The sequence below is a fragment of the Tepidanaerobacter syntrophicus genome, assembly GCF_001485475.2.
In the GTDB taxonomy this organism is placed as follows: Bacteria; Bacillota; Thermosediminibacteria; order Thermosediminibacterales; family Tepidanaerobacteraceae; genus Tepidanaerobacter; species Tepidanaerobacter syntrophicus.
In genome coordinates this window covers 92501-150171 of record NZ_DF976999.1, presented here as the reverse complement: position 1 = coordinate 150171, position 57671 = coordinate 92501, and the positions used below count along the sequence as shown (strand labels likewise).

Sequence of the window (57671 nt, the reverse complement as noted above, 5' to 3'; positions counted from 1 at the left end):
GAAGGCTTTAGAAGTGAGCCCGGGCTTAGTATGCATAAAGATAGACTCCAGTCTCCGGATACCGCTATCTGATCTAATAACTCAGCTTCAGGCCGAAGAAGATGTGCTCGAAGTAAAGAAGGTTGAACTTTTGCCCCATGAAAGGCGGGAAAGACATATAAAAGCAGTGCTGGATGCGGCAGGAGAAGGGATAATTGCTGTTGATGATAAGGGAATTATTACAACATTTAACCCGGCGGCAGAAAAAATCCTCAAGATTAAAGCAAAAGACGCTATGGGAAAAAATATCGCTGACCTTATATCACCCGATATCCCCATGCTGAAAACCATAGTTACAGGAGAAAGCTATGACAACGAAGAGATGATTATAAACACCGAAAAGCTCAAGAGCCACTATATCACATCAGGCCGGCCCATTCTCGACGAAGAAGGCAAGCCGATAGGCGCAGTTGCATCATTGAAGGATATAGAAACTGTAATGGAGCTTATTCACGATTTTACTCAGACCCCTATGATTACGTTTGATGAAATTTTAGGAAAAAGCGAGGCTATTACTAAGGCAAAGGAACTTGCAATGATGGTGGCAAAGAGCGATTCTACTGTGCTGATACGGGGAGAAAGCGGCACCGGCAAGGAACTTTTTGCAAGATCGATTCACATGGCAAGCCCCAGAAGAGACAAACCGTTTGTTGCGGTAAACTGTGCAGCCCTGCCTGATGCACTGCTGGAAAGCGAGCTTTTCGGATATGAAGAAGGGGCTTTTACAGGTGCGAAAAAAGGCGGAAAGCAGGGCTTGTTTAAATATGCGGACAAAGGCACTCTGTTTTTAGATGAAATAGGAGAACTTTCAACCCATTTACAGGTAAAACTTCTTCGGGTTCTTCAAGAAAACAAAATCAGGCAAGTAGGGGCAAACGAGGAGATACCGGTGGATGTAAGAATTATAGCAGCCACAAACAGGAATTTAGAAGAACTCATGAAAAATGGCCAATTCCGAGATGACCTGTACTACCGTTTAAATGTAATTCCCCTTGTTATACCTCCGCTGCGAGAGAGAAAAGAAGATATTCCTATATTGGTTCACGCATTTATCAAAAAGATTTCATACAAAATGGGTAAAAAAGTGGAAGGCATAAGCGATGAGGCTATGGAGCTTTTAATAAAATACGAATGGCCCGGAAATATAAGGGAATTGTCTAATGTTATAGAAAGGGCTATAAACTTGTGCGATAATAGAATTGAACCTCAGCATTTATTATTTCGTCATGATGACTTAAAAAGCAATGCCGTAATAAACTCAAAAAGTCAGAGGACTCTAAAGGATATCGTAGCAGAGACTGAAAAGATTGCAATAGTAGAAGCTTTAAAACAGCATAAGAGTATAAGAAAAGCTGCAAAGGCCCTTGGCGTAACTCATGCAACCGTGATAAATAAAATAAAGCAGTACAATATTAATCATGAGGAACTTTAACGGTAAAATTATTTACCAATGGTAGAAATTTTTACCGTTATATTTTTATGTACGGTTAAAAAAATTACCATTAGGGTCATATTATGACCATCTTATGATTGGCACAAGTCTTGCATAATATAATAGTCAGAAATTATAAATTTATTTTTTGGGAGGCTTATCTTATGAATAACATAAAAACAAAAGGCTTTAATACAAAAGCTATTCATGCAGGCCAGAAACCATGTCCTGTAACAGGAGCTCATGTAACACCGATTTATCAGACATCCACCTTTGTGTTTAAAGATGTAGATCAGGGAGCCCGCAGATTTGCAGGGGAAGAGGAAGGCTATATTTACACAAGGCTTGGCAATCCCACGATTTCCGAACTGGAAAAAAAGGTGGCAGTCCTGGAGGGGGGAGAAGAGGCTATTGCAACAGCCTCAGGAATGGCTGCAATTTCCACTGCTCTTGTAACACTGCTTAAAAAGAGCGATCATATTGTAGCCGGAGATGCACTGTATGGATGCACTCACAGCTTTATAAGCGAAATCTTACCTCAGTATGGCATTGAAGTTACAATGGTGGATACATCTAAACTAGAAAATATCGAAAATGCCATGAAGCCTAATACAAAAGTTGTTTATGTTGAGACACCGGCAAACCCCACTATGAAACTGGTAGACCTTAAGGGCGCATCTGAAATAGCTCATAAACACGGCGCATATATTATAACAGACAACACATTTATGTCTCCATACCTGCAAAGACCTATAGAGCATGGCGTAGATGTAGTGGTTCATAGTGCCACAAAATACCTTGGCGGACACGGAGATTTGCTGGCAGGACTTATAGTGGGACCTAAAGAATTATTGGATCCAATGCGCATACCCTACTTAAAGGATTTTGGCGGAATCTTATCGCCTTTTGACGCATGGCTTTTAATGAGGGGAATAAAGACATTGGGAGTAAGAATGGACAGACATTGCGCCAATGCGCAAAAAGTAGCTGAATACCTGGAAAATCATCCTTTAGTAGACAAAGTTTACTATCCCGGACTTCCCTCACATCCCCAATATGAACTTGCCAAACGGCAGATGGATGGATTTGGCGGAATGATAACTTTTGAACTAAAAGGCGGTCTTGAAGCAGGCAAAGTACTGATGAATAGCGTCAAAATGATAACACTTGCAGTGAGCTTAGGATGCGTTGACTCACTTATTCAGCATCCGGCTTCCATGACACATTCACCGGTGCCTCGTGAAGAAAGGTTAAAGGCAGGAATTACTGACGGTCAGGTAAGACTCTCTGTAGGTATTGAAGATGTGGAGGATATAATTGCTGATTTAGATCAGGCATTAAATGAAGTTGCAAAACAAACAAAGTAGGATTAAAACAGATACTGTGGTATAATCTTGTTTGCCGGTCTTATGGGCCGGCAAATTTAAAATAAATTACAAAAAGGAGGATATGAATGAAGAAAGGCAATCCGGTAGCATTACTGCCATTAGTTGTGTTTTTAGTATTATTTTTAGGCTCAGGTTTGTATTTTAATGCTAAGGGCGTAGATTTTGCGTTTTATCAGCTGCCTGCACCTGTCGCAGCCGTTGTTGGAATCATTGTTGCATTTATTGTTTGCAAGGGCACCATGGATGAAAAAATGGATACATTTGTGGCTGGCGTAGGCGAAAGCAATATCATTATAATGTGCATGATTTATCTTTTGGCCGGTGGATTTTCTGCGGTGGCAAGCGCCATGGAAGGCGTGGATTCCACTGTAAATTTCGGACTTTCAGTTATACCTCCCAGACTCATTTTACCCGGACTTTTCATAATTGCCTCATTTGTTGCAACAGCCATGGGAACATCTATGGGAACTATAGGCGCGGTGGCGCCCATTGCAGTAGAAATGGCTGTAAAGGCCCAGCTTCCGGTAGCTTTAGCTGTTGGAGCGGTAGTCGGTGGAGCTATGTTCGGCGACAATCTTTCCATGATATCTGATACAACTATCGCTGCAACTCGCACTCAAGGCTGCGAGATGCGAGACAAATTTATCATGAACTTTTTAATAGCCTTACCTGCGGCAATTGCAACAATAGTTGTAATGACGATTTTTGGTGTAAGCGGAAAAATTCCTACCGATTTAGAGTACAGTTTTATAAAAATCATCCCGTACATATCGGTTTTAGTTCTTGCGTTAGCCGGGATGAATGTTTTCTTGGTCCTTATAATAGGTATTGCATTAGGCGGAGTAATAGGCCTTGCCGAAGGCAGCTTTACTCTTATCGGATACTCTCAAAAAATCTATGAAGGTTTTACATCCATGCAGGAAATATTCATACTTTCCCTTTTGATAGGAGGTCTTGCGGCCTTGATTTCCAAAGAAGGCGGCATAGACTACCTTTTAAATCTTATCAGCAGCAAGATAAAGAGCGTAAAAGGAGCAGAGCTTGGTATTGCAGCTCTTGTATCAGTTGCAGACATCTGTACTGCTAATAATACAGTAGCCATTGTTATAACGGGTCCTATGGCAAAACAGATTGCCGATGAAAATGGTGTGGATCCGCGGCGAAGCGCAAGTATGTTAGATATTTTTTCCTGTGTGTGGCAGGGGATTATACCTTACGGAGCTCAAATGCTTTTAGCAGGCCAGCTGTCCGGCCTTTCACCTATTGAGATAATGCCCACACTCTATTATCCCTATCTTTTAGGCATTACGGCGCTTCTTGCAATAGCTTTTGGATTTCCAAAGGTAAAGGCAAAAGCAAATAACAAAATCGAGGCAGCTGTCTAGCAAGGGAAAACCAAGGCAAAATAAATATTCTATAAAGAAAAGGCCCGGCATCTTAAGATACCGAGCCTTTTCTTCTTACAACAGAACAATTTGCCATATAGCATACCCAAACAAACAAGCTATTTAAATGGGTTCTTTTTTGTTATAATAATAGTTGCTTAAATGCTGCAAAACACGGAGACAATGAAAGGAGAAAATTATGGAATTTCGCGATTTTCATGTGCATCTTGAAAATGGACCCTTTAGTCTTGAATGGATGCAGAAATTTGTAGAAGTGGGTAAAAAGCGAAATGTGGTAGAAATAGGCTTCTCAGAACACGGCCACAGATTTAAGGAGTCAGTTAGTTTACTTGCAAGCGAGGGCTTTAGAGGAGAATGGACACAAAAAGAAGCGACAGAAAGCATCGAAGAATATATAAAAGCAGTAGAAGAAGCAAAAAAATCTGGCTTTCCGGTAAAGTTGGGCATAGAGTTGGATTATGTACCGGAATATGAAAAGGAAATACGCAAATTTTCAAAATCGTACCCCTTTGACTTTGTGATAGGTTCTGTGCATTGGCTGGGAGATTTTGGGTTTGATCATCCCCTTCTAAAGTCTATATGGGAAAAATCCGATGTAAATAAATTATATGAGGATTATTTTTCAGTGCTTATTATGGCTGTAAAATCCGGCATCTTTGATTTTATCGCCCACCCTGATGTAATCAAAGTATTTGGCTATAGAGCAGCAAAAGATATGGCGCCGGTGTACCAGGAACTTGCAAAAACAGCAAAAGATACTGATATATGTATGGAAGTCAGCACTGCCGGGCTTAGAAAACCGGTGGGAGAAATTTATCCATCGCCGGAACTTATGAGCTTTTTTAAGAAATATGATGTTCCCATAATAATTAATTCAGATGCGCACATTCCGGAAGATGTGGGCCGGGATTTCGATAAAGCCCTGGAATTTGCCAAGAGTTTTGGCTATAATAAATTATGTTATTTCGATAAAAGAATCAGAAAAACTATTGATATTTCGTAAAGGAAGATGAAACTTTAATGCTGAATATAGTATTGGTTGAACCTGAGATACCTCAAAATACCGGAAATATCGCAAGAACATGTGCTGCCACAAATTCGGTATTGCACCTTGTAGGGCCTTTAGGTTTTAGCTTGGAGGATAAGTACTTAAAGCGAGCAGGTCTTGACTACTGGCATCTTGTGGATATAAAGTATTATGAAAATTATGCTGAGTTTGAAGAGAAAAACCACGGCACTGACAAATATTTTTTAACTACAAAAGCAAAAAAATGCTATACTGATGTAACTTACGGGCCAAATTCTTATCTTGTGTTTGGAAAAGAGACGGCAGGCCTTCCTATGCAACTCCTGCAGGCCAATTGGGAAAGATGTGTAAGAATACCCATGTCGGATGAGGCAAGGTCTCTTAATCTTTCCAATTCTGTCGCCATTGTGGTATATGAGGCACTGAGACAATTAAAATTTGAAGGCCTTAAAATCATAGGGCCATCGAAAGCATAAAAAGCACCGGTAAAAATACCGGTGCTTTATCAAAATTAAGTTTATACTTTAAATTTACCTACCAATGCTAACAAGTTATCAGCAAGTTTTGCAAGGTCTTGAGCTGCAGCCGATATATTTTCCATGGTTGCAGTCTGTTCTTCGGTAGAAGCAGAAACCTCTTCAGTTCCGGCAGCGGTTTCCTGAGATATACTGGATATGTCTGAAATCATACGGACAATGCCATCAATATGGGTATACTGCTGAGTAAGCTCTTCAGAAATGTTTTTAGCCTGATTAGTAACCTTGTCTATTTCTGCCATTAAAGTATCGATATGTTCGTTGATATCTTGAATCAATTCTTGTCCTTCCTCGACTTCGCGCTTACTTTTTGACATTGAGTCTACAGCGACTTTACTGCTTGTTTGTATAGTTTTTACTATGTCAGAGATTTCTTTTGCCGCCTTTCCGGACTGCTCAGCAAGCTTTCTTACCTCATCTGCCACCACCGCAAAACCGCGGCCGTGTTCTCCTGCTCTGGCAGCTTCAATGGATGCATTAAGAGCCAATAGATTAGTCTGATCAACGATTTCTCGGATAATATTAGTTATATTGCCTATTTCGTGAAGCCTTGTATCCAACTCTTTCATTATATTGTTTGATTCATCTACAGAGATTTTTATTGAATCCATTTTGTTTGTTGATTGACGGATTTTTTGCTGACTTTCCTGAGCCTTTTGCGCCATATTCTCAGCGGATTTTACAGTTAGATTGACATTTTCCTCAACTCTGCCGTTGGAAATCACCAGTTCATTTACAACCTCAGATATTTCTTCCAGCTTTTTAGCCTGGTCATTTGCACCTATAGCGATTTGTTCTATAGCCTCGGCCACTTGCTGTGCAGACAGCGAACTTTGCTCAGCGCCGGAGGCAAGTTCAGATGCTGAAGCAGAAAGGTTTTTCGCAGCTTGAATAACCTCTTGCACCAGTTTTTTAAGGTTCAAGGTCATTGCGTCAAACAAAAGTGCAAGAGCGCCTATTTCACTGTTGTCCGAGAGAGCTACAGTTTGCGTAAGATCATTATTTGTGACACTCTGCGTTATTCTAAGCAAAGACTGCATCGGTTTTGTTATCAGATTGCCGAGAAACATGCCTAGGGCCAAGCTGACAATAAGTACGATTAATGATATAATTATAACCGATTTAGTGATAGCAGAAACAGGGGCAAAGGCTTCTGATACAGGCTGCTGCACGAATATTCCCCAGCCAAGCAGCTTATAATTGCCAAATGCAATAAAATACTCTTTGCCTTGATCGCTTTTATATGTAATAAAGCCCTTTTCGGAGGTTAAGGCTTTCTTTACAAAATCATACTTTGAGTAATTTTCATGTGCCTTAACTATCTTATAATCTTTATGAGCAATTACAGTACCGTCCTTATCGGTAATAAAAGCAAAGCCGTTATCTCCTATTTTCATGTTCATTACTGTTCTAGTCAAATTAACCAGCGACACATCAGCGCAAATAACGCCTACCGGTTCGCCTGTGTCAGATAAGACTATATTTGAAATAGATATTATAGAATTTCCGGATAGCTCATCTATTCTGACATTTGATATGTAATTTCCTTTTACCGCCAAAGCCCCTTTATACCATTCCTCATTGGCTACGTTAAAGCCTTCAGGGAATGTGGCGTAAGGAATCGCAAAAACACTATTGTCCTTGACGTTTGCCACATAAACGCGCAAAATCTGAGCATTTTGTTGAGTTACATCATATAAGAATGGGGAAATTTGAGTTTCGTCCATACTTCTTAATGTTTTAGTACTTGCAACAAAAGAAACAAGGTTTTTATTTTGTTCGACAAAAAGGTCGATGTTTTGGGCAAGATTGTCCACAATTATACTTGCTTTTTCTTGTATCTCGTCCTTTACCGAATTTCCTGCTATCTGTGTTGCAACAATACCTAGGCATATCGTAGGAATAAGTGCCATAACAATAAAAAAGACTGCCAATTTGGTTTTTAAGCTGCTTTTGACTTTAGTTTCGGCAAGCTTTAATTTTTTAGACTCTGTCTTGCCTTTTTTAGGTAGCTTTGGAAACTTGAGCTTTGATTTCAAGGTAAAACCCCCTTAGTTTGATTGTTATAATTTAAATTTTTATATAAATCTCAATAATTTTTGCTTTTTATAGGAGAAGTTGGTTAAATTGTAATCTTTTTACTAATTATATCTAATTGTGTAATATTATACAAGTAAAACCATATCATCGGAAAATTTTAGCAAACGTACACCTTTATGAAAGAATTGTGGTTTTGCAAGAACGGAGGAGATTAAGTGAAAGAAAAAAACAGACCTGTTTTGGAAATTGGCAGCCACTTAGAATTGGAAATTGAAAAGATGGCCCATGAAGGACAGGGAATCGGGAAAGTTGGAGAATTTACCGTATTTGTGGAAGGAGCAATAACAGGCGAAAAGTGTATCGCAAAAATAAATAAAGTAAAGAAGGATTATGCAATTGCCGAAGCGATTCAAATATTGGAGCCTTCCAAGGAACGCTGCAGCCCGCCCTGCAAATATATAAGCCAATGCGGCGGGTGCGACCTTCAGCATTTGACATATGAGGGACAGCTTCGATTTAAAACATTGAAGGTCAGTGACAGCCTTAGGCGAATCGGCCATATTAACGCGGAAGTTTTGGACACTATAGGAATGGAACAGCCCTGGTATTACAGAAACAAATCCCAGTACCCGGTGGGACTTCAAAATGGCAAGCCCATAATCGGTTTTTACAAAAAAAGAAGCCATGATATAGTAGATCTAGATAATTGCATGATTCAGCACCCTATTGCAAATAATATTATGCTAGCTGCAAAGGAATGGATAAAAGAGTATAACATATCAGTTTATGATGAAACAAAGCATGAGGGACTGCTGAGACATGTAGGGGCTAGGGTAGGTTTTAACAGTAAAGAAGTGATGGTAATTCTTACCGTAAATGGCAGAAAGATTCCTTTTGCAGATAAATTAATAGAAATGTTAAAAGGCAGAATACCTGGTTTTAAAAGCTTGATTTTCAATGTAAACACTCAAAAAACAAATATTATAATGGGAAAAGAGAACATTTTGTTATACGGCGAGCCTAATATTTTTGAGTATTTATGTGATACAAAATTTCAAATATCGCCGGTTTCGTTCTTTCAGGTAAATTCGATACAGGCCGAAGTTCTTTACAGCAAAGTGATGGAATACGCAAATATTGGTAAAGATGAAACGGTCATCGATGTTTACTGCGGCACAGGAACCATTACATTACTTCTTGCCAAAAGAGCGAAAAAAGCTTATGGAATCGAAATAGTTTCCCAAGCTGTAGAAGACGCTAAAGTAAATGCTGCAATAAACCATATTAAAAATACTGAGTTTATAAAGGGAGCAGCAGAAAAGATTTTACCTGAAATGGCCAAAGCAGGTATAAGGCCGGATGTTATAGTCACAGATCCGCCCCGCAGCGGCTGTGAGCAAAAAGCACTGGAAGCCATAGTAGAAATTTCTCCAAAAAGAATAGTATACGTTTCGTGCAACCCTGCAACTTTGGCAAGAGACCTTCGCTACTTAGAAGATAATGGATACATCACACAAAAAGTTCAGCCTATAGATATGTTTCCCCAGACAAGTCACGTTGAGTGCGTCACATTGATGTCAAAGGTTGAGAAATAAAAAACTGAAAAGCTTGTAAATAAAGGGTTTCCAGACATTTAGTTTTTCTCGAGGCCGATCTGCTGGATGTGGCAATGTCAGGAAACCCTTATTTTTATTGTTTGCGGGAACATATCAACCACCCTGAAAATTAATAGTTGAGTTACCAGATTAGATAACCCCCTTTTTTATAGGGGGTTGAGGATACAGGATGGATGTAAATCAAATAAAAACTTATCAATAACTTATATCAATGCGATATATTATAAAAGTCGGTTCATATCTTCATCAAACTCTTTACGTCTTAAATCCCTGTTAAAGAAATGGAATCCCCAAATCCTGTAATTATTGTCGTCTGCAAATTTAACTATAGGAATCGCATTTGACTCAAGTTGCAATAAAAAATCTTCTTTCCAACTATCATTTTTGACAAGGTGGGTACCTTTCGGCTCAATAAATATCTGTAGTTGCTCATACCCATTAACTTTAGGCGAATGTAAAAATAATAGATAATCTGGTTCGAAGCGTTCACCACCATCAAAAGAATATATTGCTAATTGACGTTCATTTCGTATTAGATAAACTTTATCATACTTAGCTTTTAGTTTATCGACATACTGCTTAAAATACGCAATAAATGCTTTTTCTTCCGATGTTCCATAGTTATCTTCAAACACAAACCAATCTTCTTTAGATAAATCAAGCTTCCAGGCCATAGGAACAGTATTATCGTTTTGTGAAACACCTAAGCCTCCATCGGTAGGATTAGTATAATTTACCCGCTTATCTTTAAATACCTCTCGAATATATTTTGCCATGAATGTTTTAGAACCTTCATAAGTTTCTTCAATATTAGAGATTGAAGTAGCTATTTTTTTCAAAACATTGACGCAAGCCACATAAAGGATAGCAGGTGAAGGATCCTCATATCTTGATGTAATATCTATTTTTACATTTCCAAGATACTTATCGTCAAAGATAAATTGGTTAATAGATTTTAATTGTGGGAAATAGCTTTTTAGTCTATTGAACTTAAACACATCATACTTACGAAGAGCTCGATGTACAATCGAATAATTAATCCTCGCTATTTCAGCAAAAGATGTATGTTTAGTGTATGTTGTTGTTACCGAACTCTCTTTTGTTCCTTCTTCGCCTAACATTAATGTATCCTCAGCTGCTCGTCCAGTTGCAATAGTAACATCATATGTATGATTGCGTATAGTAGGTGAAAGACCGGTAACCTCTGATCTGCTTTTTATTAGTCTTTCATTATAGAATACATATCCTTGCTGATAAAGCGGATCTGCCTTAAACTCATCCTTTAATTTATATGTTCTAGTGACTGTGTTTTCCATATCGATACCAATCTCTTTTAGCGCCCTATATAATTCGGCAATATAACGAGATTCGTTTTGACAATGATAATATAGTTCCTCACAGATGCGAAGGGGGTGATCCAAATCTTTATCGAATTTTCGCTGATATTTATTCTGCCATTCTTCCAACTTAAACGGATAATACCTTGCTCCTCGTCCTATAAGCTGTGCTTCTGCTATTGTCGTTTTCCCGGGGATGCCATTCTTGGCATCTCGAGTTTCATAAAGACGTACAATGTCAAACAAATTTAGTACATCCCAACCTTCATCTAGTTTTCTTACTTCAAAAATTGCTCGGTAAGGATTATTAGCATCTTCAAGCGAATTGACAATTATTTGATTCTTTTCGGCCTCAGCATCTTCGTTAACTGAAAGACACTTATCCTCCCCAAAAGCTTCTTTTAGTTCTTGTGCTAATTGCTCAAAGGTTATTCCGTTTTTTTCAAAATACGAATAAACCTTTTTCATAGTATCTATTTCCGTAATATCTGCCAGTCGTTCTAGTACTGAACCATTCAGATTTTTTATGGTATCAATAAACTCTTTCATAAACGCTTTGCTTTCAGCAATAGTCTTAGCCTTAAATAGAACGACTGGTTTACATCTTATGCGAAAATCTTCGAATATTTTTAAGCGGTATTGACTTAATACTATCGCCTGTAATGCTCGTTCCATAATTGATATGTCAGAACGCATAGTACGTATTTCCTTTGAGTATCCATCGTCTCTAAATTTTTTTAGAGGATAATCGAATATTATTTTGTTCTCATACTCGCGTTTTATATTTTCGTTTGCAAGGTCACATGTTGCAGTAAATTCGAGTAATACATTTTGATTGTTCATTTCAAAAATACTCTTAACTGTACTTTCCCAGCTCCTATAATTTTCAATTTCTTCTTTGTTGCCGCGGCGAGTATCAACATTGAGATGGTGGGCTTCGTCCGATATAAGAACTATTTTATTATCACGAAAATCATCTATAGAAACAGAGTTTTCTTTGACAAACCATATATCTGAATGAAGCCCTTGTATAGTTGTAAAGCAAATATTTATCGCATTCGGATCGCTTGCTTGGAAGTTATTAACTTCACGAATTTTAACTTTTTCTCCATCAATATTAATTTCATCAGCAAAAAGATACTTCGATGAAGTACGATTTAAGAAATTTTCTTTTGTTTTTTGTACTATATTAGATAGATTTACAAAAAATAGAAAATTTCTATATCCCTGTTTAAAAAGATATAGCATAAGTCCTGCCATAATTAGCGTTTTTCCACTACCGGTTGCCATATGAAAAAGTGTCTGTGTTGGCTTTCTACAAAGTGCTTCATTTTCAAAATATGTTATAAAATTACAAAAAGCATCTTTTTGATACGGGCGTAATTCAAAAGATGGATTCAGATTATCAGGAATGTATTTTGGTAATTCTTTGTATGCTCCAAAATTCTTTGCTTGTTCGATTTGCTCGTATAGGTACACTATTATACCCCCTCGTAAAAGCTTTTTGTAAATGCCTTGTCAGCGTCTGAAATATTATAATCTTCATCATCAATATCACAGTAATTAACGTAAAGTTGATTTTTATCTAGTAGCTCCATAAATAAACGCTTTTTTTCTTCAAATGAGAGAGATTTAAAATCCTCTGCTTCAGGATTAATGTCTTTAGGATTTACATAGCAACTTATAAAACCGGTCTTTTTTATTTCACGCCAAATATCAGCAAGCTCTTTATCATTTTCAGCAGTTTGTATTCGGTCAGCAAAATTTTGATTTAGCTTTGCAAGCTCACAATATACGAAAGAACCGCCACCTTGCCAGTTAACATCTTTGGAAATACCAGTATTATTGCCTTTAATAACATCAACTAATCTGTTCACTACGAATTCATCTATATAGTCCATTTGTTCTACACCTATATATCGGCGATTCATTTTGTGTGCAACCGACGCTGTTGTACCAGTACCAAGATGGAAATCTAAGACCAAATCTCCTTCATCTGTGCACATCTCTAGAATACGCTTAATTAACGCTTCTGGTTTCTGCCCACCAGTAAAGGCTCGAATGATTTCTGTATGCTTAGCTTGATTTTCTTTATATGCACGAGGATCGGCATATACTTGTTTTATATCTGTCCATACAGTTGACAATGGAATACCTTTGCTTTCGTCTAGATATTGTTTTTCCCAAATTGTATTACCGTTTTCATCTTTTCCACGCTGACGTTTTTGATATACTCGACCATCTTCATCTTTATATTTAAACCAATCTGCTATATATTTCTCACTATAAGGTGTGTAAACTCTATACTGTTTTCTTGAAGGATAGTCTTTACAATAATGAAGTATATAGTCATGAATATTAACGGGTTTAGGAGTTGCAGCTCTTCCACCAGATGGAGAACCATATGCCCAGATTAATTCTTCTACGAAATTATTTTCCCCCAAAATTTCATCACATAGCACTTTTAAGTAATGAGATTGATTTACATCTATATGTATAAATATATTGCGTCCCTGGTTAATAATTTCTGAGCAATAGTCAATCGGTTTTTCATAAATGTAAGCCATGTTGAACGACTAAATTTATCATTATAATTGAAGCTATCATTTCCTGTATTAAAAGGCGGATCTATATAAATACAATTTACTCTGCCTTCATATCTTTTCAATAATGAAGCAATAGCAAGAAGATTGTTACCTTTAATTATAAGGTTATCGGTATCTTTAAACTCTGTAATCGATTCTTCTCCGTCAGCAGTATAACGTTTTGCATTTGTGAACACCTTAGGATAAAGAAGCCTGTCCACTTCATCCGGTGCAAGTGTTTCATTATAGAATATCTCATCACGCTTTTGATCTTCTTTCGTTTGTCCTCCTTCAAGAACGCAGTCTTTATAAGGGAAAACGAGTACAACATCCTTTGAGGTAGATATGTACTCATCCCGGCTATTTACAAGACCAATTTTATTTTTATAACGAGTATATGAGTCAGGCAAGAATTGCCTATTATTGATAACCCAACCGAAGCCGACTTTATCAAAAACGAGAACACCTTCAACGTCGGCAAAAAAGCGCTTTTTTGTTTCTTCGTTAGATAAAAGCAATTTAATGAGTTTTGAATCCATTTGCATTGCTGCCTCGTATACGGAATTGCGAAGCAATTCCCCGTTATCAGTAAAAAAACGTTGATCCTGTTTTAGTACTTCAAGAACAGTATTAAAAAATTGATTATACATCTTTATAACCTCACTTTAAAAATTTTATTAATTTATGTTTTTTTCATAATAATTCAATTAGCGTCATTGTTGCTTAACTATTAAGTAAAAGCTGTTGCTACCTATTCATCTGGCTCAATCTCCATAATATCGGAAATATCACACTTTAATGCCTTGCAAATCTTCACAAGCACATCGGTCGTAACATTTTCGTTTTTACCCAGTTTTGCCATTGAAGATGTACTAATACCAGCCGCTTCTCTTAAGTCTTTCTTTTTCATATCTTTATCAATTAAGAGTTTCCATAGTTTTTTATAGCTTACGGCCATAATTGTCACCTCGCTCGATATAAAGATACCATAAAGTAGTCCAAAACACAATAAAAATTTGAGCTCGCGTATTTTTATTGTGTTTTACGCAATTTATGTTATAATTTACATAAGAAAATATTTGGTCTAGAATGATGATATGTAATCAGGGAGGTACGGTATGGCAAGTGTCAGCTCGTTCAGAGATGTTATTGCAAACATGTATTACAATGATCTCTTTGACGAATTGTCTGAATATATAGAGGACAACCCGGATAAGCTTGAATCCAACTCATACCATGTGCAATCACCGGATGAAGCAGCATTATCTGATTTTGACATCATAACGATAGATATAACCGACTCGCCAGGTAACAGTATTTTATTTGACGTAATTGTTTCTGCCGAAATTGAAATTGCAGAAACAGTACGAAGGAATCGCGAGACTGATGGTATAGAACAATGGTTCCGTATCTCCTGCAGAGCTGACCTTGATGACGGAATTCAGAATTTTCAAATCAACTCTGTTTCAATATACAACAAGTACAGAGAAAGCAAATTGGGCCGACTGTCTGAGTATTTAGTGCCAATTATAGAAAAGGAACAGTTTGACGATGTTGCTACCGAGTTTCTAAGTGAATTTTGCCCGGAAGCATTAAGTACTCCTATGCCTATTCCGGTAGATGAAGTAGTGAAAAGAATGGGGCTTAAGGTTAAGGAAATCCAGTTAACAAAGCATTTCACTATATTTGGTCAAATAGTTTTTGGAGATTGTACGATAGAATATTTCGACAGAAATGAAAGAACATATAAGCCTTTGGAAGTTTCAAGAGGAACAATTCTCGTGGATCCTAATGTGTATTTCATGCGAAACGTAGGGTGCATGAACAATACCATTATTCATGAGTGTGTTCACTGGTATAAGCATAGAAAATACCATGAGTTAGTTAAGACATATAACAGCGATGCTTTACTCATAAGCTGCAGGGTAAACGAAACAACTAAATACAAAAAGCAATGGACGCCAGAAGACTGGATGGAATGGCATGCTAACGGAATCGCACCTCGCATCCTTATGCCTAAATCAATGACCATTAAAAAGATTGAGGAGCTAATTAAAAAGAATGAGCTCCTTTTTGGTAATCACGACAGGTTAAATATAATGGAAAATGTCGTGTATGAATTAGCTGACTTCTTCCAGGTGTCAAGGATAGCAGCCAAAATAAGGATGCTTGACCTCGGATATAAGGAAGTTGAAGGTGTATATACCTACGTAGATGACCATTTTATCAGCAATTATACATTTAAGGCAGACTCATTACATAAAAACCAAACATATAGTATTAGCCTAAGCGATTCATTTTTTGAATACTATGCAAATCCTGAATTTGCAAAGATTATAGACAGCGGTAATTTTATTTATGTTGACGGTCATTACGTTATTAACGACTCTAAATACATTAAAAGGTTAGAAAATGGAAGCCTTGATCTTACAGACTATGCAAAACTGCATGTAGATGAATGCTGTCTTCTGTTTGATTTAAAGCTAAATAAAGCCTCCAAAATGGACATTGTAGTATACCTCGATTCTATAATGTTCCGTAAAGCTACACCGGATTATAACAGAGTGCCGACATTTAACCCGGACAAGCATAATATGGAAGTATTTAATCGTTCAGAAGAGCTAAAGAAGTTTCACGAAGAATTCGTCGAAGAAGGTCAGCATTTGAGCCGTACAACCCAGACATTTTCCCAAGCGGTATACGGACATATCAAAAGGAAAGGCTACAATAAGGTTGTTTTTATTGAAAAGACTTTGCTTTCAGGAAAAACATATGACAGAATAAAAAATAATGAACTTAACAATCCAACTTTAGAAACCGTTGTTGCAATCTGCATCGGATTGGAGCTTAGCCCTACATACAGTGAAGAGATATTAAGGCTTGCCGGATATACTCTCAATAACACTCCACAGCAATTGGCGTATAAAAAGCTTATCCATTCGTATAGAGGGCATTCAATATATGAATGCAATGAAGTTTTGGAAGCCTTGAGACTTTCCCCTCTTTGTGCAAAGGCATATAAAGAAATGATAAGTTAAAAAAATTGTTGGACTTCTGAAGTCCAACTTTTTATATTTTAAACCGGCTATTATAATGAGATTTTAAGCCATTATGCAAAAAAGGCGCAAAAACCTTACTGCATAATGGCTATTTTTTTGCCAAAATCATGGACTTTAGATGTCCGGACAGGCTTTAACAATTCAAGTAGCATTAAGTCAGAGAGTTGGCCAACCCTCAAAATTGAAGGATGGAGGATATAAGATGCAAGACTCTATGAACAATGCAAAAACGCTGTCAATAATTCCAATGCCCATAAAGGGCAGACCATATAAGCATCAGATTCGTGCTTTCAATTTCATCTGCAGTCTATTTGGGCTTTTGAAGGGTGGTGGTGTTTCTGCCATTTCCGGATGGGGTGCAGCGCTCCTGATGGAAATGGGCTGAACAGCACCGGGAAAACTCTTGTCTCAATCGCCATTATAGGAGCATTGAAAGCTATAGGAAGAATAAACCGTGTGCTGATAGTTGCACCGCTTTCCATACTTGGAGTCTGGGAGGATGAGTTTAAACGGTTCGCGGATTTTCCATATCAGCTTATAGTCCTTAATGGCACGATATCAAAGAAAATTCAACAGCTTAGGTTTCTAACTGGTGAAGGTGTCCATGTGGTGGTAGTTAACTACGAATCCGCATGGAGAATGGAGAAGGAACTGGCAAATTGGCATCCTGACCTTATCATAGCCGATGAAGGACACAAAATTAAAACTCATAATACAGCGGTTTCAAAAGCAATGCACCGATTGGGCTTGCTTGCCCGGTATCGGCTCCTACTGACAGGAACGGTTATAACCAACAAAGCCATAGATGTATTCAGCCAGTATAAATTTCTCGATCCACGCATCTTTGGCAACAGCTTTTATGCATTCCGAAACCGGTATTTCAACATGGTCGGCTATGGCAACCATACGCCAGTGCTGAAAAAATCAATGGAACAGGATTTGATGAAAAGGATTCACAGCATTGCATTCCGGGCGACCAAAGCGGAGTGTCTGGATTTGCCGGAAACCACCGATATTATTCGCCATATTGAGCTTGAGCCTGTCACTTTAAAGAAATATAAAGAGCTTGTCAAACAAAGCTATACTGAGCTGTCAGCAGGAGAAGTAACAGCTACAAACATACTGACACGCTTGCTTCGTCTTTCGCAATTAACCGGCGGCTTCATCGGAAGCGATGACGGTGGGAAAATCGAGCAAGTCAGTGATGCCAAGTTGAAAGCTCTTGAAGATATCCTTGAAAGCAGTATTCAAGAAGGACATAAGCTGGTTGTCATAGCAAGGTTTATCCCTGAAATTCATGCTATATGCAGGTTGCTGGAGAAAAAAAACATCGGCTATGCGTGTATTTATGGTGCGACTAAGGATCGCCAAGAACAAGTAAACCGGTTTCAATATGATCCCGACTGCATGGTGTTTGTAGGCCAGATTGCAACCGCTGGACTTGGTATTACGCTGACTGCTGCAAGCACAATGGTATTTTACTCCCTTGATTATTCCATGTCGAATTTCGAGCAGACAAAGGCCCGCATCCATAGAGTTGGACAGAAGAATGGCTGCACATATATCTACCTTATTGCCAAGGGTACTGTGGATTCAAAAATCCTGACTGCCCTACGCAATAAGGCAGATCTTGCAAAAATGCTGATAGACGACTACCGCAAAGGAGCAAATCCTTTTGCCCCAGAGGGAGGTGAAAGCTGTGAGCAATAATGCGATGTTTGAACTTGCTGACCGTCTTAAGGAGCTTCGCGATGCAAAAAAGGCCGCGGAAGAAGAACTGAAAAGCATTAATGCAGAGATTGACGATGTTGAATACCGCCTGTCTGAGCTGATGATCAGCAGTGAGACGCAAAACTTCACAAGAGCAGGAACAATGTTCTGCCTTTCAACGACAACAAGAGCCAGTGCTGCCGCAGGCATGAAGGAGGAACTGTTTGACGCACTACGCAGTAAAGGCTTTGGAGAACTCATCTATGAAACAGTCAATACAAATTCCCTGTCAGCATTTGTTAAAGAACAGATTGCGGAGAATGGGGACGAGCTTCCGGACTGGCTGAAAGGCCTTGTGAATGTCTTCGAAAAGACAACAGTAACTGTGCGGAAAGCAGCAAGGTGAATAGGTTCAAAGAGCAATGCTCCAATATTAATGTTCAAAGAATAACGATTCGAAGAACGATGTTTCAAAGAACAATGATATAGATTACATTCCAAATTCATAATTACGGAGGTATAAAAGCATGAAAAACAATGAACTCGTAACTATTAACGAAAATACAGGTTTTCTTCAGCTCGCTAATTTCAATCTTGACGAGGCAATGGCATCAGAACTTGACGGTCTTGACATGACTTTTGAACGCATAAAAATCCCGTCCGCAGGCAGCACAGTATTCGAAGTACCCGGGGAAAATCCCGGAGAACCTGATACTGTCAAAGAATTCTCAGCGGTAATTCTTTATCATCATCCACTTTATGCATACTACAAGGACAAGTATACCGGAGGCAGTAACCCACCGGATTGCGGAAGCTTTGATGGTATAACCGGCGAAGGAGACCCCGGAGGAAGCTGTGCCAAATGCCCATATAATCAGTTTGGTTCGGGGGAAAACGGCAGCAAAGCCTGCAAGAACCGCCGCAGGATATATGTACTGCGTGAAGGGGAGATTTTCCCGTTGATACTCTCATTGCCAACAGGATCGTTGAAAGAGTTTTCCCGCTACATCAAAAGGCTGCTTTCTAAAGGCAAAAAATCAAACAGCGTTGTTACTCGCTTTTCTTTGAAAAAGGCGACCAATTCAAGCGGTATCACCTATTCACAGGCTCAGTTTGCTGTAGATCGGGATCTGACCGCCGACGAATATGCGTTGATATCCAAGCTTTCCGAGCAGGTCAAAGCATTCAGTACCCGAGTCGGCCATGACACTGAACCTGCCGGTGAAGAGGTAATAAATGTAGACCCTGAATCAGGTGAAATTACTGAGCCGCTTAAGTGATTAAAGGCCCTATCGGAGAGTAACTTCCATCTCCGATAGGGCGGAAAGGAGAACCGCATGGGATACAAATGTGTTTATATGCTGTCTGAAATAAAAGAGTATCTGAAAAACACTGTCCTATTTGCTTTCGACTTTGAAACGTCACCCCGCGATAAATGGAGGAACGATAAAAGTGCAGCTCTGGATGCTCATAAAGCAGATATTACAGGGATCAGTTTTTCAGTATCAGAAGGGACTGCTATATATGTTCCACTTAAACATCGTAGCGGGCGAAATGCAGAGAACCAGGCGGCAATATGGGATTATCTGAAATTACTATTCGAATCAAAAGATGTAATAAAAGTTGCTCATAATCTGGCTTTTGAGTCTATGTTCCTTTACGCAAGAGGTATCGTCCTTCAAAAGCCTTGCTATGACACGATTGCAGCATCACAACTTACATTAAAAAGCAAGTGGGAGTTCAGAAGTCTTGCTGACAGCGGACTTAAAACGCTTGCGCCTGCACTCTGCAAAGCAGAAATGACAGAATTCTCAACGGTTACTGAAGGTCGGTTTTTCGATGAATTGAACCCTCAGGATGAGAAGACTGTCCGCTACGCTTGTGCTGACAGCGACTACACTCTTCGCTTGTATCATGTTTTCAATCAGTGGTTTGATAGATTTTTACCCAAACACAGAACTATTGTGGAAGAGGTAGAATCGCCTACATCAGTATATGTCGGGATAATGAAGTATAACGGCATATTGGTGGATAAGTCAGCCATGCTGAAGAAACAAGCGGAAGCCGCAGAAAAGATTGTCAGTATCAGAAAAGAGATTACCGGAATTATCGGCAATGTAGAGATTGGGGCAAATGCTTCAACTTCAGCATTTAAAAAATATCTTTTTGTGGATCTCGGTCTTCCGGTCATGAAAACGACCGCAAAACATCAGGAAGCTGCCGATGATGAAACCATGATCCTATTAAAAGGATGGTGTGAATCCAACAGGCCTGAACTTGCTCGCTTATTTGATCTGGTGCAAGAGTACCGCAAATGGGGCAAACTCAAATCCACCTATATAGACGGTTATCTTCGATTTATTGATGAGGATACCGGCAGGATTCATCCGGACCTTATACCATTGGGGACAGAGACAGGCAGATTTGCGTCAAGAAACCCGAATATGCAGAATTGTCCGCAGAAAGACAATGACCCAATAGGCGTACGGAAATTTATTATTGCACCGGAAGGAAAGGCTATTTTATCCCTTGACTTTTCACAGATAGAACTGCGCGTCGGAGCGTTTTATTGCAGGGACAAACGTATGCTGGAAACCTATCGTACTGGCGGTGATATCCATGCTCAGACCACTTCTGTTATTTACCGCATTCCTTTTGAAGAGGCAGCAGACAAAAATGCTCCACATTATAAAGAGCGCAGGACCATTGCAAAAAACTGCAATTTCGGTGTGTTCTATGGCCTGTTTCCTACTGGCTTACAGAGAACACTTAAATTTAAAGCTGGGCTGAACCCAACTTTGTCCGAATGTGAGACCATCATTCAAAACTTGAAATCCGGATACCCCGGTCTTGTCCGATGGCAAGATGAAGTTAAAAAGCGTACAGCTGAAAGCTGCTATACAGAAACATGGCTGGGCAGGCGAAGATACTTGCTGGGAATTCGGTCATCAGATTGGGGCAAGAAGTCCTTTGCCGAGCGGTGCGCATTAAATACACCTATTCAAGGTACAGCGGCAGATATTCTAAAGCTTGCCTGTGGGCGCATCATCAGTGGACTTCCCGAAAGGCTTTGGCTGAAACCTATGCTGCAGATACATGACGAGCTGGTTTTTGAATTACCGGAAGACAAGGTGGACGAAGCAGTTGTTTTTATAAAAGAGTGTATGGAAACACAACCCTTCCCTGAATTTGATGTACCTATCGTGGCAGAGGCCTCGGTAGGAAGAAATTTTGGAGAAATGAAAGAAATGGAGGATTGATGTTATGACTAATTTACAGGTTTTTAAGAATACAGAATTTGGAGAACTTAAAGTACTCGTTATTGATGGAAAGGAATACTTCCCTGCAACAGATTGTGCGAGGATTCTGGGATATAGTAACCCTCGTGATGCGATACAACGCCATTGCAAACCAGACGGGGTCGTGAAACACGACGGGGTCACCTTAACTACAAATCAATATGGTGTCTCGACTGAACAGCATGTTGAACGGACTTATATTACAGAGGGAAATCTATATCGTCTCATTATACGTAGCAAACTTCCTGCTGCTGAACGCTTTGAAAGATGGGTCTTTGATGAAGTGCTGCCCACGATCAGAAAATATGGAGTTTATGCTACAGATAAAGTTATCGAAGAGATGATTTCTAATCCGGAGTATGGCATCAGGATTTTCTCTGAACTGAAGGCAGAACGCGACAGACGGAAAGCATTAGAAATAGAAAATGCAAAGAACAAACAGATTATCAGTGAGTTGAAGCCCAAAGCGAGCTATTATGATCTCATATTGCAAAATAAAAGCCTTGTGCCGATCAGCAAGATTGCCAAGGATTACGGAATGTCTGGCCGCGCTTTCAATAAGCTGCTTCATGAGCTCGGAGTACAGTACAAAATGGGAAACTGCTGGCTTTTATATCAGGAGTACGCCGATCAAGGATACACGCAATCCAAGACCCATGCTATTGATGCAGAAAGAAGCGTAATGCACACATATTGGACACAAAAAGGAAGGCTGTTTATCTATGACCTTCTCAAAAACAAGAAAGGTATATTGCCTGTAATCGAACGTGAACAAAAAAGCGCATAGGCAGGGGGTAATACCATGAGTATCAGCAAGTTTAACGCGGAAGGATATTACGACCCCACACCCTATGAAGCACTGCTTAGGATTGAGCGAGAGGCCAGGAAAGCGCCCTACAGACCGATGGTATTTATCTGCAGCCCATATGCTGGTGATATAGAACGTAATATCCGTAAGGCTCAGGGGTACTGCCGCTTTGCAGTGAGCAGGAATTGCATACCTATTGCTCCGCACCTCTTGTTTCCGCAGTTTATGGATGACGATGATGAACAAATGAGAAATCTGGGATTGTTCTTTGGCATGGTACTGATGTCAAAGTGCTCAGAAGTGTGGGTATTTGGCAGAAAAATTACTAAAGGGATGTCCATTGAGATTGAAAAGGCAAAGCAGCGCAGCATTCCGATTCGGTATTTTAATGAACGATGCGAGGAGGTGCAGTGTAAGTGAGCATCTCATTCCCTAAAGAATTAGCAAACCGGAAGCAATGGATCTGCTGGCGTCTGGAACCAAACACAAAGGACGGAAGAGACAGTAAAATCCCTTACAATCCCTTAACCGGTAGAAAAGCCTCAAGCACTAACCCAAACGACTGGTCGACCCTTGACGATGCGATTGCGGCAAAAGAACAATATCTCTATACCGGATTAGGTTTTGTATTCGCAAAAAGCGGAGGTTTAGTAGGGATAGACATAGATCACTGCCGCGACAAAAACACTGGGGAATTAAGCGATACCGCCAAGGATATCCTTGAGCGGTTTCCGTCCTATACGGAAATCAGCCCTTCAGGAACTGGGCTTCATATTTTCTATAAAGGGGAGATGCCTGCCAAGGGCAATAAAAACACTAAAACCGGCGTTGAAATGTATGCCCACAGCAGATACTTCACAATGACTGGCGAGCGACTGCCAGGGACTCCTGATTACATTGCTGAAGATAATGGAGCTCTAGCCTGGATACATGAGAATTATATCAAAAGTAAAAAGCGGAGAGGAAAAAGCAAGAAAGACAGTAAGGTGGTTAAGCTAGAGCCGCTTACAGATGAAGAAATTCTGGAGAAAGCCCGGACAGCCGAAAACCATAAGGAATTTAATCTGCTATGGGAAGGAAAATGGCAGGAAGCAGGGTATCCGAGCCAGTCCGAAGCCGACCTTGCCCTTTGCTGTATGCTGGCTTTCTGGTCAGGCAAAAACAAAGAGCAGATGGACAGGCTGTTTAGAAATTCCGGGCTATTCCGGGAAAAGTGGGATACGGTACATCATGCAAGTGGAGCAACATATGGGCAGGAGACACTGGATAAGGCCATTGAAGTCACAGAGAACGTATACAGCCGCGAAAGCGAGTCAGTTATCTTTGAACATGAGGGTAGGTATTACCGCACCAGAGGCGAAAGTGTGTATCCTATAACAAATTTTATCATTCAACCGGTGGAGATGATTGTATCGGAAGATGAAACGCAGATGACTGCTGATCTTATTACAATCCGCGATGAAATATACCGCCAGACATTTATGACTACCGACTTCAATAACATCCAAAAGTTTAAAAATATCTTGAACCGCCGGACAATATCCTTAGGCTATTTTGGCTCAGAAGGAGATTTGGAACTGCTGAAAGGTTATATATCTGAAATGGAGTGGGTAAGGAAAACAGGGGTCAAGGCTCTTGGAATTTATGAGCATGGCGGGCGGATGGTATATGTTTCAACGGATGGTGCCATTGAAGCCGGAGGCAACATTGTTGAAGATATCGTGCAGCTTGATAAGTATAAAAGCATAACAACCGATATCCTAATCTTTGAACCATTGACAAAGGAACAGCTTATTATGCTTGGTGAATGGCTCCTCAGCTATAACGAGCCCATAAAAACGGTATCAGTAATGGCCTGGGTGGCCGGATGCTTCATTAAACCGCATCTTAAAAAATCAGGCATCAAGTTTCCTCATTTATTGCTTGTCGGAGAACAAGGCAGCGGAAAAAGTAATACATTGGAGCGGGTTATTCTGCCGGTATTTTCGTGCAGCAAAATCCGCGCAGCTACGCAGGTTACCGCATTTACACTGATGAAGGAATCTGCATCATCGAATCTGATACCGCAGCTGATGGATGAGTTCAAACCGTCAAAGATAGATAAGTTAAGGCTAAATGCCTTATACAACCATCTTCGAGATGCATATGACGGCCATGAAGGTGTCCGCGGTAGGGCGGATCAAAGTGCTGTTACTTATGAACTGTTGGCACCTATTATTGTAGCTGGTGAGGAATCGCCGGATGAAGCGGCCATCAGAGAACGGAGCATAGAATTGCTATTCAGCAAGAAGGACTTAAAACCAGCCAGCCATAGACAAGCATTTTATAAGCTGTGTGCAAAAGCGGATCTGCTTGGCAGCTTCGGTCGGAGCCTGCTGGATATAGCACTCAGAGTATCGTCCGTTGAGGCAGAGAATTGGTATGAGGAGGCAAAGTCAGAGATATCTGATGAGTTTCCATCCCGTATCGTCAATAATCTCGCCTGTTGCTATGCCGGATTGAGCCTAGTAAACAAACTGTGTGAATTCCTTAATGTAACGTGGGCTGAAGTATTTCCCATTAACAAAGGGGCATGTATTCGATATCTTCAAAACGGTGTGCAGGAGTACTTGCTGGATGGCGGCAGCAATAACAAGACCATCGTAGAACAGACGCTGGAAATCATGGCCCGGATGAAACTGGCTCCGAATCAAGACTACACTTTTGATAAAGATGGCAAGGTTATCGGGATTCGTTTCTGTGATGTATATGACCGCTATACCAAGTACAGACGCGATTATGCAATCACAGGTGAATGTCTTCCGTATAACCAGTTTCTGAAGCAATTGAGGCAAAGTGACTTTTTTATAGAGAGCAATAAAACGATGCGTTTCGGGAACGAAACTAAGAAAGCGTGGGCTCTTGATTTTTCGATATTGAAAGAGCGATGCGATGTGAGCGGCTTTGAAATCACAGATATTGAGCCTCTTTAGTATTGAAAAAGGTAACAAGGTAACAAAAAGGTAACGCCAGAAACGCTGATGAATAGCCACTTGTTACCGATGTTACCTTTGTTACCTCAACTTTATATATACGCGCGAAAGTACCATTGCTTTTTTAAGACTAAAAAATATAAAAATAAAAATATTTGTGTATACACCTACCCCAAAAAGAGGTAACAAGGTAACAAAATCCTGAAAAGCGCTTGGGAAGCTGATTTATGAGATGCCTTATTTGGACGTTACGAGGTTATAAGAGGGAAAAAGGTAACATTTTTGGAGGATGAGCGGTTATGTCTGAAAGAAGTATTGTGACTAAAGTACTGCGGTACTTAAAGACAGTACCGGGGTGTTTCTGTTGGAAGGAACATGGTGGTATGTACGGGACAGCGGGGATACCAGATATTATTGCCTGTGTAAATGGGCGGTTTATAGCTTTTGAAGTAAAAACCCCATCGGGAAAGACAACAAAACTGCAGGAAGCAACCATCAAAAAAATCCTCAATGCCGGAGGAGTGGCAGCGGTTGTTCATTCGGTAGATGAGGTGAAGGTTATTCTGGAAAAGCATGGCCTTCTATAAAGAACGAAGACATAACGAACAAGGGAACAAGCACTGCAAAGCAACGAAAAAAAGCATACTGCTTCAAAGATCAAGGTTTTTTATCTTGATTTTTTGGAGGTGCGATATGCTGATTGCATGGCAGTATTTAGATAAAAAAGCGGCTGCTGTTGAAGCTTTGAAAGATTACAGCAGCATGCAGTACATTATCGAGCACAGTGATGAGGATATATATGAAATTGAAACCCGTATGACAAGCCCTCATAGTGCAAAGATTACCGGAGTTCCGGGCAAACACAATCCCAAAAGCGGCGAAGAACGCCTTGCTGCTTGCCTTGACGAGATTGATGTGTTGAAAGAACGTTACAGGCGGGCATTGGAATATATGGAGTGGTTCAAGCCTGCTTGGGAAACCCTGTCGGAGGAAGAACAGTTTATACTGACAGAATTTTTTGTTAATGATGTGAGCAAGACAGAAGCTGTAGCAAACATCGGAGAGAAGCTGTTTCTTGAAAGAGCACAGGTGTACCGCAGGAAGGACAAGGCACTTAATCATCTGGCACTGCTTTTATACGGGAAGTAGTAATGAGATTTTTATGAGATGTAAAACACAGGTATCCAATATATAATGATATCGTGAAAAAATGACATTAAAACGCATAAGCCCTTCGGGGCTTTTTCTTATGACATAAAACGGGAGTGAAGAAAGATGTACGATAATTGTTTTGGCAGTAACGGAAGGAATGGCTGCAATATCCTGACTGTACACAAGTGCTTGCAAGATAAATGTTCCTTCTATAAAAGCACCCAGGAGTTAGAGGAAGATAGAAAAAAGGCTTATCTTTTGCTTGCAGCTTTACCACCCGATATGCAGAGATATATTTCAGATAAGTATTATAACGGCAGGATGCCATGGGCAAAAAGTAAATGTTCTGTTTAGTATTCCAGATGAGATTTTTATGAGATGAAATTCAGTAAAAAACCAAATATAATGGTATTGTGAAAAGTTATGGATAAGCCTTCATGGGATGAACCTGTGAGGGCTTTTTTATACGCGTAAAGGAGGTGGCCAGATGCCAAGAAAACCAAAAAGGCCTTGCTCCTTTCCCGGCTGTCCTGAACTGACGGACGGAAGGTACTGCGACATGCATCAAAGGCAAATGGATGCTTATTACAACAAATACGAACGAGATCCCCAAACAAGAAAACGCTATGGCCGGAGATGGAAACGCATCAGGGACAGATATATCTCAGAGCATCCGCTTTGCGAGGAGTGCCAAAAGTACGGAAGGCTTACACCAGCCGAAGAGGTACATCATATTATCCCTTTATCCAAAGGCGGAACCAATGCAGACAATAACCTTATGAGCCTGTGCAAACAATGTCACTCATCGATCACTGCTCGCGAAGGAGAACGATGGGCAAGACGGTAGGGGGGTCAAAATCTCTGGTGAAGCAGTTTTGTGCAACGGGCGGGGGTCACGCGCGAAAAATCGCAGTTTCAAACGGGGTATATCCCCTGTTTATTTTTACATGAATCGAGGTGATGTGTATGGCAAAGGACGGTACCAACCGCGGTGGGGCACGTATCGGTGCAGGACAGAAGAAAAAACCTCTGGCGGATAAGATTTTGGAAGGAAATCCCGGCAGACGAAAGCTCATGGTAATGGAGTTTACGGATGCTGCAGAACTGGAAGGAGAGAGCATGCCGCCACCGAGGGATTATCTTGCTGCAAAGCAGAAGAACGGAAAAACAACACTGGCGGTGGAAATATACGAAAAAACATGGCAGTGGCTTAAGGAACGCAGGTGTGTTCACCTTATCCCTGCGCAGCTTATAGAGCAATATGCCCAGAGTGTGGCGCGGTGGATTCAGTGCGAGGAATGTATCACTGAATTTGGCTTTCTTGCTAAGCATCCGACGACTGGCAATGCCATCCCGTCACCTTATGTGGCTATGAGTCAAAGCTTTATGAAACAGGCCAATAACCTGTGGTATCAAATTTATCAAGTCGTGCGGGAAAACTGTGCTACCGAATACAAGGGGGCTACTCCCCACGATGATGTTATGGAAAAACTACTGACAGCCAGGAGGGGTGGCTGATGCATAAACCAAATTCAATCTTTCTTAGGGAACTAAGAAAATATAAAGACCATTTAACGAAGCAGCAGTTTAAGACTCTGCGGGGACAAGTAATAAACGGAGATTGTGAGGGCGCAAAAAAGGGTCTTAAGAAAATATTGAACAGGAGAATGCAGCATGAACATACAAAAAATATCTGTTGAAAAACTTAATCCAGCAGCATACAACCCGCGCAAGGATTTAAAACCTGGCGATAAGGAATATGAAAAGCTAAAACGGTCAATAGAGGAATTTGGCTATGTGGAGCCTGTTATCTGGAACCAAAAAACAGGTAATGTGGTAGGCGGGCATCAACGCTTAAAGGTTTTGCTGGACTTGGGACAGACAGAGATAGATTGCGTTGTAGTGGATCTTGACCTGCAGAGAGAAAAAGCGCTTAATCTTGCCCTCAATAAGATTCAGGGAGAGTGGGACGAGAATAAACTGGCTGAACTGATGGCTGAGTTGGACGCAGGTGCATTTGATGTTTCGCTTACAGGGTTTGACGCTTCTGAAATAGACGAACTGCTTAACCGATGGTACTCCAAAGAGGCGATACAAGACAGCTTTGACATAGATAAAGCGCATGAGGAAATTGTGCAGCGCGAGCCTGTAACGAAGCGGGGCGATATCTGGCTTCTCGGGAATCATCGCTTGATGTGCGGCGACTCTACTAAGGATGAGGATTTTGAGAAGTTGATGGAAGGGTGTCACGCACAGATGGCAGTGACTTCCCCTCCATATGGGGTAGGCAAAGAATATGAAAAGGCCGGGATTGAACCATGGTTCGAGACAGTACGCCCAGTGATTAGAAACCTGTGCAGGTATGCAGATATTGTCTGCTGGAACTTAGGTGATCTCTATGCCACCGGCTCTCAGTTTATTGAACCCACCAGTGTTTACAGTGTGAATATGTTTTTGGCCAATGGTTACCGCCCTATCTGGATCCGCATTTGGAAGAAACAAGGGCAAAATTTCGGCGTAGGACCTTATCATCTTGTTTCAAACAAGCCGGTTCAGCAGTATGAGTATATTTCAGCCTTCAGCAATAAAGGAGAGACTGAGGAATATAACGATCAGGAATATGTATGGCTTTCAGCCTTTGCGGGACACAGTTATAAATTTGTGAAACGGCTTACAAAGGAAGAACGCAAGAAATGGGGCTATGCCGGGATATGGGAGATGACCACTGTCCGGGCAAACAAGGAGCATCCTGCAATGTTCCCTGTAGAGCTTCCATGGCGGTGCATCAAAATGCACAGCGACAAAGGCGGTATTGTGCTTGAGCCGTTCTCCGGCAGCGGCACTACTATAATTGCGGCTGAACAGACCGAGCGTAAATGCTACGCAATGGAGTTATCCCCTGTTTACTGTGATTTAGCTGTTAAGCGCTGGGAGGAATTCACCGGCGAAAAAGCCGTCAAACTGGAGGGTTAAGATTTATGGATATACTGAAAATACCAACAGAAAAACTAAAACCATCTAAATATAATCCGCGGAAGGACTTAAAACCGGGCGATCCTGAATACGAGAAACTCCGCCGATCCATTGAAGAGTTTGGATATGTAGAGCCGGTCATATGGAATAAACGCACCGGGAATATTGTCGGCGGACATCAGCGTTATAAAGTACTTACAGCTTTGGGGTATAAGGAGATCGACTGTGTTGTACTTGATTTGGATGAACAGCGGGAAAAGGCGCTCAATGTCGCGCTGAATAAAATCAGTGGTGAGTTTGATATTCCGCTTTTGACCGATCTGCTTATGGATTTAAATGAAGATGGCTTTGATGTTTCTCTTACCGGGTTTGATGCTGCGGAAATTGATGAGTTGTTCCGTGATAAATCAACCGCTAATGTCAAAGAGGATAATTTCGATACAGAAAAGGCAATTGCAGAGATTAAAATTCCGGTCACTAAAAAGGGCGACATATGGGTACTTGGCAGCCACCGTCTGATGTGCGGTGACAGCACACTGCTTTCAGATGTGCAAAAGCTGATGGATGGGCAAAAGGCGAGATTTGTTTTCACCGACCCACCCTGGAATGTTGATTACGGTTCAGATACCAGGCATCCAAGCTGGAAGCCAAGACAAATTCTAAATGACAATATGAGCACCGAAGAATTCGGCGCTTTTTTATTGCGCGCTTTTAAATGCATGAAAGAGGTTTCTGAAGCCGGATGCATGACCTATGTGGTAATGAGTGCTCAGGAATGGGGCAGTTTGATGAACGTCATGCGGGAGGCAGGGTATCACTGGTCGAGCACAATTATATGGAAAAAAGACAGCTTGGTACTATCAAGAAAGGACTATCATACCCAGTACGAGCCGATCTGGTATGGTTGGCTTGAAGGAACACGCCTTTGCCCGCTTAAAGACCGTAAACAGTCAGATGTTTGGGAGATACCCCGTCCTAAAGTATCGGAGGAGCACCCTACCATGAAGCCGGTATCGCTTGTAGCAAAGGCAATGCTCAATAGTTCCCATATTGGAGATTTAACTCTTGACCTGTTCGGTGGTTCTGGTACGACAATGATTGCGGCACAGCAGACCGGGCGGGTTTGTTTTATGATGGAGCTTGACTCGAAATACTGCGATGTGATTGTAAAGCGCTATGTTTCACAATTTGGCGCAGATTCAGTATTCTTGGTAACAGGTAGTGAAAAAATACCTTACGCGGAAACACAGATTGATTAAAAATGTCCTTGCTTTCCCCTCAAAACAGAGCGTTAATGTACTCCACCAAAAAGGAAAGGTGGGATTTTTTATGGGAATCAAAAATGTTTTAGCTTATTTGAGGGGAGGTGTATGGCATGAGCAATAACAGCTTTCGCTTTTCACAGAAGATTGTCGGTCAGGAGAGAAAAGCCATTGCCTCGGTCATAGCTGAAGCCCTTGAAGGCCAGGTGCGCTATGCCGGAGCACCGGAGTTTTTGTATGAGATTAAAGACGAAAAATCTGCTGGCAGTTGGACGATTGACAGGGACAGTGTGGTTCACTCACCGAAAATCAGTCTCAATGAAATAAAAACCATCCGTTCTGTTATTGACGCGCTGAATATGGCGGGCTTATCAGCAGAGGGAACCATGACAATTACTCTTTTTTTGGAGGGCTTTAGCGAGACAAGCCTTGAAAACCTTAATAATATGCTGGCCAGCAAAGAGACATTGATAAAGAAGGCGATGTTGATTGAGGGGGAACTTGTAGTCTTAGCTGAAAATGATGAGATTTCCTTCCCTTTCTGGAACGCGACTTTAAATGCTGATGAAGTGCAGACCTATATAACGCTGGCAAAGCAGATGGCAGAACAGGCAAAATTACAGAAGCGAGTACTACGAAAAGAAAAACCAACAGATAATGAAAAATATGCTTTTCGCTGTTTCCTGCTTAGGTTGGGTTTTATAGGTGATAACTTCAAAACTGAACGCAAGGTGTTGCTTTCAAGGCTGTCCGGTAACGGGGCGTATAGGAAAGGCAGAGCAAAGGCGGTGGACGAAAATGAATGATTTTCATAGCACCGCCTTCTTTGTCAAGCATCCGTTTAGGATAGAGGATTTAAAAGTGCCGCATCGGTATGAGACGAGGAAACGATTTGTAGTTGTAAAAACTATCGAGCTATCAAAGATTGATTATGATAACTTCGTTGCCGACCTATGTGTTGATCGCATTTTCATTGAGGAAAATAAAGGGCTTTGTCACATTAATGAGGATGGAGTGTGGCTTTGCTTGCTGGTTAAGCAGCGGGGACGGTCTGATGGAGTGTTGGTAATGCCGGATGGTAGAGATTACCCAAAGTATGCCGCATATTATCATGGAGAGGAGGACGAACTATGAGTGCAAGAGGCTTCCCTTCAAAAGAAACAGTCCTTCGCATTAAAGAGCAGTATCCGCCGGGAACACGTGTTGAGCTTATCTGCATGGATGATCCGTATTCTAAGCTGAAACCGGGAGACCAAGGAACAGTATCTTTCGTGGATGATATCGGAACCGTTCATATCAACTGGGACTGCGGTTCTTCTTTGGGTGTAGCCTATGGTATAGATGTGATCAGAAAGCTGTAAATGTACACAATTCAAGATGTGTAAAATTGTTCAAAATCCAGTGAAAACTCACGCAGAATTGCCTTGCTATCCTGTGTTTTCAATGGCCTAATGTACACTGCCAAAGGGCAAAAAACACAGAGAAAGCGAGGAAAAAGCGCAATGCTTACAACGAGATTTGGAATCGAGGTAGAATTGACGGGGATTACAAGAAAACAGGCGGCAAAAACTGCAGCAGCTTTTCTTGGAGGGAGGATTGAATCCAGCGGAGATTATTACGATACCCATAAGGTTATTGCACCGGATGGACGGATATGGAAATTCATGAGCGACGGGAGCATCCGGACTCAGAAAAAGGAAAACGGCAGGATTGTGGCGGCTGGCCGGGAATATAGCGTCGAGTTGGTAAGTCCGATACTGACATACCGCGAAGACATTGAAACCCTGCAGGAATTGATAAGAAGGCTTTGCAAGGCGGGAGGTTTTGCAAACACAAGCTGTGGAATTCATATCCATATAGACGGGGCAGACCACACACCGCGAAGCATCCGCAATTTTATCAATATTATCGCCAGCAAGAATGACCTTTTCTATAAAGCATTGCAGATTGAGCCGGACAGGATGCGGTTTTGTAAAAAGATGGATGCGGCACTGGTTGAGAAGATGAATCGGCGTAAGCCCAAAACCATGGCGGCGATTGAGAGCATCTGGTACGAAGGTTATAGCGAAAGCCGAAGCACCCATTACCATAATAGCAGGTACCACTTTTTGAACCTGCATAGCTTTTTTAACGGCAATGGGACAATTGAGCTTCGAGGCTTTAACAGCGAACTTCATGCGGGAAAAATCAGAAGCTACATAGTGCTTGCCCTTGCGTTAAACCATCAGGCGTTAACCCAAAAATGCGCTTCCAGCAAGAAACCGCAGGTTGAAAACGAGAAGTTTGCCATGCGGACATATCTCAACCGCATAGGACTTATTGGTGATGAGTTCAAAAACTGCCGGGAGCATCTTTGCAAACACCTTGATGGTAACGCAGCATGGCGGTTTCGGGCAGCATAGATAGACAAGCGCAGGGGCGGATCTCCGCCTCTGCCTTGTTAAATACAAGGAGGATGATACGATGAGCAAAGAAAAAGGAACCATATATTTAGCATACGGAAGCAATCTGAACTTAAGGCAGATGGCATACCGCTGCCCGACGGCAAAAGTGCTGGGGAGTGCAAAACTCACAGGATATCGGCTGTTATTCAGAGGCGGGAATGGTGGCGCAGTAGCAACAATAGAAAAGCAAAAAGGTGAAAGTGTACCAGTACTGCTCTGGAGAATCATGCCTAATGATGAGGAGGCGCTGGACAGATATGAAGGTTATCCGCATCTATACCGGAAAGAAATGGTTAAGGTACGTTTCAAAGGGCAGTGGGTGCCCGCAATGGTGTATATCATGAATGAAGGTAGACCTTTGGGAGCACCGGGTCGTTACTATTACGAGGTGATTCGGCAGGGCTATATAGATGCGGGTTTTGATATTTCATTTCTCAATAAAGCGGTAAGAGATTCAATTTCAGCGGCAGAGAAGTCAGAGGTGTAGGACATGGGTAACGAGAATCTGATAACTGATAAGATTTATCGGCAGATTATGGCCATACGGGACAGCGGTACCTGTAATATGTTTGACTTGCCAAGAGTACAGGAAGAGGCATATAAAATGGGGTTTTATGAATTAGTAGTATTTCTTAATGAACACAAGAAAGAATATGCCGAGTTTATCCTGACAGGCAAACGATAACGGTAATAACGTAACAAGCTTCATAGAAATCCACTAAGGAGAGGAACTTCATCCATGAGGTTCCTTTTTTCTTGCTCAATTTTAGGAAAGGAGGCGGCAAAGCTGCGGAAGTTAAAACGATATAAACCAACCAAGTTTATGGCGGAAGGTTCTCGATATGACAAGGAAGCGGCGGATGCCGCTGTTACTTTTATAAACTGCCTGAAGCATACCAAGGGTGAATGGTATGGAATGCCTTTTGAATTAATTGACTGGCAGGAACAGATTGTCCGGGATATATTCGGAATCTTGAAACCTAACGGATACAGGCAGTTTAACACTGCCTATATAGAAATTCCAAAAAAGCAGGGTAAGAGCGAACTTGCAGCGGCAATTGCTTTATACCTTACCTGCGGTGATTTCGAGCATGGCGGCGAGGTTTACGGATGTGCATCTGACCGTCAGCAGGCATCCATTGTTTTCGATGTTGCAGTAGATATGGTGGAACAGTGTCCGGCATTAAAATCTCGAATTAAACCAATGCTGTCACAGAAGCGGCTGGTTTATAAACCGTTAGGCAGTTTTTATCAGGTGCTTTCAGCGGAGGCATATACGAAACATGGCCTAAACGTCCATGGTGTGGTATTTGACGAACTTCATGCCCAGCCAAACAGGGATCTTTATGATGTAATGCTTCACGGATCTGGCGATGCAAGAAAACAGCCTCTGTTTTTCCTGATTACAACTGCGGGTACCGACCGTAATTCCATCTGCTGGGAAGTGCATCAAAAGGCTGAGGATATTCTTCAGGGACGTAAGATAGATCCGACTTTCTACCCTGTTATCTACAGTGCAGCCGATACCGATGACTGGACAAGTGAAAAGGTATGGAGAAAGGTTAACCCGTCACTGGGCATTACAGTCGACATCGAAAAATTGAGGGTGGCTTGTGAAAATGCCAAGCAAAATCCTGCAGAGGAAAATTTATTCCGTCAGCTCCGCTTAAATCAGTGGGTGAAACAATCGGTGCGCTGGATGCCAATGGATAAATGGGATAAGTGTGCGTTTCCTGTTGATGCAGAAAAATTGCGCGGTAGAACCTGTTACGGAGGACTTGACCTGTCATCTACTACCGATATTACCGCCTTTGTGCTGGTGTTTCCACCGCTTGATGAATCTGATAAATATCAGATTCTACCTTTTTTCTGGATACCGGAGGAGAATATTGATCAGCGTGTGCGGAGAGATCATGTGCCTTATGATGTCTGGGAGAGGCAAGGCTTTTTATATACCACTGAGGGTAACGTCGTGCATTATGGCTTTATCGAAACCTTTATTGAGGAACTCGGAATGAAATATAACATTAAGGAAATAGCCTTTGACCGCTGGGGCGCAATTCAGATGACGCAAAACCTCGAGGCTTTGGGGTTTACGGTTGTTCCATTCGGTCAGGGTTTCAAGGATATGTCGCCGCCTACAAAAGAGTTGATGAAGCTGACATTGGAAGAACGCATCGCCCATGGTGGTAATCCAGTACTGCGGTGGATGATGGACAATATCTATGTCAAAACCGACCCCGCCGGAAACATTAAGCCGGATAAAGAAAAATCCACCGAGAGAATAGATGGTGCGGTAGCGTTAATTATGGCGCTTGACCGCGCGTTAAGGCATGACGGGGATGAACGCAACGGATCAATTTATGATGAAAGGGGGCTGTTGATTATATGAGTGTATTTTCCCGTTTGTTCAAAGCAAGGGATAAGCCGAAAAACAGCCTGTTCGGTAATGCATATAGCTTTTTCTTCGGCGGCACATCCAGCGGAAAGACTGTCAATGAGCGGACTGCTATGCAGACAACTGCAGTGTATGCCTGTGTAAGGATACTTGCAGAAGCCATCGCCGGGCTTCCGCTTCATGTGTACCGCTATAAAGAAGACGGTGGCAAAGAAAAAGCGTTGACCCACCCGCTCTATTATTTACTCCATGACGAACCAAACCCTGAGATGACTTCATTCGTGTTCCGAGAAACACTGATGAGTCATCTTCTTTTATGGGGAAATGCTTACGCTCAAATTATTAGGGACGGTTCCGGACGAGTGCTGGCGCTTTATCCACTTTTGCCAAACAAAATGACGGTAGACAGGGCTCCAAACGGAGAACTGTTTTACACTTATCGGCGCGACAGCGATGAGAGTAGGGTTAATCCAAAAGCAGGCCTTATATACCTACGAAGTGATGAGGTTCTTCACATCCCGGGACTCGGTTTTGACGGACTGATCGGATACTCCCCTATTGCTATGGCCAAGAACGCCATAGGCATGGCTATTGCCTGTGAGGAGTATGGTGCATCCTTTTTTGCCAACGGAGCAAATCCGGGTGGCGTTCTGGAACATCCCGGCGTATTAAAGGATCCGGCAAAGGTGCGAGAAAGCTGGAATGCTGTTTATCAAGGAAGTGCCAATGCTCATCGCATTGCAGTTCTGGAAGAGGGAATGAAGTTTCAACCAATCGGCATTCCACCCGAACAGGCACAGTTTTTAGAGACAAGAAAGTTTCAGATAAATGAAATTGCTCGGATATTCCGAGTACCTCCCCATATGGTTGGAGATCTTGAAAAGTCAAGCTTTTCAAACATCGAACAGCAATCTTTGGAATTTGTTAAATACACGCTTGACCCGTGGGTGGTGCGTTGGGAACAGGCTCTCCAAAAAGCGCTGCTTTTACCGTCAGAGAAGCGGATATACATTGTCAAATTCAATGTAGATGGTCTTCTGCGCGGTGATTATGCAAGCCGCATGAATGGTTATGCTGTAGCTCGCCAGAACGGCTGGATGAGCGCAAATGATATCCGCGAACTTGAGGATATGAACCGGATACCAGCAGAGTTGGGTGGCGACCTATATCTTGTCAACGGTAATATGACTAAGCTTGCTGATGCAGGTGCATTTGCAGGTAAAACCAATGCTGAAACGGAGGGATCAAAAGTTGAACAAATCGCAAAAACCAAAACCGGTTCGCCGCTTCTGGAACTGGATACAAAACGATGATGGCAGCCGGACATTATATATTGACGGCCCAATAGCTGAAGAAAGCTGGCTGGGAGACGAAGTAACTCCCAAGCAGTTCAAATCAGAGCTGTTGTCCGGAGAGGGTGATATAACGATCTGGATCAACAGCCCTGGCGGAGATATATTTGCAGCTAATCAAATTTACAACATGCTTATGGATTACAAAGGCAAAGTGACGGTAAAGATTGACGGTATTGCAGCCAGCGCCGCTTCGGTCATAGCTATGGCCGGAGGTGACGTCTTTATGTCACCAGTCAGCATGATGATGATTCACAACCCTATGACAATAGCCATCGGTGATACAGAAGAAATGGAGAAAGCTATCGCAATGCTGGAAGAAATAAAGGAATCCATCATCAACGCTTATGAACTGAAAACCGGACTTTCCAGGGCAAAAATATCGCACCTAATGGACGCGGAAAGCTGGTTTAACGCAAGAAAAGCGGTGGAACTTGGCTTTGCCGATGGTATCTTGTTTATGGAAAATGAATCATTTCCATCCGAATTTGAAGTATCAGGAGGAATGATCTTCAGTAGGCAGGCAGTGACAAATTCCATCCTGCAAAAGCTTAAACCAAAAGAAAAACCAAAAGGGACCCCGATTGAGTCGCTTGAAAAGCGGCTTTTTTTATTAAAACCATAAGGAGGATTTGATTATGAGCAAAATACTGGAACTGCGTGAAAAACGCGCGAAAGTATGGGAAGCTGCTAAAGCTTTCCTCGACAGCAAACGCGGGAACGACGGACTGCTTTCACCGGAGGATACCGCGACTTATGAAAAAATGGAAGCCGACGTTATTGCGCTGGGCAAAGAAATAGAACGTCTTGAGCGTCAGGCTGCCATAGATTTGGAACTGTCAAAACCGTTGAATATTCCTATTACAGACAAACCCACTTCCATATCTGGCAACAATGAGAAAACCGGACGTGCCAGCGATGAGTACAGGCAGTCTTTCTGGAACATGATGCGCGGCAGGCGCAAATATGACGTGCATAACGCGCTGCAGATTGGAGAGGACACCGAAGGTGGATATCTTGTCCCCGACGACTTTGAGCGTACTCTTGTGGAAGCGCTGGAGGAGGAGAATATATTTAGGCAGATTGCCAATGTTATTACCACGTCCAGCGGCGACAAGAAAATTCCTGTGGTGGCAAGCAAGGGTACTGCATCCTGGGTGGATGAGGAAGGTCAGATTCCGGAAAGTGATGACTCCTTTGCACAGGTATCCATCGGCGCATATAAGCTGGCTACTATGATCAAGGTGTCAGAGGAATTGTTAAACGACAGTGTATTTAACCTTGAGCAGTATATAGCCAAAGAATTCGCCCGCCGAATCGGAGCAAAAGAGGAGGAAGCATTTTTTATCGGCGACGGATCTGGCAAGCCAACCGGTATCTTGGCAGATAACGGCGGTGGCGAGATAGGAGTAACTGCGGCGAGTGCAACAGCCATTACCCTTGACGAGATCATGGACTTGTTCTACAGCCTAAAGTCTCCGTACCGCAGGAACGCTGTATTCATTATGAATGATTCGACAATTAAAGCTATAAGGAAGCTCAAAGACAACAACGGTCAGTATCTCTGGCAGCCTTCTGTAACTGCTGGAACACCGGATACTATCCTCAATCGTCCAGTTAAAACTTCTGCATTTATGCCAGCCATTGCCGCCGGAGCAAAGACAATTGTATTTGGTGATTTTTCCTACTACTGGGTGGCAGACCGTCAAGGCAGGGTTTTTAAGCGGCTCAATGAGCTGTATGCTGCTACCGGACAGGTAGGATTCATGGCAACCCAGCGTGTAGATGGCAAGCTGGTACTGTCTGAAGCAGTCAAGATACTGCAGCAGAAATCAGCTTAATGAAAACGGAGGGCAGCGGCATGGAGCTTTTGGAGAAGGTTAAAGCAAACCTCATATTGCAGCACAGCGAAGATGACGCACTTTTACAAGAGTATATCAAAGCCGCAGTGGCCTATGCAGAAAGTTACCAGAAAAAGCCGGAAGGATATTATGCCGAAAACCCAATGCTGCCTACTACTGAGCAGGCTGTCATTATGCTGTCGAGCCATTTTTATGAAAGCAGGGATGGCTCGACGGCTGGCTTTTTTGGGGATAGTGTGCAGGCAGGACAGCAGGTATGGAATACAGTTAACCTTTTGTTGTGGCTTGACCGGGATTGGAAGGTGTAAATATGGGCCTTGGGAAAATGAAAACTTTCGTGGACATTATCTCAGTCAAGCCGGTTAAGGATAGTGAGGGTTTTACTGAAAAAGATGATGTCATTCTTGCTTCGGTAAGGGCATACAAGGAAGATAGGCATGGCAGTGAAAAATGGGCAAACAGGGCGGCGTTTTCGCAGGCGTCTGCCCTGTTCCGCTTCCGTAAGATACCTAACCTGGAAGTTACCACAGATCTTGTACTCGTTTGCAGCGATGGCAGGTACAACATTATCAGTGTAGAGGATGTGAAGGGACGCGGAATGTATATTGAGGTGCTTGCGGAAAAAGTGAAATCAAGCAAAGCATAAAAGGGGGAGCTGCAACGTGGCTAAGGTGGAAGTTAAAATGCCGGAAGAGTTCTTGCTCAAGTTATCCAGACTTGGAGAAAGAACAGACGAAATCATACCTAAGGTGCTGGAAGCAGGCGGGGAAGTGGTTCTTTCAAAAGTAAAGTCCAATCTTCAGTCAGTTATCGGGAGCGGCACTAAATATCCGTCCAGAGCAACCGGTGAATTGGTAAATGCTTTGGGACTTTCTCCTGCCAAACAGGACAGGGATGGAAACCACAACATAAAAATCGGCTTTACTGAACCAAGGAAGGATGGGGAAAGCAATGCGAAGATTGCTAATATTATTGAGTATGGCAAGTCCGGGCAGCCTCCAAGGCCCTTTTTGAAACCGGCAAAATCAGCTACAAGGAAGTCCTGCATCGAAGTAATGAAGTCAAGACTGGAACAGGAGCTGGGTCGTATATGAGCATATTGTCAGAATTAAACTCGTTATTAGATGGTTTGGGTATCCCCATTGAAACCGGGGTATTTAGCGGTGTACCGCCAGATGAGTACCTTGTCATTACTCCGATGACAGATACATTTGAAGTTTTTGCAGACAACCGGCCTCAGGTAGAAACTCAGGAGGTAAGGTTGTCTTTATTTACCAAGGGAAACTACACTGCCCGTAAAAACGAAATAGTGAACACATTGCTTCAAGCAGGCTTTACCATTACCGACAGGCGGTATATAGGCCATGAGGACGATACCGGCTATCACCACTATGCCATTGATGTGGTAAAAGAGTATGAAGTAAAGGAGGAATGAAAAACATGGCCACAATCGGACTGGACAGGTTATATTATGCCAAAATAACTGAGAATGAAAACGGAGAAGAGACATACGACACGCCTGTTCCGCTGGCTAAGGCTATTACGGCAGAACTTTCTGTCGAGCTCGCAGAGGCGACACTTTATGCCGACGACGGGGCGGCAGAAGTGGTCAAGGAATTTCAAAGCGGCACACTGACTCTTGGTGTTGCAGATATCGGAGTAGACGCTGCTGAGGTTTTGACGGGAGCCACCCTTGATGACAATAAGGTGCTGATTTCCACCAGCGAGGATGGTGGCGCGCCTGTGGCAATCGGCTTTAGAGCCAAGAAAGCTAACGGCAAGTACAGGTATTTTTGGCTTTACAGGGTTAAATTCGGAATCCCGGCTACAAATCTCCAAACGAAAGGTGATAGCATTACCTTTTCGACACCCACCATTGAAGGGACAGTCATGAGACGTAACAAACCAGATGGCCAGGGAAAGCACCCTTGGAAGGCGGAGGTCAGCGAAGACGATCCCGGTGTATCGCCTGAAACTATTACCGGCTGGTATACGGAAGTTTATGAGCCGGTATTTGCTGTGGGAGGAGGCAGTGAATGATGCAGGATAATGACAGAAGCGCAGTTATCAAAATCGGCGATGAAGAATATCAGCTTATTCTAACCACTAAAGCGACAAAGGAGATTGCAAAAAGGTACGGCGGTCTTGAAAACCTCGGCACGAAACTGATGAAAACCGAGAACTTCGAGATGGCTCTTGACGAAGTGGTATGGCTGATTACACTGCTGGCTAACCAGAGCATTTTGATACACAACCTCAAAAATCAGGATAAGCGTGAACTCCTGACTGAAGAGACAGTGGAACTTCTCACATCTCCCTTGGAACTGGCAGCATATAAAGACGCTATCATGGAAGCAATGTTCAAGGGTACCAAAAGAAACGTTGAAAGTGAGGATGACTTAAAAAACACACCGGCCGAGTGAGCGATGAGGAATTGTTCACTCGGCTTCTATATTACGGTACTGTTCAGCTCAACCGTTCAGAGGATGAAGTATGGCTAATGCCTATTGGGTACCTGCTTGATTTATGGGAGTGCCATAAGCAGTTTTTAGGGCTGGCGAAACCAAAGCGTATGCTTACCATTGATGATGTGATACCTTACGGAATTTAAAAATTTTGCAGGAAAGGAGGCGGTTATGTGGCAGACAATTTTGGCCTGAAGATCGGGATTGAAGGCGAAAAGGAATTTAAAAACGCCATTCGTGAGATCAACCAAAGTTTTAAGGTACTGGGTAGCGAAATGAACCTGGTCGCATCTCAGTTCGACAAGCAGGATAAGTCAGTTGAAGCTGTTACTGCAAGAAACAAGGTGCTTAACAAAGAGATCGAATTGCAGAAAGAAAAAATAGCTACTTTGGAGAAAGCCCTTGCCAATGCCGCCTCATCTTTCGGAGAAACCGACAAGCGGACGCAGTCCTGGCAGATACAGCTCAACAACGCCAAAGCCGAGCTGAACAAAATGGAGCGCGAACTCGAACAGTCTGCTGAAAGTGCAGATGAACTTGGGGACGAATTGAAGGAAAGTGGAGACAATGCCGAAAAATCCAGCTCGAAATTTGAGAAGCTGGGCAGCGTTCTTAAAGGTGTTGGCGCGGCTATGGGTGCTGCAGCGGCCGCAGCGGGCGCGGCTGCCATCAAGCTGGGAAAAGAGGTCGTGGAGCAGTTTGGTGAGCTTGAGCAGAACCTTGGCGGTTCTGAAGCTGTGTTTGGAGAATATGCTGCACGTATCCAAAAAACGGGAGAAGAAGCCTACAAGAATCTGGGCTTGTCCCAATCCGAGTACCTTGCCACCGCCAACAAAATGGGCGCACTGTTTCAGGGTGCTGGTGTCGATCAGCAAAAAAGTCTGGAGCTTACTGAGAAGGCCATGCAACGGGCGGCAGATATGGCTTCGGTTATGGGCATTGACATGCAGACTGCCATGGAATCCATCGCTGGCGCAGCCAAGGGTAACTTCACCATGATGGATAATCTGGGTGTCGCCATGAACGCCACTACCATCGAAGCTTATGCTCTTGCAAAAGGGCTGGATTTTGCCTGGAATAGCGCAACCAATGCCGAAAAGGCCGAGATCGCCATGCAGATGTTTTTTGAAAAAACCGAACAGTATGCTGGCAACTTCGCAAGAGAGTCTACCCAGACCATCAGCGGTTCTATTGGTCTTTTACAAGCCTCTCTAAGTTCGTTTATAGCAGGACTTGGCAATGCGAACGCTGATATGACGAACCTAACACAAAATCTTGTGGATGCCTTTCAGGCTGTAGTTAAAAATATCATACCGGTTTTGGAAAATATAGTGGCCGCTCTGCCGGAGGCAACCGGTGCGATTATCTCAGCAGTCAAAGATCTGCTTCCCGTGCTGTTGCAAACTGTAACTGAATTGTTCTCTCAGGTGCTTCAAACTCTCTTGAGCCTGCTGCCGGAGCTGATTCCAGCAGCAGTAGATGCGGTCATGACCATTGTCGGAGCACTCATTGATAACCTACCTTTACTCATTGATGCAGCGGTGCAGCTAATCACAGCGTTGGTAATGGGGCTTGGAGAAGCATTACCGGAGCTAATTCCAGCAGCAGTTCAAGCAGTGATCACCATTGTGCAAGGGCTGCTGGATAATATGGACAAAATCCTTGAAGCTGCTTTTACATTGATTCAGGGACTGGCGCAGGGACTTTTAAATGCATTGCCAGAACTAATTGAAGCACTGCCGAGGATAATTACAACAATCATTGAATTTGTGACGAACAACATGCCGAAGATCATAGAATTAGGAATTACGCTTATCGTACAGCTTGCTGCCGGGCTTGTGAAAGCCATTCCAGAATTAGTAAAGTCCTTACCTCAGATTATTGCGGCTATAATTGAAGGTTTGGGTAAGGCGGTTGTTTCGGTGGTTGAGATCGGTAAGAACATTGTAAAAGGCATATGGGAAGGTATTAAGAGCCTTGGTAGCTGGATTAAGGATAAGGTTTCCGGTTTCTTTTCCGGTATTGTTGATGGAGTAAAGAATTTTCTTGGAATCAGATCTCCGTCCACTGTTTTTGAAGGTATTGGCGGCAATATGGCACTGGGTATTGGTGAGGGATTTGACAAGGCTATGGCCAGAGTGGCGGACGATATGCAAAATGCAGTGCCGACAGATTTTAATATATCTCCTGACATTAATGTAAGTGGACGAGGTGGATTTAGCGGTTTAGCTTCTGGGCCGCTTGTTGTGGTGCAGCAGATGATTGTTCGTGGTGAAGAAGACATACGTAGGATTTCACAGGAGTTATATAACCTGATGCAGACAGGTTCAAGGGCGCAGGGACGTTTTATAACAGCATAATGGAGGGAAGCATATGGGATTTATCTACAATGGAATATCGTCGCAAAGTATGAAAATACGAGCAAGACTTACCAAATGGCAGGTCTCCCCTGCCCTGCGCAATTCCTTTGAAACTGTGCCGGGCAAAGCAGGTATTGCAGATTTTGGCTGCGACATATCAGAACGAAACATAATAATTAGCTGCAGTGTGCTTCCCCAGCGCAGTTTTGCCGAGCTTGTATCGGTTCTTGATAATGTTGCTGAATGGTTAAATCCGGAAAACGGGCTTAAACAACTTGTTCTAGATGATTTGCCCGACCGATATTTCATAGCTCGCTTATCAGAAGCGGTTGACTGTGAGCGGATACTGCGGACAGCGGGCAGCTTTGAACTTCGGTTTGTTTGTCCCGACCCGTATGCTTATGCGTTGGAAGATGAGATATTTGTTCTTTCTGAAACAGGCCTGCATGAGTTGGAGAGGGTTAAAGGAAATGCGGATTCCAATCCGGTTTATCTCTTGAAGGGTTTGATATCAACGTCTTCATCAAGCTATATTTCGCTTATTACGAACGACGAGGAATTGAGAATTGTTGGCTCATTATCTGAAGGTGAAACTCTGATTGTCGACTCCGGCATGGTAACAGCTAAGGTTATTGATGAAACAGGCGGAACCTTGAGAAATGGCCTTCCCAGCCTGCAGGATCTGAATTTTCCAATTCTCAGGAAAGGTGTTAATCATATTGAGATTGCCGCAGAAAACGCGACCTTTACTGAGTTAAAAATACAGGCAAAAAGCAGATGGAGGTGATAACATGGCGATAAAATCAATTCTAACGAGCCAAGAGGATTTTACCGGTGAGTTTCCTGTAACATCAAGGACGTCTGCTTTATGGCGATTTAATGAAAAAACACCAGACGAAAATCTTCAGCTTATGGATTCATCGGGACATGGCAGACATTTTACCATCTCCGGCTGGTCAGGGACATCAGCAAACCTTATTGCTGGAAGATTCGGAAGATACTTCAGGCAAAACATCGTTAACCCGACTTCTGAAAAGACCCATCTTATAGCAGAAAATGATGGGAGTTTCTTTAGCAATCTGGGCGAAAAGATTGTTGTAGGAGGTTGGATTAATCCTACCACCTATTCGGTCGGCCAGACATATATACCCATATTCAATACCCGCCAAGGACCCGGTCAGCCAATTTTTTATGTTTCACTTTATCAAGGGAGACTTAGGCTTATGTTGTATAACTCCTCCGGCACACTAATCTACGACCAGAGTGAAACGGCTACCATTACCTTGAAAAATGGCGGCTGGTATTTTATCGCCTCCATCATTGAAGTAAGCAACAAAAAGGTACAGAACATCATATGCGATCGCAGCGACGGGGCAACCTGGGTGTCGCCTGTGCGTTCCTTTTCGGGAGAGCTGAATCGGGAATGTATAGCAGACATTATTATGGGGATGCATGCAAATACCTACTACTATGCCGGAGGCTTCGACGACTGGTTTCTGGAAACGGACTCACAGCTTACAGCTGATGATTTGCTGTTATATTTTAAGTCGTCTTTGCATGCAAACGGTGGGGATGCGGCTTCGGATGTAGATGCTTTGGCAGAGCCTGGCGCAGTCACCCTTAAAGCAACAGATGGCGAGTATCCTGCAAGTGGCGTACTTTATACAAGGGCGGTTCCATGTGCATTATCGGGCAGCGGTCGTGTAGCTGTGACAAGCGAATATACTGCAGGTGTTACTTCAGTGTCTCTAGTAGAGACCAGCACAAGCGATGATCTTGAAGAATGGTCTGCATGGCAGGCTGTGGGAACCAGCGGTGAACTTCAATCGCCAAATCGGCAATATATCAGGTTCCGTGTTACCCTTACCAGCAGCGATCCGTTGAGGACGCCAAAACTTCTGGAAATACAGCTTCATGACATACCGAAAGCGCCATATGAGAAGTTAGGCTTTGCCCGTCCTGTGATTTTGGACAAAAACGGAGCATGGGAAGCTGTTCTTGAAAATGCCTTTGATATCATTGTCACTGGTGAGGTGAATGGTGCGGATACGCTGGAATTCAAGCTTCCGTTCCATGATCCAAAAAGAAGCACACTGGAAAATGAAAAACAAGTGCAAATCGTAAATGACATTTACCGGATCCGTACCTTAACGGATAATAAAGGTGAAGATGGGCGTGTTATTACGCAAGTATATGCTGAAGCGGTGTTTTATGATCTGTCTTTCAGTGCGGAAAAAGTACCTAGGGAATTCAATGCAGATACTGCAGATGTTCCGATGCAATATGCACTTTTGGGTACAGGCTGGACAGTAGGAAATGTTACTGTTAGCACGAAGAGAACATGGCAGTGTACAGAAAAAAATGCCTTATCCATCCTTCGCACCGTACAGAATATTTATGGCGGCGATCTGGTGTTTGACAGCGCCAACCGCCAGGTACACCTTTTGACTTTTAGTGGTACCGACAGCGGAGCGCTTTTTTCATATAGAAAGAATTTGAAAAGTATTCAGCGGGTAGTCGATACACGTGAATTAGTGACAAGGCTCTATGCTTATGGAAAGGACGGATTGACCTTCGCTTCAATTAATGGAGGTAAGGAATACGTGGAAGATTACACTTTTTCCAGTGAAGTGAGGGTGTCGACGCTTGATTGTTCGTCGTTTACAAATCCGTATCAGATGCTGGAATATGCAAAAATGCGGCTTGCAGAATATTCGAAGCCTCGCGTTTCTTATGTACTGTCTGCAATGGATTTATCTGCGCTAACCGGTTATGAGCACGAAGCATGGAAACTGGGTGATATTGTTACAGTGGACGATAAAGAACTAGGCCTTTTGGTAAAGACACGTGTTGTGCGTAGGCAGTACAACTTGCAGGAGCCTTGGAAAACAGTGATCGAGCTTTCAACTAAACTGCGGGAACTCGGCGATTCTTCAGCACAGTGGGACAAGGCAGCGGATGCACTGTCCTCAGCAGAGTTGATAAACCGTCAGGAAATTAAAGATATGGTACCATTCAACCATCTGCGCAATTCCAGAGCGGATGATGGTTTTGCCTACTGGGTCAATTCCGGCTTTGAGGTGGTTACCGAAAACGGCGTTTCGGGAACGGCTTCCTTCAAGGCTGTTGGTATACCTGGTATGACAAAGAGTCTGTCACAGACGGTATACCCAGCAACACGTAAAAGTTATACATTTTCAGCGCAGATTGCTTCCGAAAACCTTGAAAAGGGCGAAAACGGCCAAGTTGGTGTTGAGATAGTCATTGAATACGAGGACGGTTCAACGGAAACAAGGTTTATAGACCTGATTTGAGGGTGATGATATGGCATATTTCAATCAGATTGCACACAGTATTTCTCCCAAAAGTATCAGCAGAGTCAAGTCTATCACCATCAGGCTGTGCGTCACTGACTGCACCGGCACAGTTTACTTTACGGATTTATTGCTTCAAGGCGGCTCGGTTTCCACCGGATGGGTCGCGCATGTGTGCGAGATCCGGTGGACATTGGACGGGTAATGAGCCACTAAAATCATTTTCTGCCTAGCACATGCTCCCAGTAGCATCGGAAAAGGCAAAGCCATTGAACATAAAGAACCTCTGCAGGAGTAATATTTTTATTTTGCACACCAGCCTGACGGAATGCCCTAGATAATTGCTTGCTTGTAAAAAGACTGCGGAATCCATATTTTAGTGCCTTTGAAACAAATTGTTCATAGGCAAACCACTGATTTGCGGGGATATCCGGCGGACTCTTTTTCTTAAGATGAAGAAGTACTACATCAACGCCCGGTTTGGGATGAAAATCTTCCCTGATGAAATAGTAAGCAATATCCAAATCAAACCTGGGCTTTATAAGCAGGGAATGCAATGATTCTGAAGGCTTACCCATAAAACGTTTGGCTGCGCCTTTTTCCATGGTAAGCCATGCTTCAGAAGGTGCGTTTTTGCATTCCGTCAATTTTCGCATAATATCCGTAGTGAAGCAAAAGGGGATGTTTGAAAAAACCTTATAATTTTCAAATTTAGGAAGCTTCCACTTCATAAAGTCCTGATGATATATACGGATATTTTTGACGTCCTTGAATTTTGCTGTCAATTTATTATATAAACGGCCGTCGATTTCGATTGCCGAAACTTTCCGGCATTTTTGAATCAAGATTCCTGTTATATGACCCTTTCCCGGGCCAATTTCAATAACATGATCATCCCTGTTAAGGGTTGTTCTGCGAATAATTCTGTTGATGATTTTGTAACTCGTCATAAAGTTTTGAGATACCCAAATGGGAGGAGTTGTCCCTTTTTTTCTATTTTGGGGCATAAAAAATACACCTCTTTCGTTTTTCCGTATTGTAAAGTTAAATGAAAGTTGAGGACTCGTCAGCCCTTCTGGTACAATGGTTTTGACACAAAACAATGTACTCCCGAAAGGAGACGAGTCCTCATGACAAAATCATACCAGATTTGCTGTCCGAAATGCAACAACCATCAAAACTTTTATCGTTATGGCAAAGATAAATATGGAAACCAGAAATATCTTTGCCGTGTATGCGGGCATCAATTTGCGCCGGATGCCCATGCGGCTGACAAACCCGGAAGGCCGCGCGTGCGTCCTTATCCGACTTGCCCTGTCTGCGGAAAAGCCATGTTCCTTCACCATGACCACAAATACTACTCAAACTACCAATGCTGCGACAAGAAGTGCGGCCATTCCATTTTTGTGCCGAAACCGGCTGCCGTTACGGCACCTTCCATGTCGAAGCTGTCCGGGAAAACAGATTTCAAGCGGATGCGTTATCCAGTGCATGTTATCCTGACGGCACTGTCGATGTTTTATCTGGGAAAAAACTCTTTCCGTAATATTGCTTTGATTCTGCGTACTGTCATGAATATTCAGGTTTCCCACACTACTATCAGTAACTGGTGTACGAAATTCGCGCCTTTGTTTCAAAACATCGCGCTTGAACTGATGCCAACGCTCAATTTCAACTCCGACGAATGGCACGCGGACGAAACTGTAGTAAAAATCCGAGGCATGAAGTATTACCTCTGGTTAATTGTGGACAGCGAAACCCGCTTTGTTCTCAGCTTCCACCTTTCCAGGCACAGGGACAGCCCTCAGGCGTTTTCCTTACTTAATTCCGTTAAACATCTCGGTAAACCCGGAGCCATCGTCACCGACCGCTACAGTGCTTACAAAGTTCCTGTAAAAGCAGTGCTTGGCGTGAAACATATCCGGGTCCAGAGCTTCAGCGATGATATTACCAACAACCTGATCGAATGCTTTAACAAGCAATTCAAGGCGTGGTACAAAACCAAACAGGGATTTGCCTCGTTCGATTCCGCCAACAATCTTATCGCGGTTTTTCTCTTCTTTTACAATTTTGTCCGCCCTCATTCCGCTCTTGACGGTCTGACCCCAGCACAAGTTGCGGGCCTAAACCTTTCTGCCAGAAGCAAACGCAAGCTTTTCCTCGTCGCTTGAAGCAATTGGCTGATTTCCCTTCTTAATCTTTCATGTTTACTTTACAAAGCCCGTTTTTCGTAATCGAAAAAAGGTGCACAAAAACAAAGACGCTGCTATGAGCTATCTTTCGTTCAGTGCACCCTTATTTACGAATACGAAAAATACCATACATAGGTGTATACTAGCCTCCAAATATAAAATCAAATTATATTTTAGCATTGATGCCTATGTTTGTCAAATAGTATGGAGGAAAAAATATGCAGTTTTCAAGGTTTGCAGAAACCATACAACCAAAAAGCAATAAGCATGTGGTGGGCGTTACTGTGACGCTTAAGATTTCCGACTGCACCGGATCAATCTATTTCACCGACCTGCAGCTTCAGGAAGGAGATCAATTGACAGGCTACACCGTCCACACGAGTAAAATGCTTACGAAGATGCAGGAAAATGGGCAGCCAGTTCCGCCCCGGCATTATAACGGTGTGGTGCGAACAGCGGAGACTGTAGTCTTATTCAACCTTGGCAAAACTTCTGCTGGTCTTGACTGCTATATCTATCCTATACAGGATATGGCCGCAGGGAGTATTGAACTATCCCAAGGTATGGGTGCGCATAAGGTAAAGTTTCTTGACCCGGTTAATGCAGGCGATGAGCTGGCGCTCAAGGCTTCCACCCGACAATGCCTTAAAAACGGAAGTCAGACTCCTAAGGATGGGTTTTATCAATATTCTGCGGCATGGGACAGCAAACATACAGTGAAGCTGGAAGAGAGAAAATCGGCGCGGGTGCTCTTTGAATTTCAGGAGATGCAGGAAGGCGGTGACCGGTTGTGAGGGATTTCTTAAAAGGCAAACGTTGCATGGTGTGGAGTTTTATGGGTAATGCCCGAATGTATGAAGCACTTAGAGACTACGGCGACCGCTTTGATACGGTAGGCATTTTTACTTTTGAGGTTGACGCAACAGGTACAATCACTGAAACCGGTACCAGCATCAGCAGCATGCTTCCGTATATTCAGAAATGGCCTCATATTAAGTGGCTGCTCACAATTATGAATCATGGAATAGCCAATATTTTTACTGCACTTCGCAACAACGAAAACGGTGCAAAGGATAAGTTTCTCACTGAAATCATCCGAATAATGAACAAGTATCCATGGTGCGCTGGGGTAGATATTGACCTTGAGCGCGGTGGAGGTTATGAAAACAAGGATGCGGCGAATGCACTATTTAGTGATATATACAATACAGTTAAGTCTTATGATGCAACAAAGCTTGTCAACATCTGCCTGCCTGGTATGACCGGCGTTCAAGGCTCGGTGGGCGGTGAAAACTGGTGTGTTTATGCCGATCTTAACGACTATTGCGATACTGCCGCCATTATGAGCTATGGCATGGCATGGGCGGGTTCTGCTCCCGGCCCAGTATCTCCTCGTGACTGGCTTGAGGGCATATATGATTATGCTGTTTCCGTTATGTCACCGGACAAAATATTCATGGGGTTGCCTGCTTATGGCTGGAACTGGAGGATTCATGATACACCTGAAAACCTTGGAATAACCTATCGAGGAGTGTCTAATACCTACTATGCGGCAAAATACTGGATGACTGGGGTTTACAATTTCACAGGCGATGCACCGCCCCAGCCGTTTATTCCAATTGTGGCTTACTGGGATGACTATAACAAAGTACCTTGGGCTCTTCCTCATGTATATGACTATATGGAAGGGTGGGATGCTATATCCTGGGAATATCCGCTGCTAAAAGGTGTTTATAACAGGCGAAGATATTTGACAAGCTATGGCAAGGAGCAGAAAGCGGAGTTCGGAACCATTTATATTGACAGGAACGGAGTTCCGGATGAATACGAAGGAAATGTCATTATTACTGAGGAGATGGCCTCACTTGGAGATGACCAGGCGTCAGCAGAGTACCGTTTTGAGATAAGAGAAGCGGGATATTACGATATTGCAGTACAGCTTTGCTTTCCTTACTGGGACAAAAATGCGATTATCGTTTCCCTTGATGGTGAATCAAAGACTTTCAGCGAGAACCGTTTATGGTGGCCATACTGGAGAAGAGTTTGCTGGTTGACACTTGCAAAAGGTGTATTTCTCCAAGAGGGAACGCATGCTGTCAGCATAAGCGGTGGTGTGCCGGGAGTCCAGTTTTACGGTTTTAGGGTTTGCAGTGGATTTTCGGAGTATCCCTTTGCCGGTGAAGCCAGCTTTATGCTCTCTCCTCGTCGGTTCAAGGATGTAAATGGTGTGATGGTTGAGCCGGATCGAGGTTTTAAACTGACATTTGAAATGTTGCGAAGAAAACCCGACTCGGCGCTTATTTGGTATGAGGATTTTCGGGACAGGAACATCTTGCCTGAAAGCTACTGGACTGTGCTGGATGGCGAATGGGATGTTTGGCAGGACCCAGATAGCACAGAAAGTCGTCCATATTCCCAGCTTGAGGGATATGGAAAACTTGCATGGAAATACGACGGATTTTCCGATATTCATATCCGGGCAAGGCTGGCCTTCCCTCAAAATAGCAGCGGGCGGGCTGGGGTATTCCTTGGCGATATTTTCTGCTGCTTAAACTATGACACGCAAAGAGTCGAGATTTATCAAGGTAATTCCTTGCTTGGTAGCTACTCCACCAGTTTCTCAAAAACTGCAGATGCCGATCTTCGTGCTAATCCGAATATGTATACTATAGAGATGCGAAAACGCGGCAATAAAGTAAGAGTATATTCTGGTGCAGCTTCAACCCTGCGTTTCACAGTGAATGTAATCGGTGGTAGTGGTTATGCAGGGTACTGCTCGGACAACCGTACGGTATGCGAGCTACTGAGACTGGGCGATGCATGGGTATATGAACCATACGAGCGTTTTGATGTGGAACTTCCGGATGGAACTATAACCAGCTTTGGCAGGCTTGCTCGCACTGGTGTCACGTGGGATGATGAATTTCAGGTGTTTTCAGTAAATGGCGATGTGGAGGAATCGATAACTCGCAATGAGGACATTTCGATGGACTATGATTTTTTCCACTCACAGCTTTTGACGCTTTCCTGCGGTAATGACTATGAAGTAAAGATTATACCGAAAGACATCAATATCTGGATATCCCGTCTCTTCCTCGGAGATGCAGATGGTTTTTCTATTCTGTATTATCAGGATGTAGACAGCCTTGTTTACTGGGCAAATGAAGCGGCTTATCGGTGGAAACTGCGAGGTATAGCCATCTGGTCGCTTGGGCAGGAGGATATGCGGCTGTGGGAGGCGCTTCCGAAGCAAATATAGTTTAGAAGTTTTATTTATTCAGCGCTTTGCTTTAAGGCAGGGCGCTTTTTTATATGCAAAACTCAAGTTGAACGGAGGTTTAAGAGAATGAAAACAGTATGGAACTGGGTACAGGCGGTTTTTACTGCTATTGGCGGATTTCTTGGCTGGTTTCTTGGAGGGCTGGATGGATTTTTATATGCACTCATCGCTTTTGTAGCCATTGACTATGTGACCGGAGTGATGTGTGCCGTTGTAGACAGAAAGCTTTCGAGTGAAGTCGGGGCCAAGGGCATCTTTAAGAAAGTGCTTATTTTTGTACTTGTAGGAGTAGGACACATCATCGACAGCCAGGTGCTCGGCAATGGCGGGGCAATTCGGACAGCAGTGATTTTCTTTTACCTAAGTAATGAAGGAGTTTCAATTCTTGAGAATGCAGCACATATAGGACTGCCCATTCCTGAAAAGCTGAAGAACGCATTGGAACAACTGCATGGCCGCTCAAATGAGGAGGATGAAAAGAAATGAAGCTTTTTACTAAATACATGACGCGAAACGATTGCTATACAGCTGGTCGAAAAATCACGCCTAAAGGAATCATGGTACATTCGACAGCTGTGCCGGGTGTAATGGCGGCTGAGTGGTTTTCCCGTTGGAACAAATCTTACAAAGCCGGTGAAATAAACAGGCAGGTATGTGTTCACGCTTTTGTAGACGATAAAGAGGTTTGGCAATACTTGCCTTGGGATCATCGCGGGTGGCATGCGGGAGGAGCAGCCAACAATACCCATATTGGCTTTGAAATCTGTGAGCCTGCTGGGTTTTCGTATAAATCCGGGGCGGTGATGGTGGGTTATGATGCAGCAAAGCAGGAAGATTATTTCCGCAAAGCATGGCAGAATGCTGTTGAACTCTGCGTTATGCTCTGCAGAGAGTACGGTCTTGATGAGAATGATATCATCTGCCACTCCGAAGGATATAAGCTCGGTATTGCCAGCAATCATGCTGATGTGATGCATTGGTTCCCAAAGCATGGGGAGAGTATGGACACCTTCCGCAAAGCAGTGAAAAAAGTACTGGAGAACAACACAGATAACAATACGGATATTGGAATTGGCGATATAGTGGAGTTTAAGGTCAGTGTAAAGAATTACTACCCCGGCAGTGTGGAAGTTCCAACGTGGGTCAAAAATGACTATTACCACAGGGTCACACAGACTTTATACAAAGGCAAGCCGGTCATAAAAGGCGGCAAAGAATGTGTTTTGCTTGGCAAAAAGGTTAAGAAATCCGGCGGTCAAGAGATTGCAGGCATAAACACTTGGGTAGCAAAAGAAAACCTTGTAATTGTAAACAGCATTCCTGATAACAAGGGCAATAGAACCTATACAGTGCAAAAAGGCGATACCTTATGGAGAATAGCGGAAAAAGAACTCGGTAGAGGAACAAGATATCCGGAGATTAAGAAACTCAATGGTCTGACTTCAGATACTATTTACCCCGGACAAGTTCTGAAATTGCCGGAATAACGATAAAGGACAGCCAATCGCGGCTGTCCTAAGTTTTTATAGGAGGTGCTTGAATGATAGAGGCGGCTAATCATTTACCATATAACCCGCAGGAAACGAACTATTCAAAGATAACACAGGAGGAAATTCAAAGAGAGGTTGATTACTGGCGGGCATATAAAATCCTGCAAAAGATGCTTAAGGCGGGACTGATTTCAGAAGAAGAATTCAACAAAATCGACAAGTTGAACCGCAAAACTTTCTCGCCGATGTATGCACAGCTTATGGCCTAATTGGCTTGCTATTAGCGGCACACAGAGGTAACATGTCACATGCCCAAAGGAGGTGAAAACAGTGAGAAAGGTAACAAGGATTGATGGAAACAATGCTCTCCAAGCTTTCAAGCCAAAGGTGAGGGTAGCGGCTTATTGCAGGGTTTCAACAGACAGTGATGAGCAAATGGCAAGCCTGGAAGCACAAAAGGACCATTATGAATCCTATATAAAAGCAAATCCTGATTGGGAATTTGCAGGGATTTATTATGATGAAGGCATATCAGGCACAAAAAAGGAAAACCGAACTGGACTTTTGAGACTGCTTGCAGATTGCGAAAACAAAAAAATTGACTTTATTATAACCAAGTCAGTCAGCAGATTTGCCAGAAACACAACCGACTGCATTGAGATGGTGCGAAAACTTACCGATCTCGGTGTTTTCATCTATTTCGAGAAAGAGAATATAAATACGCAGCGCATGGATGGTGAATTAGTGCTGACAATTTTGAGCAGTCTTGCAGAAAACGAATCCTTATCCATTGCAGAAAATAGTAAGTGGTCTATCAGACGTAGGTTCCAAAACGGAACATACAAAATTTCGTATCCTCCCTATGGTTACGATTATGTGGATGGAAAGCTATTTATCAATAAAGAACAGGCTGAAATCGTAAAGCGGATTTTTTCCGAGGCTTTGGACGGTAAAGGCACACAGAAAATTGCAGATGGGCTAAATTCGGACAAAATCCCAACAAAGAGAGGTTCACACTGGACAGCGACAACTATCCGCGGCATTTTAAGCAATGAAAAATATACTGGGGATGTTCTTCTGCAAAAAACCTATACAGATGAGAATTTTAAGCGGCATTATAATCATGGGGAAAAAGATCAATACATGATAAAAGATCATCATGAAGCCATTATATCCCATGAGGAATTTGAAGCTGCCCAAGAGATTTTAAGGCAAAGAGGAAAAGAAAAAGGTGTGATCAAGGGAAGCAGTAAGTATCAACAACGCTACCTGTTCTCAGGAAAAATCAAATGCGCAGAATGTGGCAGCAATTTTAAGCGTCGAATTCATGGCAGCGGTAACCGTAAATATATTGCCTGGTGCTGCACAAAGCATATAAAGGACGCATCAAGCTGTTCCATGAAGTTTATAAGAGAGGATGCAATCCATCAGGCCTTTGTTGTAATGATCAATAAGCTTATTTTCGGACATAAGTTCATTCTAAGGCCATTGCTGCAAAGCTTAAAGAAAACAAATTACTCAGATAATCTAGCGAAGATTCAAGAACTGGAAACAAAAATCAAAGAAAATACAGAGCGGGTTCAGGTAATTATGGGACTTATGGCCAAGGGATACCTGGAACCCGCTCTTTTTAATACACAGAAAAATGAGCTGCATAAAGAAGCGGCTTTATTAAAAGAGCAAAAAGAAGCCATAAAACGCACAATCGATGGGAGCATGACTACTCTTGTTGAGGTAGAAAAACTTCTAAAATTTGCAACGAAAGCTGAAAAGCAGATTAATGCATTTGATAGTGAAATATTTGAGGATTTTATTGAAGAAATCATAGTATTTTCACAGGAGGAAATAGGTTTCAAAATGAAATGCGGGTTGAAATTAAGGGAAAGGTTGATGAAATGATGAGCCATATACCTTTTGGATATATCATTCAAAACGGCAGGGCTGTCGTTAATGAAGAGGAAGCAGTTAAGATTGAGAAACTATTTGAGGCTTATCTTTCCGGGCTTTCTTTAACCGAAGCAGCCCAAAAAGCGGGTATTAAGCGTTACCATACATCTGTTGCAAGAATGCTGGCAGATAAACGGTATGTTGAGTACAAATTCTATCCGCCAATTATCAGCAAGGACACATTCGAAAAAGCACAACTGGAAAGACGCAGGCGAGCAGAGGAGCTTGGTAGGATTTATGAACATAAAGGAAATGAAAAGAAAATCTTAAATTTTAGGTTTCATGCTTCAATGCCAGATAATCTATACGATGATCCATTTCAGCAGGCAGAGTATGCTTATAGTCTTATTAAGAGCGAGGTGATTTTAGATGACAACCAGGAATGTTACGGTAATTCCCGCCCGTAAGCGAATCGGGAATAGTGCAAAGGCCGAGGAATTGCCTAAGCTTCGGGTAGCAGCTTACTGTCGTGTTTCTACGGACAGCGAGGAGCAGGCAACCAGTTATGAAGCGCAAATCGAGCATTATACAAATTACATTAAAAGCAATCCAGAATGGGAGTTAGCCGGTATATTTGCAGATGAAGGTATTACCGGAACCAACACAAAAAAGCGTGAAGAGTTTAACCGGATGATAGAAGAATGCATGCAGGGTAAAATCGATATGATAATTACAAAATCTATCAGCCGGTTTGCAAGAAATACGCTGGACTGCCTAAAGTACATAAGGCAGCTTAAAGAAAAAAATATTCCGGTTTACTTTGAAAAGGAAAATATAAACACATTGGATTCCAAAGGGGAAATCCTGCTGACCATTATGGCATCTTTGGCGCAGCAAGAAAGCCAATCGTTAAGCCAGAATGTAAAACTGGGTATTCAGTACCGATATCAGCAAGGAAAAATCCATATCAATCACAACCGGTTTCTTGGCTATACAAAGGATAAGGATGGCAATTTAGTTATCGTACCTGAAGAAGCTGAGATCGTCAAACGCATTTACAGAGAATATCTTGAAGGTTCCAGTATGCTACAGATAGCTAGGGGTTTGGAGGCTGACGGAATTCTGACGGGTGCAGGCAATCCCAGATGGCATACCAGCACCATCAACAAGATTTTGAGGAATGAAAAATATATCGGTGATGCGCTGTTACAGAAAACCTATACAGTAGATTTTTTATCAAAGAAAAGGGTACCCAATAACGGTATAGTTCCACAATACTATGTTGAAAACAGCCATGAGCCTATAATCTCGCGTGAAATTTTTATGCAGGTTCAGGAACAGCTTGTTAAAAGAAGATGTGTGCATATAAGTAAGAACGGAAAGAAAAGAAACTATAGTAATAATCATCCTTTATCACAGATGGTCTTCTGCGGCAACTGTCATGAAATATTCCGCAGGGTTCATTGGAATAACCGAGGAAAGAAATCAATCGTATGGAGATGCATCAGCAGATTGGAAAACACAGGTTTGTTTTGTACCGCTTCCACTATACTTGAAGATACGCTTAAAGAGAAAATTGTAGAAGCCATCAATGTAGCGGTAAGTGGAAAAAACTCTTTTCTGGCCATACTGAAGAAGAATATTGAAACCGTACTAAGCGCGGATTTGGATGAGAGTACGGCAGATATTGATAAAAGGCTGGAAGAACTCCAAACCGAGTTGATCCAAAAGGCAAATTCAAATGAAACATACGATAATATTGTCAATGAGATTTATCGGTTACGGGATTTGAGGCAAGAAACCCTTTCAAAAAACGCTCTTCGCCAAGATAAGCGGGATCGGATCGCTGAGATGACGGACTTTCTTAATATGCAAACCGGTGGTATTACGGAATTTGATGATAAACTGGTTAGAAAACTAGTTGAAAAAGCAATTGTATATGATGACAGGTTAGTGGTAGAGTTTAAGTCGGGGTTAGAAATAGAA

54 protein-coding genes and 2 pseudogenes (2 of these 56 running past the window's edge) are annotated in these 57671 nt (G+C 42.5%); 51 read left to right on the top strand and 5 right to left on the bottom strand.

Annotated elements, in window-relative coordinates; translation table 11 throughout:
* The 5 genes from TSYNT_RS01635 to trmL all read left to right on the top strand — a co-directional run.
* Positions 1-1471, top strand: partial view of a sigma 54-interacting transcriptional regulator gene (locus TSYNT_RS01635; protein ID WP_059031421.1) — the 3' portion only. The gene continues 92 nt to the left of window position 1, outside the view; the window shows 1471 of its 1563 coding nt (coding positions 93-1563); its start codon lies off the left edge, out of view; the stop codon is at positions 1469-1471.
* Between the two features lie 164 nt (positions 1472-1635).
* Positions 1636-2838 carry a methionine gamma-lyase gene (gene megL, locus TSYNT_RS01630; RefSeq protein ID WP_059031420.1) on the top strand — a complete coding sequence of 401 codons (1203 nt, stop codon included), beginning with the start codon at positions 1636-1638 and terminating at the stop codon, positions 2836-2838.
* An 86-nt stretch (positions 2839-2924) separates the two neighbouring features.
* Positions 2925-4244, top strand: coding sequence for a Na+/H+ antiporter NhaC family protein (locus tag TSYNT_RS01625; protein WP_059031419.1), 1320 nt, complete (start codon positions 2925-2927; stop codon positions 4242-4244).
* 199 nt (positions 4245-4443) lie between these two features.
* Positions 4444-5268: a histidinol-phosphatase gene (locus TSYNT_RS01620; protein WP_059031418.1), complete on the top strand. Its 825-nt coding sequence runs from the start codon at positions 4444-4446 to the stop codon at positions 5266-5268.
* Between the two features lie 17 nt (positions 5269-5285).
* On the top strand, positions 5286-5768 hold the full coding sequence (trmL, locus tag TSYNT_RS01615; protein WP_059031417.1) for a tRNA (uridine(34)/cytosine(34)/5-carboxymethylaminomethyluridine(34)-2'-O)-methyltransferase TrmL: 483 nt from the start codon (positions 5286-5288) through the stop codon (positions 5766-5768).
* A 41-nt stretch (positions 5769-5809) separates the two neighbouring features.
* Here the strand turns inward: trmL and TSYNT_RS01610 are convergent, their stop codons facing one another.
* Positions 5810-7867 carry a methyl-accepting chemotaxis protein gene (locus TSYNT_RS01610; RefSeq protein WP_059031416.1) on the bottom strand — a complete coding sequence of 686 codons (2058 nt, stop codon included), beginning with the start codon at positions 7865-7867 and terminating at the stop codon, positions 5810-5812.
* A gap of 216 nt (positions 7868-8083) precedes the next feature.
* On the opposite strand from TSYNT_RS01610, the gene rlmD reads away from it, so the two are divergent.
* Positions 8084-9463 carry a 23S rRNA (uracil(1939)-C(5))-methyltransferase RlmD gene (gene rlmD, locus TSYNT_RS01605; RefSeq protein ID WP_083497599.1) on the top strand — a complete coding sequence of 460 codons (1380 nt, stop codon included), beginning with the start codon at positions 8084-8086 and terminating at the stop codon, positions 9461-9463.
* Positions 9464-9705: 242 nt separating this feature from the next.
* Here the strand turns inward: rlmD and TSYNT_RS01600 are convergent, their stop codons facing one another.
* The 3 genes and pseudogenes from TSYNT_RS01600 to TSYNT_RS01590 all read right to left on the bottom strand — a co-directional run bounded on the left by TSYNT_RS01600 (position 9706) and on the right by TSYNT_RS01590 (position 14364).
* Positions 9706-12300, bottom strand: a complete 2595-nt coding sequence (locus tag TSYNT_RS01600) for a DEAD/DEAH box helicase family protein (protein ID WP_083497598.1) — start codon at positions 12298-12300, stop codon at positions 9706-9708.
* A 2-nt stretch (positions 12301-12302) separates the two neighbouring features.
* Positions 12303-13945: pseudogene (locus tag TSYNT_RS11890) on the bottom strand (DNA methyltransferase).
* A 212-nt stretch (positions 13946-14157) separates the two neighbouring features.
* Positions 14158-14364 carry a helix-turn-helix domain-containing protein gene (locus TSYNT_RS01590; protein ID WP_004400044.1) on the bottom strand — a complete coding sequence of 69 codons (207 nt, stop codon included), beginning with the start codon at positions 14362-14364 and terminating at the stop codon, positions 14158-14160.
* A 160-nt stretch (positions 14365-14524) separates the two neighbouring features.
* Between TSYNT_RS01590 and TSYNT_RS01585 the strand changes: the two genes are divergently transcribed.
* From TSYNT_RS01585 to TSYNT_RS12075, 36 genes and pseudogenes are all read left to right on the top strand, one after another.
* Complete coding sequence (locus tag TSYNT_RS01585) at positions 14525-16444, top strand: ImmA/IrrE family metallo-endopeptidase (protein ID WP_059031414.1); 1920 nt, start codon at positions 14525-14527, stop codon at positions 16442-16444.
* A gap of 268 nt (positions 16445-16712) precedes the next feature.
* Positions 16713-18175 (top strand): annotated as a pseudogene (locus TSYNT_RS01575) (DEAD/DEAH box helicase).
* The gene (locus TSYNT_RS01570) at positions 18141-18581 is read left to right on the top strand and encodes a gp33 family protein (RefSeq protein WP_059031413.1); all 441 of its coding nucleotides are present in this window, start codon (positions 18141-18143) and stop codon (positions 18579-18581) included. The pseudogene TSYNT_RS01575 and the gene TSYNT_RS01570 overlap by 35 nt, the downstream one beginning before the upstream one ends.
* A gap of 121 nt (positions 18582-18702) precedes the next feature.
* On the top strand, positions 18703-19455 hold the full coding sequence (locus TSYNT_RS01565; protein ID WP_059031412.1) for a hypothetical protein: 753 nt from the start codon (positions 18703-18705) through the stop codon (positions 19453-19455).
* A 57-nt stretch (positions 19456-19512) separates the two neighbouring features.
* Positions 19513-21435, top strand: a complete 1923-nt coding sequence (locus TSYNT_RS01560; RefSeq protein WP_059031411.1) for a bifunctional 3'-5' exonuclease/DNA polymerase — start codon at positions 19513-19515, stop codon at positions 21433-21435.
* A gap of 4 nt (positions 21436-21439) precedes the next feature.
* Entirely contained in the window at positions 21440-22261 is an 822-nt protein-coding gene (locus TSYNT_RS01555; RefSeq protein ID WP_059031410.1) for a phage antirepressor, read from the top strand.
* 15 nt (positions 22262-22276) lie between these two features.
* Positions 22277-22702, top strand: a complete 426-nt coding sequence (locus TSYNT_RS01550) for a DUF7768 domain-containing protein (protein WP_004400050.1) — start codon at positions 22277-22279, stop codon at positions 22700-22702.
* On the top strand, positions 22699-25254 hold the full coding sequence (locus tag TSYNT_RS01545; RefSeq protein WP_059031409.1) for a phage NrS-1 polymerase family protein: 2556 nt from the start codon (positions 22699-22701) through the stop codon (positions 25252-25254). Before TSYNT_RS01550 ends, TSYNT_RS01545 begins: the two co-directional genes overlap by 4 nt.
* A 299-nt stretch (positions 25255-25553) precedes the next feature.
* Positions 25554-25841 carry a VRR-NUC domain-containing protein gene (locus tag TSYNT_RS01540; protein WP_059031408.1) on the top strand — a complete coding sequence of 96 codons (288 nt, stop codon included), beginning with the start codon at positions 25554-25556 and terminating at the stop codon, positions 25839-25841.
* A 106-nt stretch (positions 25842-25947) separates the two neighbouring features.
* Positions 25948-26403 (top strand): hypothetical protein, encoded by a 456-nt coding sequence (locus TSYNT_RS01535; protein WP_059031407.1) that lies wholly within the window; start codon positions 25948-25950, stop codon positions 26401-26403.
* A gap of 126 nt (positions 26404-26529) precedes the next feature.
* Positions 26530-26760, top strand: a complete 231-nt coding sequence (locus tag TSYNT_RS01530; protein WP_028306843.1) for a hypothetical protein — start codon at positions 26530-26532, stop codon at positions 26758-26760.
* Positions 26761-26893: 133 nt separating this feature from the next.
* Complete coding sequence (locus TSYNT_RS01525; protein ID WP_059031406.1) at positions 26894-27253, top strand: HNH endonuclease; 360 nt, start codon at positions 26894-26896, stop codon at positions 27251-27253.
* Positions 27254-27372: 119 nt separating this feature from the next.
* A complete protein-coding gene (locus TSYNT_RS01520; RefSeq protein ID WP_003515999.1) occupies positions 27373-27924 on the top strand; it encodes a P27 family phage terminase small subunit in 552 nt (183 codons plus the stop codon).
* 156 nt (positions 27925-28080) lie between these two features.
* Positions 28081-29379, top strand: coding sequence for a site-specific DNA-methyltransferase (locus tag TSYNT_RS01510; protein ID WP_059031404.1), 1299 nt, complete (start codon positions 28081-28083; stop codon positions 29377-29379).
* 5 nt (positions 29380-29384) lie between these two features.
* Positions 29385-30638, top strand: coding sequence for a site-specific DNA-methyltransferase (locus TSYNT_RS01505; protein ID WP_059031403.1), 1254 nt, complete (start codon positions 29385-29387; stop codon positions 30636-30638).
* Positions 30639-30754: 116 nt separating this feature from the next.
* Positions 30755-31447 carry a hypothetical protein gene (locus tag TSYNT_RS01500; RefSeq protein ID WP_059031402.1) on the top strand — a complete coding sequence of 231 codons (693 nt, stop codon included), beginning with the start codon at positions 30755-30757 and terminating at the stop codon, positions 31445-31447.
* Complete coding sequence (locus TSYNT_RS01495; protein ID WP_059031401.1) at positions 31440-31775, top strand: hypothetical protein; 336 nt, start codon at positions 31440-31442, stop codon at positions 31773-31775. Before TSYNT_RS01500 ends, TSYNT_RS01495 begins: the two co-directional genes overlap by 8 nt.
* Entirely contained in the window at positions 31772-32002 is a 231-nt protein-coding gene (locus tag TSYNT_RS01490) for a DUF4314 domain-containing protein (RefSeq protein ID WP_013782362.1), read from the top strand. Before TSYNT_RS01495 ends, TSYNT_RS01490 begins: the two co-directional genes overlap by 4 nt.
* A gap of 141 nt (positions 32003-32143) precedes the next feature.
* A complete protein-coding gene (locus tag TSYNT_RS01485) occupies positions 32144-33043 on the top strand; it encodes an amidoligase family protein (RefSeq protein ID WP_059031400.1) in 900 nt (299 codons plus the stop codon).
* Between the two features lie 61 nt (positions 33044-33104).
* On the top strand, positions 33105-33572 hold the full coding sequence (locus TSYNT_RS01480) for a gamma-glutamylcyclotransferase family protein (RefSeq protein WP_059031399.1): 468 nt from the start codon (positions 33105-33107) through the stop codon (positions 33570-33572).
* A gap of 3 nt (positions 33573-33575) precedes the next feature.
* A complete protein-coding gene (locus tag TSYNT_RS01475) occupies positions 33576-33770 on the top strand; it encodes a DUF5049 domain-containing protein (protein ID WP_059031398.1) in 195 nt (64 codons plus the stop codon).
* Positions 33771-33824: 54 nt separating this feature from the next.
* Positions 33825-35477: a terminase large subunit gene (locus TSYNT_RS01470; protein ID WP_014256685.1), complete on the top strand. Its 1653-nt coding sequence runs from the start codon at positions 33825-33827 to the stop codon at positions 35475-35477.
* The gene (locus TSYNT_RS01465) at positions 35474-36796 is read left to right on the top strand and encodes a phage portal protein (RefSeq protein ID WP_059031397.1); all 1323 of its coding nucleotides are present in this window, start codon (positions 35474-35476) and stop codon (positions 36794-36796) included. Before TSYNT_RS01470 ends, TSYNT_RS01465 begins: the two co-directional genes overlap by 4 nt.
* Positions 36735-37460 carry a head maturation protease, ClpP-related gene (locus TSYNT_RS01460; protein WP_059031396.1) on the top strand — a complete coding sequence of 242 codons (726 nt, stop codon included), beginning with the start codon at positions 36735-36737 and terminating at the stop codon, positions 37458-37460. Before TSYNT_RS01465 ends, TSYNT_RS01460 begins: the two co-directional genes overlap by 62 nt.
* Before the next feature lie 13 nt (positions 37461-37473).
* Entirely contained in the window at positions 37474-38676 is a 1203-nt protein-coding gene (locus TSYNT_RS01455) for a phage major capsid protein (protein WP_013297316.1), read from the top strand.
* 20 nt (positions 38677-38696) lie between these two features.
* Positions 38697-39005, top strand: coding sequence for a head-tail connector protein (locus tag TSYNT_RS01450; protein ID WP_059031395.1), 309 nt, complete (start codon positions 38697-38699; stop codon positions 39003-39005).
* 2 nt (positions 39006-39007) lie between these two features.
* On the top strand, positions 39008-39343 hold the full coding sequence (locus TSYNT_RS01445) for a head-tail adaptor protein (protein WP_003516026.1): 336 nt from the start codon (positions 39008-39010) through the stop codon (positions 39341-39343).
* Between the two features lie 16 nt (positions 39344-39359).
* The gene (locus tag TSYNT_RS01440; protein ID WP_003516027.1) at positions 39360-39791 is read left to right on the top strand and encodes an HK97-gp10 family putative phage morphogenesis protein; all 432 of its coding nucleotides are present in this window, start codon (positions 39360-39362) and stop codon (positions 39789-39791) included.
* A complete protein-coding gene (locus tag TSYNT_RS01435; RefSeq protein WP_059031394.1) occupies positions 39788-40132 on the top strand; it encodes a hypothetical protein in 345 nt (114 codons plus the stop codon). Before TSYNT_RS01440 ends, TSYNT_RS01435 begins: the two co-directional genes overlap by 4 nt.
* A gap of 5 nt (positions 40133-40137) precedes the next feature.
* Entirely contained in the window at positions 40138-40737 is a 600-nt protein-coding gene (locus tag TSYNT_RS01430; RefSeq protein ID WP_004464008.1) for a major tail protein, read from the top strand.
* The gene (locus tag TSYNT_RS01425) at positions 40737-41120 is read left to right on the top strand and encodes a hypothetical protein (protein WP_059031686.1); all 384 of its coding nucleotides are present in this window, start codon (positions 40737-40739) and stop codon (positions 41118-41120) included. The genes TSYNT_RS01430 and TSYNT_RS01425 overlap by 1 nt, the downstream gene beginning before the upstream one ends.
* Positions 41117-41308 carry a hypothetical protein gene (locus TSYNT_RS12095; protein ID WP_003520671.1) on the top strand — a complete coding sequence of 64 codons (192 nt, stop codon included), beginning with the start codon at positions 41117-41119 and terminating at the stop codon, positions 41306-41308. Before TSYNT_RS01425 ends, TSYNT_RS12095 begins: the two co-directional genes overlap by 4 nt.
* A gap of 27 nt (positions 41309-41335) precedes the next feature.
* Positions 41336-43522, top strand: coding sequence for a phage tail protein (locus TSYNT_RS01415; protein ID WP_059031393.1), 2187 nt, complete (start codon positions 41336-41338; stop codon positions 43520-43522).
* A 13-nt stretch (positions 43523-43535) separates the two neighbouring features.
* Positions 43536-44309 carry a distal tail protein Dit gene (locus TSYNT_RS01410; protein ID WP_059031392.1) on the top strand — a complete coding sequence of 258 codons (774 nt, stop codon included), beginning with the start codon at positions 43536-43538 and terminating at the stop codon, positions 44307-44309.
* A 4-nt stretch (positions 44310-44313) separates the two neighbouring features.
* Positions 44314-46836: a phage tail spike protein gene (locus tag TSYNT_RS01405; RefSeq protein ID WP_059031391.1), complete on the top strand. Its 2523-nt coding sequence runs from the start codon at positions 44314-44316 to the stop codon at positions 46834-46836.
* Between the two features lie 10 nt (positions 46837-46846).
* The gene (locus TSYNT_RS12075) at positions 46847-47041 is read left to right on the top strand and encodes a hypothetical protein (protein WP_083497597.1); all 195 of its coding nucleotides are present in this window, start codon (positions 46847-46849) and stop codon (positions 47039-47041) included.
* Positions 47042-47054: 13 nt separating this feature from the next.
* On the opposite strand, the gene erm is transcribed toward TSYNT_RS12075, so the two are convergent.
* Positions 47055-47843 (bottom strand): 23S ribosomal RNA methyltransferase Erm, encoded by a 789-nt coding sequence (erm, locus tag TSYNT_RS01395; RefSeq protein WP_059031390.1) that lies wholly within the window; start codon positions 47841-47843, stop codon positions 47055-47057.
* Positions 47844-47966: 123 nt separating this feature from the next.
* Between erm and TSYNT_RS01390 the strand changes: the two genes are divergently transcribed.
* The 9 genes from TSYNT_RS01390 to TSYNT_RS01350 form a co-directional block, all read left to right on the top strand.
* Complete coding sequence (locus tag TSYNT_RS01390; protein ID WP_059031389.1) at positions 47967-49007, top strand: IS6 family transposase; 1041 nt, start codon at positions 47967-47969, stop codon at positions 49005-49007.
* Positions 49008-49246: 239 nt separating this feature from the next.
* Complete coding sequence (locus TSYNT_RS01385) at positions 49247-49822, top strand: hypothetical protein (protein ID WP_059031388.1); 576 nt, start codon at positions 49247-49249, stop codon at positions 49820-49822.
* A 26-nt stretch (positions 49823-49848) separates the two neighbouring features.
* On the top strand, positions 49849-52287 hold the full coding sequence (locus TSYNT_RS01380) for a glycosyl hydrolase family 18 protein (RefSeq protein WP_420340974.1): 2439 nt from the start codon (positions 49849-49851) through the stop codon (positions 52285-52287).
* Between the two features lie 87 nt (positions 52288-52374).
* Complete coding sequence (locus tag TSYNT_RS01375) at positions 52375-52794, top strand: phage holin family protein (protein WP_059031386.1); 420 nt, start codon at positions 52375-52377, stop codon at positions 52792-52794.
* Complete coding sequence (locus TSYNT_RS12025) at positions 52791-53795, top strand: N-acetylmuramoyl-L-alanine amidase (protein ID WP_059031385.1); 1005 nt, start codon at positions 52791-52793, stop codon at positions 53793-53795. The genes TSYNT_RS01375 and TSYNT_RS12025 overlap by 4 nt, the downstream gene beginning before the upstream one ends.
* 53 nt (positions 53796-53848) lie before the next feature.
* Positions 53849-54067 carry an SHOCT domain-containing protein gene (locus TSYNT_RS01365; protein ID WP_059031384.1) on the top strand — a complete coding sequence of 73 codons (219 nt, stop codon included), beginning with the start codon at positions 53849-53851 and terminating at the stop codon, positions 54065-54067.
* A 61-nt stretch (positions 54068-54128) separates the two neighbouring features.
* Complete coding sequence (locus TSYNT_RS01360; RefSeq protein ID WP_059031383.1) at positions 54129-55697, top strand: recombinase family protein; 1569 nt, start codon at positions 54129-54131, stop codon at positions 55695-55697.
* On the top strand, positions 55661-56152 hold the full coding sequence (locus TSYNT_RS01355; protein ID WP_083497596.1) for a recombinase family protein: 492 nt from the start codon (positions 55661-55663) through the stop codon (positions 56150-56152). The genes TSYNT_RS01360 and TSYNT_RS01355 overlap by 37 nt, the downstream gene beginning before the upstream one ends.
* Positions 56115-57671, top strand: partial view of a recombinase family protein gene (locus TSYNT_RS01350; protein ID WP_059031382.1) — the 5' portion only. The gene runs 12 nt beyond the window's last position; 1557 of the gene's 1569 nt are visible here — the first part of the coding sequence; it begins with the start codon at positions 56115-56117; its stop codon lies beyond the right edge, outside the window. The genes TSYNT_RS01355 and TSYNT_RS01350 overlap by 38 nt, the downstream gene beginning before the upstream one ends.

What these genes read in the sequence shown, in the direction of transcription:
- TSYNT_RS01510 (WP_059031404.1), top strand. Translation starts at nt 28,081, where the DNA reads ATGAACATACAAAAAATATCTGTTGAAAAACTTAATCCAGCAGCATAC.
- TSYNT_RS01485 (WP_059031400.1), top strand. Translation starts at nt 32,144, where the DNA reads ATGCTTACAACGAGATTTGGAATCGAGGTAGAATTGACGGGGATTACA.
- TSYNT_RS01585 (WP_059031414.1), top strand. Translation starts at nt 14,525, where the DNA reads ATGGCAAGTGTCAGCTCGTTCAGAGATGTTATTGCAAACATGTATTAC.
- TSYNT_RS01445 (WP_003516026.1), top strand. Translation starts at nt 39,008, where the DNA reads ATGGGCCTTGGGAAAATGAAAACTTTCGTGGACATTATCTCAGTCAAG.
- TSYNT_RS01490 (WP_013782362.1), top strand. Translation starts at nt 31,772, where the DNA reads ATGAGTGCAAGAGGCTTCCCTTCAAAAGAAACAGTCCTTCGCATTAAA.
- TSYNT_RS01390 (WP_059031389.1), top strand. Translation starts at nt 47,967, where the DNA reads ATGACAAAATCATACCAGATTTGCTGTCCGAAATGCAACAACCATCAA.
- TSYNT_RS01520 (WP_003515999.1), top strand. Translation starts at nt 27,373, where the DNA reads ATGGCAAAGGACGGTACCAACCGCGGTGGGGCACGTATCGGTGCAGGA.
- TSYNT_RS01525 (WP_059031406.1), top strand. Translation starts at nt 26,894, where the DNA reads ATGCCAAGAAAACCAAAAAGGCCTTGCTCCTTTCCCGGCTGTCCTGAA.
- TSYNT_RS01405 (WP_059031391.1), top strand. Translation starts at nt 44,314, where the DNA reads ATGGCGATAAAATCAATTCTAACGAGCCAAGAGGATTTTACCGGTGAG.
- TSYNT_RS01550 (WP_004400050.1), top strand. Translation starts at nt 22,277, where the DNA reads ATGAGTATCAGCAAGTTTAACGCGGAAGGATATTACGACCCCACACCC.
- TSYNT_RS01435 (WP_059031394.1), top strand. Translation starts at nt 39,788, where the DNA reads ATGAGCATATTGTCAGAATTAAACTCGTTATTAGATGGTTTGGGTATC.
- trmL (WP_059031417.1), top strand. Translation starts at nt 5,286, where the DNA reads ATGCTGAATATAGTATTGGTTGAACCTGAGATACCTCAAAATACCGGA.
- TSYNT_RS01475 (WP_059031398.1), top strand. Translation starts at nt 33,576, where the DNA reads ATGGGTAACGAGAATCTGATAACTGATAAGATTTATCGGCAGATTATG.
- TSYNT_RS01590 (WP_004400044.1), bottom strand. Translation starts at nt 14,364, where the DNA reads ATGGCCGTAAGCTATAAAAAACTATGGAAACTCTTAATTGATAAAGAT.
- TSYNT_RS01540 (WP_059031408.1), top strand. Translation starts at nt 25,554, where the DNA reads ATGTCTGAAAGAAGTATTGTGACTAAAGTACTGCGGTACTTAAAGACA.
- TSYNT_RS12025 (WP_059031385.1), top strand. Translation starts at nt 52,791, where the DNA reads ATGAAGCTTTTTACTAAATACATGACGCGAAACGATTGCTATACAGCT.
- TSYNT_RS01625 (WP_059031419.1), top strand. Translation starts at nt 2,925, where the DNA reads ATGAAGAAAGGCAATCCGGTAGCATTACTGCCATTAGTTGTGTTTTTA.
- TSYNT_RS01430 (WP_004464008.1), top strand. Translation starts at nt 40,138, where the DNA reads ATGGCCACAATCGGACTGGACAGGTTATATTATGCCAAAATAACTGAG.
- TSYNT_RS01470 (WP_014256685.1), top strand. Translation starts at nt 33,825, where the DNA reads ATGAGGTTCCTTTTTTCTTGCTCAATTTTAGGAAAGGAGGCGGCAAAG.
- TSYNT_RS01380 (WP_420340974.1), top strand. Translation starts at nt 49,849, where the DNA reads ATGGTGTGGAGTTTTATGGGTAATGCCCGAATGTATGAAGCACTTAGA.
- TSYNT_RS01495 (WP_059031401.1), top strand. Translation starts at nt 31,440, where the DNA reads ATGAATGATTTTCATAGCACCGCCTTCTTTGTCAAGCATCCGTTTAGG.
- TSYNT_RS01365 (WP_059031384.1), top strand. Translation starts at nt 53,849, where the DNA reads ATGATAGAGGCGGCTAATCATTTACCATATAACCCGCAGGAAACGAAC.
- TSYNT_RS01620 (WP_059031418.1), top strand. Translation starts at nt 4,444, where the DNA reads ATGGAATTTCGCGATTTTCATGTGCATCTTGAAAATGGACCCTTTAGT.
- TSYNT_RS01555 (WP_059031410.1), top strand. Translation starts at nt 21,440, where the DNA reads ATGACTAATTTACAGGTTTTTAAGAATACAGAATTTGGAGAACTTAAA.
- TSYNT_RS01375 (WP_059031386.1), top strand. Translation starts at nt 52,375, where the DNA reads ATGAAAACAGTATGGAACTGGGTACAGGCGGTTTTTACTGCTATTGGC.
- TSYNT_RS01565 (WP_059031412.1), top strand. Translation starts at nt 18,703, where the DNA reads ATGAAAAACAATGAACTCGTAACTATTAACGAAAATACAGGTTTTCTT.
- TSYNT_RS01480 (WP_059031399.1), top strand. Translation starts at nt 33,105, where the DNA reads ATGAGCAAAGAAAAAGGAACCATATATTTAGCATACGGAAGCAATCTG.
- TSYNT_RS01425 (WP_059031686.1), top strand. Translation starts at nt 40,737, where the DNA reads ATGCAGGATAATGACAGAAGCGCAGTTATCAAAATCGGCGATGAAGAA.
- TSYNT_RS12075 (WP_083497597.1), top strand. Translation starts at nt 46,847, where the DNA reads ATGGCATATTTCAATCAGATTGCACACAGTATTTCTCCCAAAAGTATC.
- TSYNT_RS01500 (WP_059031402.1), top strand. Translation starts at nt 30,755, where the DNA reads ATGAGCAATAACAGCTTTCGCTTTTCACAGAAGATTGTCGGTCAGGAG.
- TSYNT_RS01465 (WP_059031397.1), top strand. Translation starts at nt 35,474, where the DNA reads ATGAGTGTATTTTCCCGTTTGTTCAAAGCAAGGGATAAGCCGAAAAAC.
- megL (WP_059031420.1), top strand. Translation starts at nt 1,636, where the DNA reads ATGAATAACATAAAAACAAAAGGCTTTAATACAAAAGCTATTCATGCA.
- TSYNT_RS01410 (WP_059031392.1), top strand. Translation starts at nt 43,536, where the DNA reads ATGGGATTTATCTACAATGGAATATCGTCGCAAAGTATGAAAATACGA.
- TSYNT_RS01455 (WP_013297316.1), top strand. Translation starts at nt 37,474, where the DNA reads ATGAGCAAAATACTGGAACTGCGTGAAAAACGCGCGAAAGTATGGGAA.
- TSYNT_RS01560 (WP_059031411.1), top strand. Translation starts at nt 19,513, where the DNA reads ATGGGATACAAATGTGTTTATATGCTGTCTGAAATAAAAGAGTATCTG.
- TSYNT_RS01530 (WP_028306843.1), top strand. Translation starts at nt 26,530, where the DNA reads ATGTACGATAATTGTTTTGGCAGTAACGGAAGGAATGGCTGCAATATC.
- TSYNT_RS01505 (WP_059031403.1), top strand. Translation starts at nt 29,385, where the DNA reads ATGGATATACTGAAAATACCAACAGAAAAACTAAAACCATCTAAATAT.
- TSYNT_RS01535 (WP_059031407.1), top strand. Translation starts at nt 25,948, where the DNA reads ATGCTGATTGCATGGCAGTATTTAGATAAAAAAGCGGCTGCTGTTGAA.
- erm (WP_059031390.1), bottom strand. Translation starts at nt 47,843, where the DNA reads ATGCCCCAAAATAGAAAAAAAGGGACAACTCCTCCCATTTGGGTATCT.
- TSYNT_RS01385 (WP_059031388.1), top strand. Translation starts at nt 49,247, where the DNA reads ATGCAGTTTTCAAGGTTTGCAGAAACCATACAACCAAAAAGCAATAAG.
- TSYNT_RS01355 (WP_083497596.1), top strand. Translation starts at nt 55,661, where the DNA reads ATGCGGGTTGAAATTAAGGGAAAGGTTGATGAAATGATGAGCCATATA.
- TSYNT_RS01450 (WP_059031395.1), top strand. Translation starts at nt 38,697, where the DNA reads ATGGAGCTTTTGGAGAAGGTTAAAGCAAACCTCATATTGCAGCACAGC.